The 54,744-nt window shown below is 60.9% G+C and carries 63 protein-coding genes (1 of these 63 only partly in view); 32 read left to right on the top strand and 31 right to left on the bottom strand.

Annotation, left to right across the window (positions count from 1 at the left end; translation table 11 throughout):
* The 6 genes from Q1A91_RS13700 to Q1A91_RS13675 all read left to right on the top strand — a co-directional run.
* Window positions 1-747, top strand: partial view of an ABC transporter ATP-binding protein gene (locus tag Q1A91_RS13700; protein WP_299878295.1) — the 3' end only. Its footprint begins 879 nt before the window's first position; the window shows 747 of its 1,626 coding nt (coding positions 880-1,626); its start codon lies off the left edge, out of view; it ends in the stop codon at window positions 745-747.
* Between the two features lie 73 nt (window positions 748-820).
* Window positions 821-994, top strand: a complete 174-nt coding sequence (locus tag Q1A91_RS13695; protein ID WP_299878292.1) for a hypothetical protein — start codon at window positions 821-823, stop codon at window positions 992-994.
* 25 nt (window positions 995-1,019) lie between these two features.
* Entirely contained in the window at window positions 1,020-2,129 is a 1,110-nt protein-coding gene (locus Q1A91_RS13690) for an ABC transporter permease (protein ID WP_299878289.1), read from the top strand.
* Window positions 2,129-3,097 carry an ABC transporter permease gene (locus Q1A91_RS13685; RefSeq protein ID WP_299878286.1) on the top strand — a complete coding sequence of 323 codons (969 nt, stop codon included), beginning with the start codon at window positions 2,129-2,131 and terminating at the stop codon, window positions 3,095-3,097. Before Q1A91_RS13690 ends, Q1A91_RS13685 begins: the two co-directional genes overlap by 1 nt.
* A gap of 101 nt (window positions 3,098-3,198) precedes the next feature.
* Entirely contained in the window at window positions 3,199-4,113 is a 915-nt protein-coding gene (locus Q1A91_RS13680) for a sulfite exporter TauE/SafE family protein (RefSeq protein WP_299878283.1), read from the top strand.
* Window positions 4,113-4,871, top strand: coding sequence for a TIGR02186 family protein (locus Q1A91_RS13675; protein WP_299878280.1), 759 nt, complete (start codon window positions 4,113-4,115; stop codon window positions 4,869-4,871). The genes Q1A91_RS13680 and Q1A91_RS13675 overlap by 1 nt, the downstream gene beginning before the upstream one ends.
* A gap of 17 nt (window positions 4,872-4,888) precedes the next feature.
* Here Q1A91_RS13675 and Q1A91_RS13670 read toward each other — a convergent pair whose 3' ends face one another.
* The 7 genes from Q1A91_RS13670 to Q1A91_RS13640 all read right to left on the bottom strand — a co-directional run bounded on the left by Q1A91_RS13670 (window position 4,889) and on the right by Q1A91_RS13640 (window position 11,840).
* Window positions 4,889-5,584, bottom strand: coding sequence for an SDR family oxidoreductase (locus Q1A91_RS13670; RefSeq protein WP_299878278.1), 696 nt, complete (start codon window positions 5,582-5,584; stop codon window positions 4,889-4,891).
* Complete coding sequence (locus Q1A91_RS13665; RefSeq protein ID WP_299878275.1) at window positions 5,581-7,122, bottom strand: ATP-dependent RecD-like DNA helicase; 1,542 nt, start codon at window positions 7,120-7,122, stop codon at window positions 5,581-5,583. Before Q1A91_RS13665 ends, Q1A91_RS13670 begins: the two co-directional genes overlap by 4 nt.
* Before the next feature lie 41 nt (window positions 7,123-7,163).
* Window positions 7,164-7,799, bottom strand: a complete 636-nt coding sequence (locus Q1A91_RS13660) for an acyl-homoserine-lactone synthase (protein ID WP_299878272.1) — start codon at window positions 7,797-7,799, stop codon at window positions 7,164-7,166.
* 142 nt (window positions 7,800-7,941) lie between these two features.
* The gene (locus Q1A91_RS13655; RefSeq protein ID WP_299878270.1) at window positions 7,942-8,661 is read right to left on the bottom strand and encodes an autoinducer binding domain-containing protein; all 720 of its coding nucleotides are present in this window, start codon (window positions 8,659-8,661) and stop codon (window positions 7,942-7,944) included.
* Complete coding sequence (locus Q1A91_RS13650) at window positions 8,609-8,815, bottom strand: hypothetical protein (protein ID WP_299878267.1); 207 nt, start codon at window positions 8,813-8,815, stop codon at window positions 8,609-8,611. The genes Q1A91_RS13655 and Q1A91_RS13650 overlap by 53 nt, the downstream gene beginning before the upstream one ends.
* A 216-nt stretch (window positions 8,816-9,031) precedes the next feature.
* The gene (ccrA, locus tag Q1A91_RS13645) at window positions 9,032-10,312 is read right to left on the bottom strand and encodes a crotonyl-CoA carboxylase/reductase (RefSeq protein ID WP_299878264.1); all 1,281 of its coding nucleotides are present in this window, start codon (window positions 10,310-10,312) and stop codon (window positions 9,032-9,034) included.
* Between the two features lie 118 nt (window positions 10,313-10,430).
* Entirely contained in the window at window positions 10,431-11,840 is a 1,410-nt protein-coding gene (locus tag Q1A91_RS13640) for a 1-acyl-sn-glycerol-3-phosphate acyltransferase (RefSeq protein ID WP_299878261.1), read from the bottom strand.
* Between the two features lie 117 nt (window positions 11,841-11,957).
* On the opposite strand from Q1A91_RS13640, the gene Q1A91_RS13635 reads away from it, so the two are divergent.
* The 4 genes from Q1A91_RS13635 (at window position 11,958) to deoD (ending at window position 15,853) form a co-directional block, all read left to right on the top strand.
* The gene (locus tag Q1A91_RS13635) at window positions 11,958-12,497 is read left to right on the top strand and encodes a GNAT family N-acetyltransferase (protein ID WP_299878258.1); all 540 of its coding nucleotides are present in this window, start codon (window positions 11,958-11,960) and stop codon (window positions 12,495-12,497) included.
* A gap of 142 nt (window positions 12,498-12,639) precedes the next feature.
* Complete coding sequence (locus tag Q1A91_RS13630; protein ID WP_299878255.1) at window positions 12,640-14,607, top strand: protein meaA; 1,968 nt, start codon at window positions 12,640-12,642, stop codon at window positions 14,605-14,607.
* A gap of 92 nt (window positions 14,608-14,699) precedes the next feature.
* Complete coding sequence (locus tag Q1A91_RS13625; protein ID WP_299878252.1) at window positions 14,700-15,038, top strand: H-NS histone family protein; 339 nt, start codon at window positions 14,700-14,702, stop codon at window positions 15,036-15,038.
* 104 nt (window positions 15,039-15,142) lie between these two features.
* Window positions 15,143-15,853 carry a purine-nucleoside phosphorylase gene (gene deoD / locus Q1A91_RS13620; RefSeq protein WP_299878249.1) on the top strand — a complete coding sequence of 237 codons (711 nt, stop codon included), beginning with the start codon at window positions 15,143-15,145 and terminating at the stop codon, window positions 15,851-15,853.
* Here deoD and Q1A91_RS13615 read toward each other — a convergent pair.
* The 10 genes from Q1A91_RS13615 to mdh form a co-directional block, all read right to left on the bottom strand.
* Window positions 15,850-16,695, bottom strand: a complete 846-nt coding sequence (locus tag Q1A91_RS13615; protein WP_299878247.1) for a DUF1989 domain-containing protein — start codon at window positions 16,693-16,695, stop codon at window positions 15,850-15,852. The genes deoD and Q1A91_RS13615 overlap by 4 nt on opposite strands.
* 55 nt (window positions 16,696-16,750) lie before the next feature.
* Window positions 16,751-16,969: a hypothetical protein gene (locus Q1A91_RS13610; protein WP_299878244.1), complete on the bottom strand. Its 219-nt coding sequence runs from the start codon at window positions 16,967-16,969 to the stop codon at window positions 16,751-16,753.
* 51 nt (window positions 16,970-17,020) lie between these two features.
* Window positions 17,021-17,800 carry a succinate dehydrogenase iron-sulfur subunit gene (locus Q1A91_RS13605; RefSeq protein ID WP_299878241.1) on the bottom strand — a complete coding sequence of 260 codons (780 nt, stop codon included), beginning with the start codon at window positions 17,798-17,800 and terminating at the stop codon, window positions 17,021-17,023.
* 73 nt (window positions 17,801-17,873) lie between these two features.
* Window positions 17,874-18,686 carry an FkbM family methyltransferase gene (locus tag Q1A91_RS13600; protein ID WP_299878238.1) on the bottom strand — a complete coding sequence of 271 codons (813 nt, stop codon included), beginning with the start codon at window positions 18,684-18,686 and terminating at the stop codon, window positions 17,874-17,876.
* 3 nt (window positions 18,687-18,689) lie between these two features.
* Complete coding sequence (locus Q1A91_RS13595) at window positions 18,690-19,019, bottom strand: hypothetical protein (protein ID WP_299878236.1); 330 nt, start codon at window positions 19,017-19,019, stop codon at window positions 18,690-18,692.
* A 4-nt stretch (window positions 19,020-19,023) separates the two neighbouring features.
* Window positions 19,024-20,829 (bottom strand): succinate dehydrogenase flavoprotein subunit, encoded by a 1,806-nt coding sequence (gene sdhA, locus Q1A91_RS13590; protein WP_299878233.1) that lies wholly within the window; start codon window positions 20,827-20,829, stop codon window positions 19,024-19,026.
* A gap of 30 nt (window positions 20,830-20,859) precedes the next feature.
* Window positions 20,860-21,231 carry a succinate dehydrogenase, hydrophobic membrane anchor protein gene (sdhD, locus tag Q1A91_RS13585; RefSeq protein ID WP_299878230.1) on the bottom strand — a complete coding sequence of 124 codons (372 nt, stop codon included), beginning with the start codon at window positions 21,229-21,231 and terminating at the stop codon, window positions 20,860-20,862.
* A gap of 13 nt (window positions 21,232-21,244) precedes the next feature.
* Window positions 21,245-21,628, bottom strand: coding sequence for a succinate dehydrogenase, cytochrome b556 subunit (sdhC, locus tag Q1A91_RS13580; RefSeq protein WP_299878227.1), 384 nt, complete (start codon window positions 21,626-21,628; stop codon window positions 21,245-21,247).
* A 200-nt stretch (window positions 21,629-21,828) separates the two neighbouring features.
* A complete protein-coding gene (locus Q1A91_RS13575; protein WP_299878224.1) occupies window positions 21,829-22,488 on the bottom strand; it encodes a DUF1194 domain-containing protein in 660 nt (219 codons plus the stop codon).
* A gap of 269 nt (window positions 22,489-22,757) precedes the next feature.
* Entirely contained in the window at window positions 22,758-23,720 is a 963-nt protein-coding gene (mdh, locus tag Q1A91_RS13570) for a malate dehydrogenase (RefSeq protein WP_299878221.1), read from the bottom strand.
* A 153-nt stretch (window positions 23,721-23,873) separates the two neighbouring features.
* Between mdh and Q1A91_RS13565 the strand changes: the two genes are divergently transcribed.
* Complete coding sequence (locus Q1A91_RS13565) at window positions 23,874-24,626, top strand: sulfite exporter TauE/SafE family protein (protein WP_299878218.1); 753 nt, start codon at window positions 23,874-23,876, stop codon at window positions 24,624-24,626.
* 76 nt (window positions 24,627-24,702) lie between these two features.
* Here the strand turns inward: Q1A91_RS13565 and Q1A91_RS13560 are convergent, their stop codons facing one another.
* The gene (locus Q1A91_RS13560) at window positions 24,703-25,035 is read right to left on the bottom strand and encodes a hypothetical protein (RefSeq protein WP_299878215.1); all 333 of its coding nucleotides are present in this window, start codon (window positions 25,033-25,035) and stop codon (window positions 24,703-24,705) included.
* Between the two features lie 364 nt (window positions 25,036-25,399).
* On the opposite strand from Q1A91_RS13560, the gene Q1A91_RS13555 reads away from it, so the two are divergent.
* The 18 genes from Q1A91_RS13555 (at window position 25,400) to lpdA (ending at window position 40,696) form a co-directional block, all read left to right on the top strand.
* Entirely contained in the window at window positions 25,400-26,257 is an 858-nt protein-coding gene (locus Q1A91_RS13555) for a CoA ester lyase (protein ID WP_299878212.1), read from the top strand.
* A gap of 4 nt (window positions 26,258-26,261) precedes the next feature.
* Window positions 26,262-26,819 (top strand): NnrU family protein, encoded by a 558-nt coding sequence (locus Q1A91_RS13550; RefSeq protein ID WP_299878209.1) that lies wholly within the window; start codon window positions 26,262-26,264, stop codon window positions 26,817-26,819.
* 9 nt (window positions 26,820-26,828) lie between these two features.
* The gene (locus Q1A91_RS13545; protein WP_299878206.1) at window positions 26,829-27,032 is read left to right on the top strand and encodes a DUF1737 domain-containing protein; all 204 of its coding nucleotides are present in this window, start codon (window positions 26,829-26,831) and stop codon (window positions 27,030-27,032) included.
* Window positions 27,032-28,063, top strand: a complete 1,032-nt coding sequence (locus tag Q1A91_RS13540; RefSeq protein ID WP_299878203.1) for a MaoC family dehydratase — start codon at window positions 27,032-27,034, stop codon at window positions 28,061-28,063. Before Q1A91_RS13545 ends, Q1A91_RS13540 begins: the two co-directional genes overlap by 1 nt.
* A 117-nt stretch (window positions 28,064-28,180) precedes the next feature.
* Window positions 28,181-28,621: a universal stress protein gene (locus Q1A91_RS13535; protein ID WP_299878200.1), complete on the top strand. Its 441-nt coding sequence runs from the start codon at window positions 28,181-28,183 to the stop codon at window positions 28,619-28,621.
* Between the two features lie 72 nt (window positions 28,622-28,693).
* Complete coding sequence (locus Q1A91_RS13530; RefSeq protein ID WP_299878198.1) at window positions 28,694-29,422, top strand: DUF4344 domain-containing metallopeptidase; 729 nt, start codon at window positions 28,694-28,696, stop codon at window positions 29,420-29,422.
* A gap of 185 nt (window positions 29,423-29,607) precedes the next feature.
* Window positions 29,608-30,801 carry an ADP-forming succinate--CoA ligase subunit beta gene (sucC, locus tag Q1A91_RS13525; protein WP_299878195.1) on the top strand — a complete coding sequence of 398 codons (1,194 nt, stop codon included), beginning with the start codon at window positions 29,608-29,610 and terminating at the stop codon, window positions 30,799-30,801.
* Window positions 30,802-30,812: 11 nt separating this feature from the next.
* The gene (locus Q1A91_RS13520) at window positions 30,813-31,430 is read left to right on the top strand and encodes a hypothetical protein (protein ID WP_299878192.1); all 618 of its coding nucleotides are present in this window, start codon (window positions 30,813-30,815) and stop codon (window positions 31,428-31,430) included.
* A gap of 68 nt (window positions 31,431-31,498) precedes the next feature.
* Complete coding sequence (locus Q1A91_RS13515; protein WP_299878189.1) at window positions 31,499-31,975, top strand: hypothetical protein; 477 nt, start codon at window positions 31,499-31,501, stop codon at window positions 31,973-31,975.
* A gap of 19 nt (window positions 31,976-31,994) precedes the next feature.
* Entirely contained in the window at window positions 31,995-32,207 is a 213-nt protein-coding gene (locus Q1A91_RS13510) for a hypothetical protein (protein WP_299878186.1), read from the top strand.
* Window positions 32,208-32,240: 33 nt separating this feature from the next.
* Complete coding sequence (gene sucD, locus Q1A91_RS13505) at window positions 32,241-33,125, top strand: succinate--CoA ligase subunit alpha (protein ID WP_299878183.1); 885 nt, start codon at window positions 32,241-32,243, stop codon at window positions 33,123-33,125.
* Window positions 33,126-33,253: 128 nt separating this feature from the next.
* Entirely contained in the window at window positions 33,254-33,832 is a 579-nt protein-coding gene (locus Q1A91_RS13500) for a hypothetical protein (RefSeq protein ID WP_299878180.1), read from the top strand.
* Between the two features lie 10 nt (window positions 33,833-33,842).
* Complete coding sequence (locus Q1A91_RS13495; RefSeq protein WP_299878177.1) at window positions 33,843-36,803, top strand: 2-oxoglutarate dehydrogenase E1 component; 2,961 nt, start codon at window positions 33,843-33,845, stop codon at window positions 36,801-36,803.
* The gene (odhB, locus tag Q1A91_RS13490) at window positions 36,803-38,317 is read left to right on the top strand and encodes a 2-oxoglutarate dehydrogenase complex dihydrolipoyllysine-residue succinyltransferase (RefSeq protein WP_299879440.1); all 1,515 of its coding nucleotides are present in this window, start codon (window positions 36,803-36,805) and stop codon (window positions 38,315-38,317) included. Before Q1A91_RS13495 ends, odhB begins: the two co-directional genes overlap by 1 nt.
* Before the next feature lie 20 nt (window positions 38,318-38,337).
* A complete protein-coding gene (locus Q1A91_RS13485) occupies window positions 38,338-38,607 on the top strand; it encodes a BrnT family toxin (RefSeq protein WP_299878175.1) in 270 nt (89 codons plus the stop codon).
* Window positions 38,604-38,810, top strand: coding sequence for a hypothetical protein (locus Q1A91_RS13480; RefSeq protein WP_299878172.1), 207 nt, complete (start codon window positions 38,604-38,606; stop codon window positions 38,808-38,810). The genes Q1A91_RS13485 and Q1A91_RS13480 overlap by 4 nt, the downstream gene beginning before the upstream one ends.
* Window positions 38,807-39,202 carry an MAPEG family protein gene (locus Q1A91_RS13475; RefSeq protein WP_299878169.1) on the top strand — a complete coding sequence of 132 codons (396 nt, stop codon included), beginning with the start codon at window positions 38,807-38,809 and terminating at the stop codon, window positions 39,200-39,202. Before Q1A91_RS13480 ends, Q1A91_RS13475 begins: the two co-directional genes overlap by 4 nt.
* Window positions 39,203-39,307: 105 nt before the next feature.
* On the top strand, window positions 39,308-40,696 hold the full coding sequence (lpdA, locus tag Q1A91_RS13470) for a dihydrolipoyl dehydrogenase (RefSeq protein WP_299878166.1): 1,389 nt from the start codon (window positions 39,308-39,310) through the stop codon (window positions 40,694-40,696).
* Window positions 40,697-40,710: 14 nt separating this feature from the next.
* Here lpdA and Q1A91_RS13465 read toward each other — a convergent pair whose 3' ends face one another.
* Complete coding sequence (locus Q1A91_RS13465; RefSeq protein ID WP_299878163.1) at window positions 40,711-41,289, bottom strand: TetR/AcrR family transcriptional regulator; 579 nt, start codon at window positions 41,287-41,289, stop codon at window positions 40,711-40,713.
* Window positions 41,290-41,390: 101 nt separating this feature from the next.
* Here Q1A91_RS13465 and Q1A91_RS13460 point away from each other — a divergent pair, with 101 nt between their 5' ends.
* Window positions 41,391-41,984 carry an NAD(P)H-dependent oxidoreductase gene (locus Q1A91_RS13460; protein ID WP_299878160.1) on the top strand — a complete coding sequence of 198 codons (594 nt, stop codon included), beginning with the start codon at window positions 41,391-41,393 and terminating at the stop codon, window positions 41,982-41,984.
* Window positions 41,985-41,990: 6 nt separating this feature from the next.
* Here Q1A91_RS13460 and Q1A91_RS13455 read toward each other — a convergent pair whose 3' ends face one another.
* Genes Q1A91_RS13455 through Q1A91_RS13440 form a run of 4 tightly spaced genes read right to left on the bottom strand, consistent with a single transcriptional unit; the run spans window position 41,991 to window position 44,899 of the window.
* On the bottom strand, window positions 41,991-42,596 hold the full coding sequence (locus tag Q1A91_RS13455) for a pyridoxamine 5'-phosphate oxidase family protein (RefSeq protein WP_299878156.1): 606 nt from the start codon (window positions 42,594-42,596) through the stop codon (window positions 41,991-41,993).
* Window positions 42,583-43,311: a 1-acyl-sn-glycerol-3-phosphate acyltransferase gene (locus Q1A91_RS13450; RefSeq protein ID WP_299878153.1), complete on the bottom strand. Its 729-nt coding sequence runs from the start codon at window positions 43,309-43,311 to the stop codon at window positions 42,583-42,585. The genes Q1A91_RS13455 and Q1A91_RS13450 overlap by 14 nt, the downstream gene beginning before the upstream one ends.
* Window positions 43,311-44,225: an FtsX-like permease family protein gene (locus tag Q1A91_RS13445; RefSeq protein WP_299878150.1), complete on the bottom strand. Its 915-nt coding sequence runs from the start codon at window positions 44,223-44,225 to the stop codon at window positions 43,311-43,313. Before Q1A91_RS13445 ends, Q1A91_RS13450 begins: the two co-directional genes overlap by 1 nt.
* Window positions 44,222-44,899: a cell division ATP-binding protein FtsE gene (locus tag Q1A91_RS13440; RefSeq protein WP_299878146.1), complete on the bottom strand. Its 678-nt coding sequence runs from the start codon at window positions 44,897-44,899 to the stop codon at window positions 44,222-44,224. Before Q1A91_RS13440 ends, Q1A91_RS13445 begins: the two co-directional genes overlap by 4 nt.
* 164 nt (window positions 44,900-45,063) lie before the next feature.
* Between Q1A91_RS13440 and Q1A91_RS13435 the strand changes: the two genes are divergently transcribed.
* The gene (locus Q1A91_RS13435; RefSeq protein WP_299878144.1) at window positions 45,064-45,939 is read left to right on the top strand and encodes a zinc-ribbon domain-containing protein; all 876 of its coding nucleotides are present in this window, start codon (window positions 45,064-45,066) and stop codon (window positions 45,937-45,939) included.
* Window positions 45,940-45,966: 27 nt separating this feature from the next.
* Here Q1A91_RS13435 and Q1A91_RS13430 read toward each other — a convergent pair whose 3' ends face one another.
* From Q1A91_RS13430 to argH, 6 genes are all read right to left on the bottom strand, one after another.
* Window positions 45,967-48,594 (bottom strand): TIGR02302 family protein, encoded by a 2,628-nt coding sequence (locus Q1A91_RS13430; protein WP_299878141.1) that lies wholly within the window; start codon window positions 48,592-48,594, stop codon window positions 45,967-45,969.
* A 63-nt stretch (window positions 48,595-48,657) separates the two neighbouring features.
* A complete protein-coding gene (gene lysA / locus Q1A91_RS13425; RefSeq protein ID WP_299878138.1) occupies window positions 48,658-49,923 on the bottom strand; it encodes a diaminopimelate decarboxylase in 1,266 nt (421 codons plus the stop codon).
* A 33-nt stretch (window positions 49,924-49,956) separates the two neighbouring features.
* Window positions 49,957-50,274, bottom strand: coding sequence for a DUF2834 domain-containing protein (locus Q1A91_RS13420; RefSeq protein ID WP_299878133.1), 318 nt, complete (start codon window positions 50,272-50,274; stop codon window positions 49,957-49,959).
* 2 nt (window positions 50,275-50,276) lie between these two features.
* Window positions 50,277-50,444 carry a hypothetical protein gene (locus Q1A91_RS13415; protein WP_299878130.1) on the bottom strand — a complete coding sequence of 56 codons (168 nt, stop codon included), beginning with the start codon at window positions 50,442-50,444 and terminating at the stop codon, window positions 50,277-50,279.
* Window positions 50,441-50,620 (bottom strand): hypothetical protein, encoded by a 180-nt coding sequence (locus tag Q1A91_RS13410; protein WP_299878127.1) that lies wholly within the window; start codon window positions 50,618-50,620, stop codon window positions 50,441-50,443. Before Q1A91_RS13410 ends, Q1A91_RS13415 begins: the two co-directional genes overlap by 4 nt.
* Window positions 50,617-52,008 (bottom strand): argininosuccinate lyase, encoded by a 1,392-nt coding sequence (argH, locus tag Q1A91_RS13405; RefSeq protein WP_299878124.1) that lies wholly within the window; start codon window positions 52,006-52,008, stop codon window positions 50,617-50,619. The genes Q1A91_RS13410 and argH overlap by 4 nt, the downstream gene beginning before the upstream one ends.
* Before the next feature lie 22 nt (window positions 52,009-52,030).
* On the opposite strand from argH, the gene Q1A91_RS13400 reads away from it, so the two are divergent.
* Entirely contained in the window at window positions 52,031-52,600 is a 570-nt protein-coding gene (locus tag Q1A91_RS13400; RefSeq protein ID WP_299878121.1) for a TlpA disulfide reductase family protein, read from the top strand.
* Between the two features lie 35 nt (window positions 52,601-52,635).
* Here the strand turns inward: Q1A91_RS13400 and Q1A91_RS13395 are convergent, their stop codons facing one another.
* Together Q1A91_RS13395 and Q1A91_RS13390 are read right to left on the bottom strand one after the other, a co-directional pair.
* Complete coding sequence (locus Q1A91_RS13395; protein ID WP_299878118.1) at window positions 52,636-53,034, bottom strand: hypothetical protein; 399 nt, start codon at window positions 53,032-53,034, stop codon at window positions 52,636-52,638.
* A 546-nt stretch (window positions 53,035-53,580) separates the two neighbouring features.
* On the bottom strand, window positions 53,581-54,651 hold the full coding sequence (locus Q1A91_RS13390; protein WP_299878115.1) for a Hint domain-containing protein: 1,071 nt from the start codon (window positions 54,649-54,651) through the stop codon (window positions 53,581-53,583).
* Window positions 54,652-54,744 lie beyond the last annotated feature (93 nt).

The following is a 54,744-nucleotide window of genomic DNA, read 5'->3' as shown; positions in this document are numbered from 1 at the left end:
GCGGGCGAGGTTCTGGGCATCGCGGGTGTTGCTGGCAACGGGCAGTCGGAACTGCTCGAGGTGCTGGGCGGCTATGCGATTGGCACGGGCGACATCACCCTGAACGGCACCCCGCTGGATTTGTCGGGCCGCGAGGCCGACGGCAAGACAAGGCGCGCGCGCGGGATCAGCCATGTGCCAGAGGATCGCCAGCGCGAAGGTCTGATCATGGAGTATCAGGCCTGGGAAAACACCGCCTTCGGCTATCACGACGCGCCGGAATACCGCGCAGGGCTGTTGATGAACAACGCAGCCATCCGCGCCGACACCATTGAAAAGATGGCGCGTTTTGATGTGCGCCCGCCTGATCCGACACTGGCCGCCAAGAATTTCTCGGGCGGGAACCAGCAAAAGATCGTGTTGGCCCGCGAGATTGAGCGCAACCCGGACCTGCTGCTGATCGGCCAGCCCACACGCGGCGTGGACATTGGTGCGATTGAGTTCATCCATCAGCAAATCGTCGCGCTGCGCGATCAGGGCAAGGCGATCCTGCTGGTGAGTGTGGAGTTGGATGAGATCATGGCATTGTCGGATCGCATCGCGGTCATGTTCGACGGTCAGATCATGGGAGAGCGGTTGCCCGCTGAGACGGATGAGAAGGAATTGGGGCTATTGATGGCCGGGATCACCGACACGGACAGGCCGCATTCGATTGAAGAAGTCGAAGCGAATTTGGCGCATGCAGGCGCCCCGGAGAAGAGTGTTTAGGATGTCTGTTTACCCATCGTTAATTGAAAAAGTGCCAACATGAGTGTATATTTCAACAGCAACGCATTGGAGCATGCTCGAAATGACCATGGAAGAGCGCGAACAGCTCAACCGCAGGATGGACGCGGAAATCGGCAAGCTGATTGCCGAGACCGCGAAGATAAACAGCGAAAACCGCTGGTATCCCTTCGTGGTGGGCTCTGGTGTGACTTTGGCTATCGTCGCGATCGCGAAACTCTTCCTCTGACCTCCCACGCATGGGGGCATTCCCCATGGACGTGATGCCAAAATGGGCCGAGGTTATCCTCGTCCCGCTTATCTCCCTGCTGCTCGCGGCTTTCATATCCGCGCTCGTCATCCTTGCCATCGGCGAAGACCCCATTGCTGCGGCTGCCTTGATGATCGAAGGCGCGCTCGGCTCGGTCCGGGGTTGGGGATATACGCTGTATTATGCGACGAACTTCATCTTCACCGGGCTGGCGGTGTCGGTCGCCTTTCACGCGCGCCTGTTCAACATCGGGGGCGAGGGACAGGCGATGCTGGGCGGGCTTGGAGTGGCCTATGCCCTGCTCTACATTGCTTGGCCGCATTGGAGCATTGGCCTGATTGCCGCCACCGCGATGGCCGCACTCTTCGGGGCGGCATGGGCCGCGATCCCGGCCTACCTGCAAGCAAAACGCGGCAGTCATATCGTGATCACCACGATCATGTTCAACTTCATCGCCTCTGCCTTGCTGATCTACCTGATCAACGAATTCCTCAAGCCTGTGGGTCAATCCGACCCCTCCAGCGCGCGGTTTGCAGAACATCTGGATCTGCCGACGCTGAATTCCGTCCTGACGGGCATGGGCATCAAGGCCTCCAAGGATGACAGTGTGAACGTCACGTTCCTCATCGCGCTCGCCTGTGCGGTGGGCGTTTGGGTGCTGATGTGGAAAACCCGGTTGGGATATGAAATCCGTGCCTTTGGCCATTCCGAACAGGGTGCCAAATATGCCGGCATCAATCCGGTGAAGATCACCGTGATCACGATGATCATCTCGGGCGGGCTTGCTGGTCTGATGGCGATCAACACCGTCATGGGCGAAAGCGAGAAGCTGATCCTGAACTCCACTGAGGGGGCGGGGTTCATCGGGATCGCTGTGGCGCTGATGGGGCGGAGCCATCCGTTGGGCGTGGTGATTGCCGCGATCCTTTTCGGGTTCCTCTACCAGGGCGGGGCCGAGATTGCGCTCTGGACCTCGATCCCGCGCGAATTGATCGTGGTCATTCAGGCGCTGGTGATCCTGTTCACCGGGGCATTGGACAATATGGTGCGTATGCCACTGGAGCGGATATTCCTCGCCGTGCGCCGCAACAAGGCAGCGGGGCCAGCGGAATAATGGATTTTGACACGCTGATCCAACTGCTCGATTCAACCGTGCGTCTGGCCACGCCGTTGTTGCTGGCCTGCCTTGCAGGGTTGTTCAGCGAACGGGCCGGGATTTTCGATATTGGGCTGGAGGGCAAGATGCTGGCCGCGGCGTTCTTCTCCGCTGCACTTGCCGCGATGACGGGATCGGTCTGGCTGGGTCTTTTGGCGGGCATCGGGGCGTCACTGGTATTGAGCGCGCTGCACGGGGTGGCGTCGATCACCTTTAGGGGCAACCAGCTGATATCGGGCGTGGCCATCAACTTTCTGGCGGCGGGCATGACAGTGCTGATTGCGCAGGACTGGTTCCGGCAAGGCGGGCGCACGCCCTCGCTGATGGGTGGTGCACGGTTTGAGCCGGTCACCCTGCCGGGAGCAGAGGCCATGGCCGATGTGCCGTTTCTGGGTCCGATCTATGCGGAGCTGATCTCCGGCCATTCGATACTGGTTTACATGGCGTTTGCAGCGGTGCCGCTGACCTGGTGGATCCTGTTCCGCACGCGCTTTGGCCTGCGGCTGCGCGCGGTGGGGGAAAACCCGGCGGCGGTGGATACGGCAGGTGTGTCTGTCGTGGGCCTGCGCTTTGCCGCTGTGGGCATCTGCGGCGTGCTGTGTGGTCTGGCGGGTGCGTATCTGAGCACGGCGTTGCAGGCGGGTTTTGTCAAAGATATGTCTGCGGGTCGCGGGTTTATCGCGCTGGCGGCGTTAATCTTTGCCAAATGGCGGCCGTGGTATGCCCTTTGGGCGACGCTGTTGTTTGGGCTGTTCGGCGCGCTGGAAACGCGGCCTGACGTGATCGAGGCGGTCATCGGCATCAAGGTGCAAAGTGCGCTGTTGGGCGCCCTGCCCTATGTGATGACGGTGATTATTCTGGCGGGCTTTGTCGGCAAGGCCATTCCGCCCCGCGCGGGCGGAGAGCCTTATGTAAAGGAAAGATAGGCCCGCGGACATGAGTCCAGTTTCTGTGTTGTCGCAGTCCGACTTGCTGCGCAGCAGCGACGGCAGTTGATTTGACGCCCAGAGTTACGCTAAGGGATGCCATGCAAATCTACCTCCCCATCGCCGAAGTGTCGGTCAATGCGTTCCTCCTGTTGGGACTGGGCGGGCTTGTAGGTGTGCTTTCCGGCATGTTCGGCGTCGGCGGGGGCTTTTTGATGACGCCCCTGTTGTTCTTTATCGGCATCCCCCCTGCGGTGGCCGTGGCGACCGAAGCGAACCAGATCGTGGCCTCCTCCTTCTCCGGCGTTTTGGCGCATTTCAAGAGAAAGACGGTGGACCTCAGGATGGGCACGGTGCTGCTGATCGGGGGGCTGATCGGCGCGGCACTGGGGGTTGTGGTCTTTAACTACCTCAAGGCGCAGGGCCAGGTCGATCTGCTGGTCAAGCTTTGCTATGTCGTCTTCCTTGGCGTCATTGGCGGGCTGATGTTCTTTGAAAGCCTGCGCGCCATCCGCAACACCAAGAAGGGCGCGCCGCCCAAGCGCAAGAAACACAACTGGATCCACGGCTTGCCGTTCAAGATGCGGTTCCGGGTGTCGGGGCTCTATATCTCGGTCATTCCGCCGCTGGTTGTGGGGGTTGCTGTGGGTATTCTGGCCGCGATCATGGGTGTCGGCGGCGGGTTCATCATGGTACCTGCGATGATCTATCTGCTGGGTATGCCCACCAAGGTGGTGGTCGGCACATCGCTGTTCCAGATCATCTTTGTGACTGCCTTCACCACGATGCTGCACGCCACCACGAACTACACCGTTGACGTCGTGCTGGCTGTCTTGCTGCTGGTTGGCGGCGTGATCGGCGCGCAGATCGGCACCCGCATCGGGGTGAAGATGAAAGCCGAACAGCTGCGCATCCTGCTGGCGCTGATGGTGCTGGCGGTCTGCGGCAAGCTGGCGCTGGATCTGCTGCTGCAACCTTCCGAGCTTTACTCGCTCGGCGCGGCGGGGGGCCACTGATGCGCGCCCTGATCCTCGCGCTGGCGCTTCTGACGGCCCTGCCTGCGATGGCCGAAGAGGTTGTGCTGGGGTTGTCGAGCGATCAGGTCTCCATCAACACCAGCTTTGACGGGTCCGAGATCCTGATCTTCGGAGCGGTCAAACGGGAAGAGGCCATTGTGGATGAGCCGCGCCTGCAGGTGATCATCACCGTGTCAGGCCCGTCCGAGCCGATCACCGTGCGCCGCAAGGAAAAACGCTTCGGCATCTGGGTCAACACCGATGCGCTTGAGATCGACAGTGCGCCCAGCTTTTATGCTGTCTCCACCAGCACCTTGCTGGGCCTGTCGCTGAGCGAAACCGAAGATGTGCGCCACCGTGTCTCCATCCCAAGGGCGATCCGGTCTGTCGATGCCCCCGACACGATCTCTGACAGCGAAAGCTTCACCGAAGCGCTGATCCGAATCAAATCGAAGTCGAACCAGTACCAGCTCAACGAAGGCACCATCAGCGTGGACGAACAAACCCTGTTCCGCACCGCGATTGAGCTGCCTGCTGCATTGACCGAAGGGGACTATCAGACCCGCATTTTCCTGACGCGGGGCGGGGCCGTTGTCTCCCAATACGAAACCAGCATCTTTGTGCGCAAAGTTGGTCTTGAGCGGTGGCTGTTCACCCTGTCCCGCGAGAACGCGTTTCTTTATGGTCTGATGTCGCTGGCGATTGCTATTGCAGCGGGCTGGGGGGCTTCTGCGGTCTTCAGCGCTTTCCGGCGCTGAGACCTGGGGTTAGGACCCTAGCCGCGTCCGATGTAGGGCATGTTGGTGGCCATCACCGTCAGGAACTGCACGTTGGCGCCGTCGGGCATGTCCGCCATGTGCAGCACGGATCTGGCTGCATTTCCAACATCCATGGTGTCCATATCCGGATTGGCCTCTTTAAGTGCTGTGACAATCGCGCTTTCCGCGTTGCCAATGTCGATCTGACCGCAGGCGATGCCAAAGGGACGCCCGTCCAGTGACAGCGACCGTGTCAGCCCGGTAATTGCGTGTTTGGTCGTGGTGTAGCAGACTGAGCCGGGGCGCGGCACATGGGCCGACAGTGAGCCGTTGTTGATGATCCGCCCACCGCCCTGCGCCCGCATCCGGCCGAAGGCGAGCCGCGCGGCAATGAACATGCCATTGAGGTTGACCGACAGGACCTGCGCCCAGTCGTCCAGAGGAACCTCATCAATCGGTGCGGAAGGGCCAAAAAGGCCTGCGTTGTTGAACAGCACATCCAGATGGCCGAAGGTGTCAAACGCCGCTTCCATGGCTTGGGGGTCCGTCACATCTGCGGGCAAGGCGACAGCGTTTTCATGGGTATCAGCGATCTCATGCAGCAGCGCCGCCCGACGGGCGATCAGGCCCACGCGCCAGCCTTCGGACAGGAATAGCTCAGCCGTGGCGCGGCCAATGCCGGAACTGGCCCCGGTGATGATAATGCTCTTCATAGAAAGTCCTCCGGCTCAGGCGCATCAAGGGTCAGGGGGGCCGGGGCCGCGCTGCGCAGATCGTCCACCACCAGCGGCCCGCCCGGTTTCGCCAAACGGTTGCGCACCACCCAAATCAGACGCTCCTGCGCGCGGGTGATGGCGACATAGGCAAGGCGCTTCCACAGGGGCTGTCCGGCCTCCGAGCGGCCCATGCGGGCAGCGGCATAGAGGTCAGGGGCAAAGACCTGCACGTTCTCCCACTGGCTGCCCTGCGCCTTGTGGATCGTCACCGCAGCCCCATGCAGGAACGTGGCGCCCATGCGGGCAGCGAAGGGGATGAACGGTTCTTCTTCATCCGGCTTTTCGATCTTCACAATCGACGCGGCGGAAACCTGCGGGTCTTCGGCCCCCATCACATGCAGACGGCTGAAGCCGGGCTTGCGCCCTTCCCCCAGAAAAATCACCTGCGCGCCCTTGATCAGTCCACGGGCTTCCAGATCCAGCCGCTTCTTGCGGTGCTTCAAAGGCAGCTCGATCCCGTCACAGATCAGCGGCTCCCCGGCCAGCAAAGCGTCCTCTGGCGCGCCGTGCACAGCGCGGAAGGCGTTGATCAACCGGATGCGCGTCGCATTGCGCCAGACCAGCACCGGGGAGCGCGCCATCAGGTCCACCTCCACCCGTTGCCCCCAGACGACGCGGTCGTCCTTCGCGGCGGCTTCCTCGATCATCCGCTCGAACTGTTCAAACCCCAATGCGGGGTCGGCCAGCGCGTGGGCCAGATCAAGGATCGGGTTGTCCGCATCCTGCCTGTGGATCCGGTTCAGGCTCAGCACCCGTTTTTCGGGCAGTTTTTCGAAGACCATCGTGCCGGATTGGTTCACAGGCGCCAGCTGCGCCGGATCACCGAACAACAGCAGGGTCGGGAAGATCTCCTTGAGGTCCTCGAACTGCTTGTCATCCAACATGGAGGCTTCATCGACAAAACCGATGTCCAGCGGTTCTTCGCGGCGTTTCCAGCCGGTGATGAAATCACTGCCGCGCAGGCCCGCAGCGGCCAGGGCGCCGGGAATGGATTTGTTGTTCTGGTAAAATCCGAACGCCCGGTCGAGCGAGATTTCAGTCAGCCCTTCGATCTCCGGCCGTTCGCCGTTGCCCGCCAGCCATTCGGCGATACGTTCGTATTCCGGGTCATAGACCGGCGTATAGAGAATGCGGTGGATCGTGGTCGCCGGCACCCCGCGCAGACGCAGCACGCTGGCGGCTTTGTTGGTCGGCGCAAGGATGGCGAGCGTGCGCTTGTCCTTGCGCTTTTTGCTTTCATAGTCGCCGGAGACGACCTCAACCCCTGCCCCTTCCAGCGCCTTGTAAAGCTCGGCCAGCAGCAGGGTCTTGCCCGAACCGGCCTTGCCCGTCACCGCCATCACCTGATCGGTGTTGTCCCGTGGCGGCATAAGCAGGCTGTCCTCCAGATCAATGCCCGCGCTGCGCAGCATGTCGGCGACGCTATCGTGGGCGGCCGCCTGATCGTCGGAGTAGGAAATCGGGGTGGTGTTCATGGCGCGACATTAGGGGAGCCGCACGGGAGGGGCCAGCGCGATCAGCCGGTTTTGGCAAAGGGAAGAACCGGTGTCTGGCCAAACGCATGGGCGAACCAGCCGTGTGAGCGTGTCGGGCTGATCCCGGCGCGGGTGGCGACGCGGGATTGCGCGGCTGCGTCAAACGCCCAGAGGCCCACGCTGATCTTCTCCCGGCCTGTGCCCTGCGCGCCCATAACCTTTGGTGAGCTGCCGATCATCCGGTAAATCCGCACCATGCGGGCATCAAAAACCCCCACGAAATGCTTCACCCCAAAGCCCTGCATGATCTCACCGCCCCCCAGCATCAGCGCGGCCGCAACATGCGCCTCAGCACCGCGCGCCAGACAAAAGCGGGTGCATTCCCAGATAAGCGGGCTTCTGATCGGACCGTCCAGCAGATGGCCGAAGTGATCATTCACCATCACCGGTCCGGTGGTGGGCAAAAACCGCATGGAACCGCCGTGGCCACCCTCAGGTGTCTCCCAGATGACGTAGAGCGGGTTGAGCGCATCATAGGCGTCGCGTTCCTCTCCGGCGGCATCGACATCCACCTCCCAGCCCAGACGGGTTTTGAACTGGTCCGCCCGATCCCGGAACATGGCGCGGGCAAGGGCGGAATGGCGGTGCAACTGGTCGGCATAAAGGTAACGCAACATCGAAGGTCTCCGGCAAGGACAATGGAGGTCCCAGCCAAACCTTAACACGTTTAAGGATATCAGAACGTCGCGCGCGCGGATCAGCGGAAATGCGCAACATCCAGCCCCCAATCCGCCGAACGCACCGCCATGCTGGCCGCTTTCAAACGACGATCAAACCCTGCGACAACGCGCGCGCGACCGCGTGGGTTGTATTGAGTGCGCCCAGTTTGAAACGTGCGGATTCGATATAGACGCGCAACGTATGCTCGGAAATGGACAGCTGATTGGCCACCTGCGCGCGGCTGTAGCCGATGGCCAGATAGGTCATGGCGTCGACCTCTCGGGGGGAGAGCGCTTGCGCAGTTTTCTGGGCGCGGTTGGGGTCCAGTTCCAGCGCCTTTTCATTCATCAGATGGGCAAACAGGATCATGTCCCTGCGATGGGCGTCGATGTAGCGGGTCCAGACAAGATCACTGCACGTGTCATTGGCCGTGAAAAGGGCGAATTGCCCATTCGGACCGCGCACCGGGACGGAATACCCTTGCGTGCCAATACCATGCGCCGCCGCATCGGCGGCAAAGGCGCGAACGGCCTTGGAGGACCAGTCCAGCTGCTTCCACTCGACGGGATGAAACCTTTGGAAACAACCGCTTATCACGGGATCTATACGCAGATATTCCTGTTCGACATAGCGCTGTTGCCAGGTCAGCGAATAGGTCCCGCACCCGGCCTGATCGCCTTTGCTGTCGACCCAATGATAGGCGATATGTTGGATCTGGTAGAAATCCCGCAACGCCTCGGTCACGAGCTGTAGTCCGATCAATGCGTCAGCTTGCTCCAATGCCTCCAGGATAGATTCCAGTTGATGTTTCTGCGCCATCTTTTTGCCCCTGCAACCTCTCATCCTGAGAGGCGATTTCTGTCAGCGCGACCAGTGCTGCATCATCAAGGTGTTCTGCCAGTTGCGGCAGGTCACTTGATAAGGCGTAGGTTCTCAAATCAGACAGGACGTCCAATATCCACTCACTGCGCATGCCCAGCCTCTCCCTCAAATGGTTAATGATTGGTTAACACAACCTTAGCATGTGTGGACTTGTTCCATAAATTCACCGCTTTTCAGTCCCCTGATCTGGTGGGAGCCGTTTTCGCAAGTGATTGTTTTTATTCGTTGGTGGATTCTTGCAACAAAAAAGGGCCGCGAACCAGAGATTGATTCGCGGCCCTTTTGCGGTCGTGGTGTGGGTTAAAGGTTAGCTGCGGGCAGCAAGTGCATCCTCAAGCGTGCGCAAACCAGTTGTTGGTGCCTGCACAAGAACGGACATGTTGCCGGGCTTATGCTCGTTCCGCATCATCTTCATGTGGGCCTCCGGCAGGTCCGACCAGGTAAAGACTTCGGACATGCACGGATCAAGGCGCCGCTCCAGCATCAGCTTGTTGGCGGCTGCGGCCTGCTTGAGGTGGGCAAAGTGGCTGCCCTGCAAGCGCTTCTGGTGCATCCACATGTAACGCACGTCGAAGGTACAGTTGAACCCGGTGGTGCCCGCGCAGATCACAACCATGCCGCCTTTCTTCACCACGAAGGAGGAAACCGGGAAGGTCGTCTCGCCGGGGTGTTCGAAGACCATGTCGACGTTCACACCTTTGCCGGTGATGTCCCAGATCGCTTTGCCGAACTTGCGAGTTTCCTTGAACCACTCCGCATATTCGGGCGTGTTCACGGTGGGCAATTGCCCCCAGCAGTTGAAATCCTTGCGGTTCAGCACGCCCTTGGCACCCAGATCCATCACAAACTGACGTTTGCTTTCGTCGGAGATCACCCCGATGGCGTTTGCGCCGGCGGTATTGATCAGCTGGATCGCATAGGAGCCGAGGCCACCTGACGCGCCCCACACCAGCACGTTCTGGCCGGGCTTGAGGTCATGTGGCTCGTGACCGAAGAGCATCCGGTAGGCGGTGGCGAGTGTCAGCGTGTAGCACGCCGCCTCTTCCCATGTCAGGTGCTTGGGACGTGGCATCAGCTGCTGTGACTGCACGCGGGTGAATTGGCTGAACGACCCGTCCGGTGTTTCATAGCCCCAGATCCGCTGCGTGGGGGAATACATCGGGTCGCCGCCGTTACATTCCTCATCATCACCGTCGTCCTGGTTGCAGTGGATCACCACTTCGTCGCCGACTTTCCAGCGCGTCACGCGGTCGCCCACGGCCCAGACGATGCCCGCCGCGTCGGAGCCTGCGATGTGATAGGGCTGTTTGTGACCGTCAAAGGGGCTGATCGGCTGACCCAGCGCGGCCCACACACCATTGTAGTTCACGCCTGCCGCCATCACGAGGACAAGCACGTCCTGGCTGTCCAACTCCGGCACGTCCACGACTTCTTGCAGCATGGCGCTGTCAGGTTCGCCATGGCGTTCCCGGCGGATGGCCCAAGCGTACATCTGCTTTGGCACATGACCCATCGGGGGCATTTCGCCGACCTCATACAGGTCCTTTTCGGGTGCGTCGTACTGCGCAATGGTCGTGTCGAGTGCCATTGGGGCCTCCTGTGAACGTGATCTTGTGCTTTGTGCCGCGATGCAGAATCGGATCGCTTGCTTTCCAATATGTGTCAGTACGAAATAATGCAACACCCAGAGGGTCAATTTTGTAACTTTATGACCCAGCAGGTGCAGAAAGTTGCTTTGCGCCCGCAGCATTTGAAGGATTATGTCCCGAGGGTAAAAAATGCGCGATGGAGTTGGCATAGAACTGCACAGCGTCCTGTTCGCCCTCCATGACATGCCATGTGCCGTCGCGGTCCTCGATCAGGCCATGCTGCATCATATGGCGACAGGCGCGCGTGACCTCTTTGCTGATTGCGCCCGTGTCGATGGCGACGTTTTGTGCAGGCATCAGGGGGATCAGTTTTGCCACCGCCGCTTCCAGATCGGTTGCGGCAAGGGGCCCCTCCGCCATCAACGCTGTCGCGGTCAACGGAACGCCCAGCACGGGCATCACCGCCTCAATCCGCCCCATGAGCTCGCCGGACAATTGATCCACGTCCTCCACCTTGCCATATCCGCGCATGCTCACCGGTTCACCGAACGCGACGGCTGCGGTGCCGAACCGCGTGTCCGTCCCCCGCAGGCGTTGCCAGAATTTCCGCAGGATAAACGCCACCACCACGGATATCCGCGCGCCAAAGCGGCGATCCCCCCGTGCGTGCGCCGCGATCAGCACGCGGTCCTCCAGCACCCGGTCATAGTTGATTGCAACCGGCACAAAGACGATATCGCGTTCACCTTCCGGGTCGAACCCGTCCACCAGATAGCTGAGCAGCCCGACTTTGGGCGGTTGCAGCTTGCCCGTCAGGCTCAACCCTCCTTCGGGGTAGAACGCCTGCGTGTCGCCGCCATTGGTCGCCATCTGCACGTAGCGCGACAGGACCTTGCGGTAGAGCGCGCCCCGTGACCGGCGCCGGATAAAATACGCCCCCCAGAGCCGGATCAGCGAAGAGAGCGGCCAGACCCGCGCCCATTCGCCGACCGCATAGCTGAGCGTGGACGTCTTGGACGCCAGATACGTGACCAGCACATAATCCATGTTGCTGCGGTGGTTCATCACAAAGACCGCAGTGGAATCCTTGGGGATGGAGGCGAAAACGTCGTCATTCTGATCGGCTGTGCGAATACGATAGACAGCTTCGGCCAGAATCTTTGCCACCCGCATGGCAAAACTGAAATAGGCAAATGCCGAAAAGCTGGGCACGATTTCACGGGCGTATTCGGCGGCCTTTTGAAAGGCGACGTTCTCCGGCACCTCATTTTCGCGCGCGTAATTCGCAATCTCTGCCGATACCTCGGGATCGTAGATCAGCCGCTGCACCATGTCATAGCGCCGGGCCAGCTTGAACGGCTGGATGGGCCGCTTGAGCCGCTTGTTCAAACGCTCAACCGCGCGTTCGAACCGGCGGCGGAAGAACCAGCGCACAGAAGGCAGCAAAAAGTGGCTGAGGGCCGTCACAGCTGCAAACAGCACGATCAGGATAAAGAGCCACAATGGCAATTGAACGGTCTGCGTCATGACGCGCACCCTTGCAGTGCAGCAGGGCAAGGACAATATCAAAGTGGAGAATTACAAAGGACCGCAGCGCTGGAACATCACATCTCTCAAGGGTTTACGGATGCGGAGCGGCCGATTGTGGCAGAGCTCTACTGGGCTGCCTTCGCCGCGAAACTGCGTATTCCGCTGGGGCCAAGGAAAAAGGCGCTCGCGTTCTTTACAGAGAACATCAATCCAGCGTTTGCGCTTGTGGCCCGCGACGCAGGTGGCACGGTCCTTGGCGTGGCCGGGTTCAAGACCAGCAGAGGCGCGCTGACCGGTGGCGACCTGCGCGCCCTGGCCCGACACTATGGTTGGCTCTCTACCCTGTGGCGCGCGCCCCTGTTGGCATTGGTGGAACGGGATCTGGCCGATGACGTTCTGCTGATGGATGGCATCTGTGTGGCTGAAGCTGCGCGTGGCATGGGATTGGGCACCGCCTTGCTTGATGCGGTGAAAGAGACGGCGCGCGCCAAAGGGCTCAATTCGGTCCGGCTGGATGTGATCGACAGCAATCCGCGCGCGCGGGCGCTTTATGAACGTGAGGGGTTTGTCCCGATGGGCGAGGAGGACCTTGGCCCGCTCCGGCACATCTTTGGCTTTCAAAGCAGCACCAAGATGCTGTGCACCCTGGCGTAAGCCGCCGGTGCCGATATGGCGCTCTGCCACAGGTTCATGTATCGTCAGGATGCCGCGTTGCAGCGAATTGACACTTGCATAAAGTTTCGCCTAAAAACGCCAAAACGAAATATTGTTACGCAACCGATTCATGGAGAGCCCGATGTCCCAGCCAAACAAAGACCGCCCCTGGTTGATCCGGACCTATGCGGGCCACTCCACCGCTGAGGCGTCGAATGCGCTCTATCGTTCGAACCTTGCCAAGGGGCAGACCGGGCTTTCCGTGGCCTTCGATCTGCCCACGCAGACAGGGTACGACAGTGATCACGTGCTGGCGCGGGGCGAAGTGGGCAAGGTTGGCGTGCCGGTCAGCCATCTGGGCGACATGCGGATGCTGTTCAAGGACATCCCGCTGGAGCAGATGAACACGTCCATGACGATCAACGCCACGGCACCCTGGCTGCTGTCCCTGTATATCGCTGTGGCCGAAGAACAGGGCGCGGATGTGTCTGCCCTGCAAGGCACGGTGCAGAATGATCTGATCAAGGAATACCTCAGCCGGGGGACCTATATCTGCCCGCCCGCCCCGTCGCTCAAGATGATCGCGGATGTGGCGGAGTATTGTTATACCTCCGTGCCGAAATGGAATCCGATGAACGTCTGTTCCTATCACCTGCAAGAGGCCGGTGCGACGCCGGAGCAGGAATTGGCCTTTGCGCTGGCGACCGCAACCGCCGTTCTGGATCAATTGCGCCCGCGCGTGGATGAAAAGGATTTCCCGGCGCTGGTGGGCCGCATCTCGTTCTTTGTGAACGCGGGTATTCGATTTGTGACCGAGATGTGCAAAATGCGCGCCTTTGTCGATCTCTGGGACGAGATTTGCGCAGAACGGTATGGCGTAGAAGATCCCAAGTACCGCCGTTTCCGCTATGGCGTGCAGGTCAATTCATTGGGCCTGACCGAACAGCAGCCGGAAAACAACGTCTACCGCATCCTGATTGAAATGCTGGCTGTCACCCTGTCGAAAAAGGCCCGCGCCCGCGCCGTGCAATTGCCCGCGTGGAATGAAGCGCTCGGCCTGCCGCGCCCCTGGGATCAACAGTGGTCGATGCGCATGCAGCAAATTCTGGCCTATGAAACGGACCTGCTGGAATTCGATGATCTGTTTGATGGCAACCCGGCGGTTGATGCCAAGGTCGAGGAATTGAAAGAAGGCGCGCGCGCGGAATTGGCCCTGCTGGATGGCATGGGCGGCGCAATTGACGCGATTGACTATATGAAAGGCCGTCTGGTTGAGAGCAATTCGGACCGGCTGGGCCGTATTGAGGCGGGGGAAACCGTCGTGGTTGGCGTGAATAAATGGCAACAGGGCGAACCATCACCGCTGATGACCGGGGATGGGGGCATCATGGTCGTGGATCCCGCCGTGGAAGCGGAACAGATTGACCGTTTGAATGCCTGGCGGGCGGAGCGGAACGAGGCTGACGTCAAAGCAGCACTTGCCGATTTGCGTGCGGCCGCCGCCGACGGGCGCAATGTCATGCCAGCATCAATCGTGGCTGCGAAAGTGGGCGTCACAACCGGTGAATGGGCAGCGCAGATGCGCGCCGTGCACGGCGAATACCGCGGCCCGACAGGCGTTGGCAAAGGCCAGTCCAACAAGACCGAAGGATTGGACGAATTGCGCGACGCGGTTGATATGGTCAGCGACAAGCTGGGCCGCCGTTTGAAATTCCTTGTCGGCAAACCCGGTCTTGATGGACATTCCAACGGCGCCGAACAAATCGCTGTGCGCGCGCGTGATTGCGGGATGGATATCGCCTATGAGGGAATTCGCCTGACGCCTGCCGAGATTGTTGAAGCAGCCCGTCGCGATGAAGCGCATGTTGTCGGACTTTCCATTCTTTCGGGTTCTCATATACCGCTGGTTGAAGATTTGATTTCTCAAATGCGAAATGAAGGATTGGGGCATATTCCCGTAATCGTCGGTGGTATTATTCCCGATGATGACGCGGAAAGGTTGAAAGCAATGGGCGTTTCGCGCGTCTATACGCCCAAGGATTTTGAGTTGAATACAATCATGCAGGATATTGTAACGCTCGCTGATCCCGCTGCGGTTGCGGCGGAATAGGACGTAAACCAAACTACTTCTACAAACCTGTTTAAAACGGATTCTTTTTCTTGTAAGGGCCATTCAATGGCACCGGAAGAGGAGGTAATCCATTGACCCAAGATCTTAAATCAATGTCTGCAAAAGAGCTGGAAAAGCTGCTGTCAGACGTCAAGAAAGCACTGTTAAATGTGCAGGCGCGCGACCGCCGTCAGGCCCGCAAAGCTGCCGAAAGAGCAGCTGCTGAGTTTGGCTTTTCCCTTGAGGATTTGTCGGATGAAAAGCCCAAGGCAAAGGCAAAACGCGTGGCCAAAAAACCCACGAAGAAATCAAAGCCGCAATTTGCCAACCCGGATGACAAAGCGATTACCTGGACGGGTAAGGGCCGTCAGCCGAATTGGTATCGCGCAGCGGTTGAAAAAGGTGTTTCACCCGATACGATGCGTATTTGAATAAAATACTGGTATTCAATTACACGTTCGAAGAGGCGGGTCTCTATTGACCCGCCAATTCAATCCTTCCCGTCACACGCCCCCAAACCGCAGCGGAGTTTTCCATGACAGTACATATCGGCGCAAAGCCCGGTGAGATTGCTGAAACCGTTTTGATGCCCGGCGATCCTTATCGCGCCAAATGGGCGGCAGAGACGTTTTTGGAAGACGCGCAACTGGTGAACAACGTGCGCGGCATGCTTGGCTTCACCGGCACATGGCGCGGCAATCGGGTGAGCATTCAGGGCTCGGGCATGGGGATGCCGTCCCTGTCCATTTACGCCAATGAACTCATCAGCGAATACGGCGCGCAGACGCTTATTCGCATTGGCTCCTGCGGCGGCATGCAGAAACATGTCGGCATTCGGGATGTGATCATTGCGATGACAGCCACGACCATCACCTCGCCGTCCTCGGGCATCTTTAGAGAAGTGAACTATGCGCCCTGTGCCGACTGGTCGCTGTTGAAAGCCGCCGTTGCTGCGGCGGAGGCCAAAGGCACCACCACCCATGTCGGCGGGATCTATTCCTCTGACGTCTTTTATGCCGAACGCCCTGATCTGGATGAGCAGATGGTCCGCCATGGCATTCTGGGTGTTGAGATGGAAGCAGCGGAGCTTTATACGCTTGCCGCCCGCCATGGGCGCCGCGCACTGGCCGTGCTGACCGTCTCCGACCACTTGCAGACCGGTGAAGCCCTGCCGTCAGAGGACCGTGAGCGGACCTTTGGCGACATGGTTGAAATCGCCCTTCAGGCCGCTTTCCCTGACGCTTAACGTCCGTGTGTGCCGTCATAGCCATTGGCGGCAGGTGGCACCCATCCGTCCAACGCACCGCCCTCGGGTTTGAACACCTCCACCAGCAGGGGGTGACAGGCCGCCGCGTCTGACGAATGCTCGGACGAACAATCGCCGCCCGGACAGGCGCTGAGCGCGCCCAGCAGATCGACCTCGGCAAAGAACTCGATGTAATCTCCGGGGCGGACGGGGCTCGCCTTCATGAAGTATTGCCCTGTGTCGCGGGTGAACCCTGTGCACATGAAGACGTTCAGCACATCATGGACATGGGGCTCCGCTTGCGCCAACGGCACGCCCAGATGGTCCGCCAAAGCGCGGGTCAGGTTGGAGTGACAGCAATGATGGTAGTGCCCGCCTTTGAGCAGATTATGCGTGTAGGGATCACAGCGGGTGCCGATCACGTCATGGACCGACCCGCCATAGCGGTCGATCCCGTACCAGCCCAGCGTGTCGTGGGTGATCGTCGCCATGGGCCGCAGATGCGGAAAAGCGGACCACATCTGCTGGCCCGTGGTCAGATGGGTGCCATGCAGGGCGCGGGTTTTGCCGGTGTAGAACCGCTCGCTCAGATCATCCGCGTGCCACAGGTTCAAATCGCCCACCTGCGGCCCTTCGACGGAAACGATCCGAAAGAAATGACCCGCAGGCACATGGAATGTCGCCGCATCCCGCGGGGCCACCAGAACCTCTTCGGTCTTGGTCAGCCGGTCCCGCGCGCGGGTGTAGAGCCCCATGTCAGGCTGCGGCAGGGTCTCCACGGGGTAACAGATCACCGGCGGCACATCGCGGCGGGTTTCGGCATCTTCGGGACGTGTGGTCATTGGCGGCTCCTTTGCCTGAGCAAAGTGGCGGAGCGTTGGCGCGCTGTAAAGCGGGTCAGAGCTTGCTTGCCCCACCCTGCCCCGACATGCAGCGGTCCGGTATGCCGGTGCTGCGGAACGCTTCCGCGCCGCAGGTGATACAGTTGTACTTGATCAGCGCGCCTTTGCTGCCCGCGCGGTCTTCGCGCCAACGGCATGCCCGCGTGCCCGTATTGCGGCGGGCATAGATGGCGACAACCACCACAGCGATGATGAAAGCGATCAGTAGCGGCATCATGACCTCCGCCACCGCCCCGAGGCACCGGGCACGGTGGCACCTTCGGCATCAAACGGTGCGTTCGACCATCAGCTTCTTGATCTGGGCAATCGCTTGTGCGGGGTTCAGACCTTTCGGGCAGGTCTTGGCACAGTTCATGATCGTGTGGCAGCGATAGAGCTTGAAGGGGTCTTCCAGATCATCCAGCCGCTCGCCTGTGGCTTCATCGCGGCTGTCAATGATCCAGCGGTAGGCATGCAGCAATGCCGCTGGCCCGAGGTAGCGATCCCCGTTCCACCAGTAGCTGGGGCAGGAGGTGGAGCAGCAGGCGCACATGATACACTCATAGAGCCCATCCAGCTTCTCACGATCATCGGTGGATTGCTTCCATTCCTTCGCAGGTGCGGGCGTATCCGTTTCCAGCCAGGGCTGGATGCTGGCGTGCTGGGCGTAGAAATGCGTCAGATCCGGGATCAGGTCCTTGATCACCGGCATATGCGGCAGCGGATAGATTTTCACCGCGCCCTTCACTTCAGCCACGCCATAGGTACAGGCCAGCGTGTTGATCCCGTCGATGTTCATCGCACAAGACCCGCAAATCCCTTCGCGGCAGGACCGGCGGAAGGTCAGCGTCGGGTCGATCTCATTCTTGATCTTGATCAGACCGTCGAGGATCATCGGCCCGCAGCTGTCCATATCGACGAAATAGGTGTCGATGGAGGGGTTTTTGCCATCATCAGGGTTCCAGCGGTAGATCTGGAATTCCTTGAGATTGGTCGCGCCCTCCGGCTTCGGCCATGTCTTGCCCCGCGTCATGCGAGAGTTCTTGGGGAGCGTCAGCTGTACCATTTCGCGTCTCCTGTGTTGGTGGCGATGCGCCACCTGTCCCATTTACGACCCCCGGCTAAGGGGCCTTGTTTCGTTACGCTCCACCCGTCCGGGTAAAGAGCGTGTTTCCATCGGCTTCCAACGTCACGTCAAAGCCCAGATCCAGTATCTTCGCCACAAGATCGACCTCCCAGTCGGCCTTGTGTACGGTCTCAATCAGCATCGCATCGGGCAGCCAACCGCCTGCGTCCAACAGCGGGCCAAGGGCTGCGACTTCTGCCCCCTCTACGTCGATCTTCAGCACGGACAGATCATGGCCCTGTGCTTCAGCAACAAAGTCCATCAGGGGCCGGATCGGCACCAACGTGCCGCCATCCCGCATCCGCGGCCGGATCGGCATCAGCGAAGCCTGCCCGAAATTGCGCGAGCGGAAGTTCAGTATCGCTTCACCCGAAGCCGCACCCAGCGCACATCCCTCGACCCGGATCACATCACCCAGCCCGTTCAGCGTGATGTTGTGGCCCAGACGGCCAATCATCGCCGGGTTCGGCTCAAACGCCACAACGCGGCTGCCTTCTCCGGCAGCCAGCCCCAGCGGCACGGCAAAGGCGCCGCAATTGGCCCCGATGTCCAGCACAAAGGCGTTGCGCCCTTCGATCAATTCGACCAGCGCCATGAGCGAAGCCATTTCAGGTGGTTGACCATCCAGCCAGATGCGCCTGTCGGTGTAATTGTCGCGCGGATCGACATAGAGCCGCACCCCCGCAAACTCCACCACGCCCGGTGGCAGGATCGGGACCAGTTTCTGGCGCGTCGGTTTGTCCGCATCCTGAAACACCGCGCGCAGGGCGGCGGCATTCGCCTCCGGGTCAATCGGTGTGGTATGCGACATGGCCAGCGCGGTCATTGGTCAGATCAACCCGCTGCTCAAGGCGTTGGATTGCAGGCATTGCACCGTTTCAGGGCGCGACAACACGTTACGCACCGTGGTGACGGTGTTTTCATCCACGCCAACGATGGAGGCGCGGGCGAACTCCTGGATTTCCACGGCCTTTGCGTTGTCGATCACGCAATCGGTGAAGGGTGTGATCAGTTCCTTGGGCACCTGCGGGAACCGGGTGGCCAGCGTCTGCGCCACCACACCCTTGGCCCCTTGCCGCGCCGTATTGTCGACGGCCTGCTGCACTTCCACACAGCCCGTGAGCATCAGCGCGCCACAGATCAAACCCACAAAGCGCATCAGATCAATACACCCGTGCCTTGGGGGCAATCTTTTTCAGGTCGATGCCGCCTTCGTTGTGGCTGGTCAGTGGCTTGAGGTGCACGCCACGGAAGCCCAATGAGGCTTCGTTGCCTTTGAACCAGATCAGGCTGTGCTTGCGCCAGTTCTCATCGTCGCGGTCCGGGTAATCCTCATGCGCATGTGCGCCGCGGCTTTCCTTGCGGGCCGCCGCTGCGGTGATTGTCGCGACCGCATTGGGCATCAGGTTGGTCAGTTCCAGCGTCTCCATCAGATCGGAGTTCCACACCAGTGAGGTGTCGGTGACGCTCAGATCATCGAGCTTGCCTGCCACATCGACCATCTTCTCCCGGCCTTCTTCCAGCGTCTTGTCGGTGCGGAAGACGGCGGCATCGGCCTGCATGGTCTGCTGCATCTCAAGGCGCAGTTCGGCAGTGGGCACGTGGCCCTTGGCATAGCGCAAACCGTCAAAGCGGCTGAACGCAGCTTCGATGGAACGCTTGCTTGGCGTCGGCACAGGGGCTTCGGCGTCCACCACATCCTTCGCGCGGATCGCCGCGGCCCTGCCGAAGACGACAAGGTCGATGAGGGAGTTTGATCCCAGACGGTTCGCCCCATGCACAGAAGCGCAACCCGCCTCCCCCACAGCCATCAGACCGGGCGAGACATTGTCGGGGTTGTCCTTGGTCGGGGCAAGCACCTCACCCCAATAGTTCGTCGGAATGCCGCCCATGTTGTAGTGCACGGTCGGCAGAACCGGGATCGGTTCCTTGGTCAGATCCACCCCCGCGAAGATGCGCGCGGATTCAGAAATCCCCGGCAGGCGCAGGTCCAGCGTTTCTGGCGGCAGGTGGTTGAGGTGCAGGTGGATGTGATCCCCCTTGTCCCCCACACCGCGCCCTTCGCGGATTTCCATCGTCATGCAGCGGCTGACAACATCGCGTGACGCAAGGTCCTTGTAGGTCGGCGCATAGCGCTCCATGAACCGCTCGCCTTCGGAGTTGGTGAGGTATCCGCCCTCACCCCGCGCGCCTTCGGTGATCAGGCAGCCCGCACCATAGATACCCGTCGGGTGGAACTGCACGAATTCCATGTCCTGCAACGGCAGGCCCGCGCGGGCGGTCATGCCGCCACCGTCGCCGGTGCAGGTATGCGCAGAAGTGGCCGAGAAATACGCACGGCCATAGCCACCCGTCGCCAGCACCACCATCTTGGCGCTGAAGAGGTGCATGGTGCCGTCATCCAGTTTCCAGCAGAGCACGCCCTGACAAACGCCGTCCTCAGACATGATCAGATCAATCGCGAAGTATTCGATAAAGAACTCCGCCTTCTGCTTGAGGCTTTGGCCATAAAGCGTGTGCAGGATCGCGTGACCGGTCCGGTCCGCCGCGGCACAGGTCCGCTGCACGGGGGGGCCTTCGCCAAATTCGGTGGTGTGGCCGCCGAAAGGACGCTGGTAAATCTTGCCTTCTTCGGTGCGAGAGAACGGCACGCCATAATGTTCCAGCTCATAGACCGCCTTGGGGGCTTCGCGGGCGAGGTATTCCATCGCATCCGTGTCACCCAGCCAATCCGAGCCTTTCACCGTGTCGTACATGTGCCACTGCCAGTTGTCGGGGCCCATGTTGCTCAAACTGGCGGCGATGCCGCCCTGTGCCGCAACCGTGTGCGAGCGGGTCGGAAACACCTTCGAGATACAGGCGGTGCGCAACCCCTGCTCTGCCATGCCCAGCGTGGCGCGCAGACCTGCGCCGCCTGCACCAACAACAACCACGTCATATTCGTGGGTTTCATACTCATATGCGGCCATATTTACTCTCCCCGTGGGAATGAATGGTAGTTAGAGCGCCAGGCGCGCGATGGCAAAAACGCCAATTGCCGCAGCACCATAGCTCAGACAGGTCATCAGGATGATCGCGACCTTGTTGGCAGTGCCGTGCACATAGTCCTCGATCAGTGTCTGCACACCGTCATTGAAGTGTTTGAACCCCACCACCAGCGTCAATGCCGCGACAATCGCAGGCCAGGGACGGCTGTAGTAGGCGAGGATTTCCTCATAGGTCCCGCCCAGCGCAGGGCCAAAGGTAAAAACGAAAAGCGGGATCAGGATCAGCAGCGCAACGGAGCTGACCTTCATCGACCAGAAATGTGCGGTGCCCGTCTTTGCGGAGCCAAGCCCGAGGGCGCGTTTGCGGTCTGTCAGATATGCCATGTGTCAGCCCCCCTTATACAATCAGCGCGGTGAGGATGGTCAACACAACCGACCCGCCAATGCAGGCCCAGCCGAGTTTCTCTGCCGTGGGGATGTCCATCGCGATGGCGTTGTCCCAGATCAGGTGCCGGATGCCTGCCAGCGTATGATACCAAAGACCAAGGACAGAGAAGAACATGATCAGATCGCCAAACCAGCTGGTGACGAAACCATTGACCGCGTTGAAATACCCCTCCGACGTGGCGGCGGCGAGGAACCACCAGACGATCAGCAGGGCGGCGATCAACATCGCGTTGCCGGTGATCCGCGTCAGGATGGATGTCATTGAGGTCAGCTGCGGGCGGTAGATCGTCAAATGCGGTGACAAGGGGCGGTTACCCCGATTCACATCGGCCATACTTAGGGTCCTTTGGCTACGCGTTGCTACACGGGCGTTTCGTCTGTTGGCTGGGTACAAGTGATACCACTTTTTCCAGCCATGTCACGGGCCGCACCTGTGCGCAGGCGCGGTTTGTTGGCGCATCTGTGCAGAAAATATCATCAATTGGCAAGAACCGGCCTGCTTGTGATCACAGGGCTTTCTGGCGTGATCACAAATCAGCGAAATGTCAGCGCGCTGAGCTGCTTTGTGGTTTCGCGCTGCAATTTCCGTCTGATTTTATCGGGATAGTCTTCAAAGCCATTTGCCGTAACCACAAAGGCGCCTTCCCCATGGATGAGATTTTCAAAGAAATAGCCGGTCAGGTCGGTGTCATCCGTTTCAATCGCCAATGCGTTCACAATGATACCCTGGGCAGACAAGGCGGCGCGTTGCGTTTGTGGCTCAGCCCCTTCGTTCGACAGGCCATCGCCGGACACATCAATCACTTTGCGCCCGCAGGGGACGGCGTTTAACAGGTCAATTGACAGCGCAAGCGCTTCCCCGATGGCCGTGGAATAGTTGCGCCAGATGCGCGGGTCCGCCGCGATCGCATCCGACAGATCCGCCACATCCTGCGCCGAGGTGATGGCGGTCCAGGGCACCGTCTGGATTTGGCGGGACAGGCCGGACCACTGCACTAATGTCACCCGCGCCTGCTGCGACATCAGGGCTTCGGTGACGATCCCGTCGCGCAGCGCTGCTGCCAGCCCATCCATCTGCACCCGGTATTCATGCCGGTCAACAGAGCCGGACACATCAACCGCCAGCACCAGCGCCAGATCGCATGCAAACACACGGCTGGGCAAAAGGCAGATCAAAAGGGCAAACAGGCGCATGGGGGCAGCCTAGCGCATCTTTGTCACAGCCTGCATCAGTTTAAGGCTGTGGACAGGGTAGAAGTCACCGTCTTGTGTAAGTTTGGGTGATGGCAAGGCAGGCGCATCATCCTGGGCGGCCCGCGTGGGGCCTGGGCTGCGCTGGGATATTTAAGGCCAAAAAGAGGGGCCACGGCGGTGGGCAAACGAGGCCGACGTGGATGTGGAGGCCATGGAAAAAGGCGCGCCCGGCAAGGGACGCGCCTGCGTTCATCGGTCTGAAAAGGGGATCAGCTGAGGCTGCCGTCGATGCCCTTGCAGGCTTCCACCAGACCTTTGACCGCCTTGACAGAGTTGTCGAACATGGACTGCTCATCCTTGTTCATGGAAATTTCCACAACCCTTTCGATCCCGCCGGCACCGATCACCGTCGGCACACCGACATAGAATCCGTTCAAACCATAGGCACCGTCCACATAGGCCGCACAGGGCAACACGCGTTTCTGGTCCTTGAGGTAGCTTTCCGCCATCTCAATCGCTGAGGTTGCGGGGGCATAGAAGGCCGAACCGGTTTTCAACAGGCCCACAATCTCCGCCCCGCCATCACGGGTACGCTGCACGATGGCGTCCAGTTTTTCCTGGCTGGTCCAGCCCATTTTCACCAGATCGGGCAGCGGGATACCTGCAACGGTGGAATACCGCACCAGCGGCACCATCGTGTCACCATGGCCACCCAGCACGAATGCGGTGACGTCTTTCATGGACACGTTGAACTCGGACGCCAGGAAATGACGGAAGCGCGCCGAATCAAGCACACCCGCCATGCCGCAGACTTTCTCATGCGGCAGGCCGGAGAATTCGCGCAGCGCCCAGACCATCGCATCCAGCGGATTGGTGATGCAGATCACAAACGCATCTGGCGCGTGTTTGGCGATGCCTTCGCCCACGGATTTCATGACTTTGAGGTTGATGCCCAGCAGGTCGTCCCGGCTCATCCCCGGTTTGCGGGCCACACCCGCCGTCACGATGCAGACGTCTGCGCCCGCGATATCTGCATAATCCTGCGTGCCCGACATGGTCGCGTCGAACTTGGCCGAGGGGCCGGATTCCGCGATGTCCAGCGCTTTGCCTTCCGGTATGCCTTCGGCAATGTCGAACAGAACAACGTCGCCCAGTTCTTTCAGCGCGGCGAGATGCGCAAGCGTGCCGCCAATCTGCCCTGCACCGATCAATGCGATCTTGGGTCTGGCCATGATTTGTCTCCATCAGAGTTACGTTGGCGCCCGGATAGCGAATTGCGGGTCAGCCTGCAAGTTGTGTGGACCGCGCAGGCCCAGAAGTGATCTGGCGGCTGGACAAGCACCGTCTGTGCCGCTCAACTGCGCGCGACTTCTGGAGGCAGCCTTGTGACGCTGGATCTGTTCTTTTTCTGCGTTGCCGGGCCAGCGGTGGTCTTTGCGGGCATTTCCAAAGGGGGATTTGGATCTGGTGCGGCTTTTGCCGCCGCCTCCATCCTGGCGGTGGTGGTGGAACCGGGGCTGGCGCTGGGGGTGATGTTGCCACTGCTGATGCTGATCGACGCCTCCTCGCTCAAACCCTACTGGGGCAAATGGTCTTTGCCTGATGTCAAACTGTTGGCCCTGGGCGGCATTCCGGGCGTGGCGCTGGGTGCCGCGCTCTACACGGTGGCCTCTCCGGATGTCTTTCGGGTGCTGATCGGGGGCGTGTCTGTGGCGTTTGTCCTGTGGCAGCTTGCACAGGCTTCAGGGGTGTTGCGCATGGCCGCGCGGCGGATGCCGGATTGGGCGGGGCCGCTTGTGGGCGTCACTGTGGGCTTCACCACCTTTGTCAGCCATGCCGGCGGGCCGCCTGCCGCGCTGTTCCTGCTGACCCGTGGCCTCAGCAAGACGCAGTATCAGGCCAGCACGGTCTTGCTGTTCTGGCTGCTGAACATCGTGAAATTCGTGCCTTACGCCTTTTTGGGCATGTTCACCGCGCAGACGTTCATGGCGAATCTGGTGCTGGCGCCCTTTGCGCTGATTGGCACGTGGCTGGGCGTGCGCGCCCATGCGCTGGTGCCGGAGCGGCTGTTCTTCGGGCTGACCTACGTGTTGCTGATGGTCACGGGGACCAAGCTGATCTGGGACGGGCTGACCTGATTGCTTTGGCCACAAACAAGAAGACGGGCCGAAGCCCGCCCTCTCTGGAGTGTTCTATGTCGGGCCGACGGGCGTTTCAGGCGTCGTTGCCATCTGCCGGAAGCACCTCTGCCACTTTCTCAAACGACTGGCCGGAGGCCACGAGGCAGGTCAGCCCGCCGGGTGCTGTCACGGTGATGGACCATGTGCCCGTCTCGTCGGAGGCAAATACCTCCACCACCGCGTTGTTGGCCCCAAGCCCAATGGATTGCCGCGTCTCGCCATAGCCTTCCGCCAGCCGTTCAACCACGGCCGCGCGCGGGGCGCAGTTGCGGCTGCCCTGGGCGTGGCCTTGGGCAGCGATGGTCATCAGAACGGCGGTGGCAGCACCAAGGGCCGTCAGGTGGAGTGTATCAATCTTGCGTTTCATGCGTTTGCCTTCGCTCAAAGGCGGCGCTCAGATCCTCTGGCCAATCCGGGATTCTCCCGGTGGGGCCTGGGCGGCCTTGGTTACTCATAGGCTGCACGCCCGAACCGCATTATCGGCGGCCTGCCGATCCGGTCCTCCCCAAGGGATGCAACGTCAGCAAATGTGCAGCGCAGGGTTGAAATAAAGGTTAATCAACCGCGCGCAGGCCTGTTGCATTTGAAATTTGCTGCAACGCGGCACGATTTGCCTTGAACTTTTCAGCCAGAAATGCACCTGTGCGCGCAACTTTATGTCGCCGGTATACCATTGTTCACAGGGCGTACCGGCCCGCCATCTGCTTTGAGAGCCTAAGGAGGCTGAGTTTATGTCAAAGATCTCCCGACCGCTGCGGTCCGCCTTGTACATTCCGGGATCCAAACCACGGGCGCTGGACAAGGCGCGCACATTGGCCTGTGACGCAATCCTGTTTGACCTTGAGGATGCCGTGACCCCTGATGAAAAAGTCACCGCCCGCGCAACGCTGGCAGAGGCGCTGGAGACAGGGGGATACGGTGCGCGGCTTCGGGTGATCCGGATCAACGGGCTTGATACCGCCTGGGGTGCAGAGGACGCGGCAGCCGCTGTGGCAATGCAACCGGACGCGGTGCTGCTGCCCAAGGTCAGCACGCCGCAAGATCTTGATGCGCTTGCAGAAATCACCGGTGATCTGCCGCTTTGGGCGATGATGGAGACCCCCGCAGGCATGCTGAACGCCCCGGCAATCGCCGCGCATCCGCTGCTGCAAACCCTGGTGATGGGCACCAACGATCTGGCCAAGGACCTGCAAACCCGCTTCCGCCCGGACCGTCTGCCGCTGATGTCGGGTTTGGGGCTGTGCGTGCTGGCAGCAAAGGCGCATGGCTGCGCGATCATTGATGGTGTCTACAACGCCTTCAAGGACGACGAAGGGCTGCGCGCCGAATGTGAACAGGGGCGCGACATGGGCTTTGATGGCAAAACCCTGATCCACCCTGCGCAGCTTGAGGTTGCCAATACGGCTTTCTCCCCTTCCGGCGAAGAAGCCGAGACCGCCCGCCGCCAGATCGCGGCCTTTGAGGAAGCCGAAGCCGCAGGTCAGGGCGTGGCGGTTGTGGATGGCAAAATCGTGGAAAACCTGCATGTTGAAACCGCACGCGAAACACTGGCAAAAGTAGAGGCAATCGCAGCCCTCTCATCGGAGTAGCCCCATGTTCATGCTCATCCTCGGTCTGATCCTCTGGATCGGTGCACATTATTTCAAGCGTCTGGCACCAGACGCGCGGGCGCGACTGGGTGATCCGGGCAAAGGCCTTGTGGCCCTGCTGATTGTCGCATCGCTGGTCCTGATGATCCTGGGCTACCGGGCGGCGGATTTCATCTCTGTCTGGTATCCGCCCAGCTTCATGGTGCACATCAACAACCTGCTGATGTTGCTGGCACTTTGGGTCTATGGCTCCTCCGCGGCCAAGGGCGCAAAGGCCTGGCCTGCCTATAAAACCCGCCACCCGCAATTGCTGGGCTTCAAGATCTGGGCCTTCGCGCATCTGCTGGTGAATGGCGATCTGGCGTCGATCATTCTGTTCGGCGGGTTGCTGGGCTGGGCTGTGGTCAGCGTGATCCTGATCAACCGGGCAGAGCCTGACTGGACCCCGCCTGCGCCTGCGGGCCGCGCCACCTACATCCGCCTTGCGGTGATCAGCCTCGTGCTTTTTGCCGTGATCACGGGCATCCACATCTGGCTCGGCGTCTCTCCGTTCCCGTCATAAGGACACCCCATGATACTCTACCGTTTCCTGTCAGAAGAGGACACCTCCGCCTTCTGCCACAAAGTGACTGACGCGCTGAACAAGGGCTGGCAGTTGCACGGCACGCCCACGCAGACGTGGGATCATGCGGCAGGTGTGATGCGCTGCGGACAGGCCGTCACCAAAGAGGTTGAGGGCACCTACACACCCGAGACAAAGCTGGGGGCACATTGATGGCCAAGACCAACGCCGGACGTTTCTTTGAAGACTACACCGTGGGTGAAACCATCCGCCACGCCGTCCCGCGCACCGTGAAGATGGGCGAACGCGCGCTTTATCACATGCTCTATCCGGCGCGCCATGCGCTCTATTCCTCGGACCAGTTTGCGCAAAGCTGCGGCCTGCCGTTCAGCCCGCTGGACGATATGATCGCCTTTCATGTGGTGTTCGGCAAAACCGTGCCGGATGTGTCGCTGAACGCGGTGGCCAATCTGGGGTACGCGCAGGGCCGATGGCTGGCGCCGGTCTGGCCCGGTGACACCCTGCGCAGCCAGTCTGAAGTCATTGGTTTGAAACAGAACTCCAACGGCCGCACGGGTGTCGTATACGTCCGCACCACGGGGCTGAACCAACATGACGAAGCCGTGCTGGAATACGTCCGCTGGGTGATGGTGCGCAAACGCGACACCGATGCACCCGCGCCGGAAATCGTTGTGCCCGACCTGCCCAAGGCCCTGAGCGCAGATGAATTGGTGATCCCCAAAGGCCTCGATTTCACCGATTACGACTTCACCCTGGCCGGAGAGCCGCACAGCTGGGGCGACTACGCGGTCGGAGAGAAGATCGACCACGTCGATGGTGTCACCATCGAAGAAGCCGAACACATGATGGCCACGCGGCTGTGGCAGAACACCGCGAAAGTGCATTTTGACACCTCCGCCCGCCCGGACGGCTCGCGGCTGATCTATGGCGGGCATGTGATCTCCATGGCGCGGGCGCTGTCGTTCAACGGGCTGGCCAATGCGCAGATGGTGGTGGGCCTGAACGGTGGGGCGCATGCGAACCCGTGTCTGGCGGGCGATACAGTGCGCGCATGGTCCGAGGTGCTGGACAAGGCCGAGACCGCCGCGCCCGGCGTCGGCGCCCTGCGGCTGCGCCTTGTTGCCACCAAGGGCGGAGCGGCGTTCGCCCTGCGTGGCGAGGATGGCAAATACCTGCCCGAAGTGCTGCTGGATCTGGACTACTGGGCGCTTGTGCCGCTCTGATCCCAGGCAACCTCCAAGTATATCAGGCTGAACTCCGCTCTGCGTTGATCCCCGTCAACGCATACCTGTTGGCCGAATGCTACGTTCTCCCCATTCAATCGAGGAGGATGAAACGACATGTTTAACACAATCCTGTTGGCCTATGACGGCTCTGACCACGCCCAGAATGCGCTCAAGACAGCGGCAGGTCTGGCCAAGACCCACGGGGCGGCCTTGCATCTGGTGCACACCCCCCAGATCGACACGCCCCATATCGTCATCGGTGCTTTCGTAAGCCAGATCGAGCATCCTCCCACAGCCGATCAGATCGAAGAGGCAGGCAAACACATCACCGACAAGGCCGTGAGCGAAGCCAAAGCCGAAGGCGTCGAAGTGACAGAGGTCCACATCAGCAATGACAGCCCCGCCCCCTTCATTCTGGCCACGGCGGAGAAGACCGGCGCGGATCTGATTGTTCTGGGTCGACGCGGGCTTGGCGCGGTTGGGGCACTGGCCTTGGGATCGGTCAGCCAGGCGGTTGCGCACAGTGCGAAATGCGCTTGCCTGACAGTGGTTTAAGCACGCCTGCATGGACCAAAGACCCGTTCAGCGATATGCTCTGCCCGACTTTCCATCGGGAGGAGCAGTGTTGTGCCATTCTCAAAGACCCTTCCGGCGCTGTTGCTTGCAGCCGCGCTGCTCCCCGCACCTGCGCGGGCGCAGGACGACGCCGAAACTGCCTATGTCGTCTCCAACCTGCTGTCGGTGTTTTATCACGAGCTTGGCCATGCCCTGATCGACGTGGCTGCTCTGCCCGTCTTCGGTCAGGAAGAAGATGCCGCCGACACCGCCTCCATCCTGCTGATCGACGCCATTTTTGAAGAGGAAACCGCCAGTGAGATCGCCCTCGACGCCGCCCTCGGCTTTGCGGCCGAAGCGGAACTGGTGGGGGATGACGTCCCGTTCTGGTCGGAGCATGGAGCGGACATGCAGCGGTATTTCAATCTGGTTTGCCTGTTTTATGGCGCGGATCCTGAGCAGCGCGTTGATTTTGCACAGGATCTTGGCCTTCCCGATGAACGGGCTGAAACCTGCCCGGACGAATTTGATCTGGCCTTGGCCAGTTGGGGTCCGGTGCTGGATGCACTGGTCGATACGGGCGGCGGGGACACCATCGCACTGGACATTGAAGGCGCGGGTCTGACCCAGGATGTGATCGGGGAGGAGGTACGCGCCCTCAATGCCGAAATGCGGCTGCCTGCGGCGATCACCGTCGCGGTCGAAAGCTGTGGGGAGGCGAACGGTTTTTACGATCCCGACGATCGGCGCATTACAATTTGCACTGAATTTGAGGTGCATTTGCGCGAAATTGCGCCCTGATTCCTCAGCAAACACAGCGATTCGGGCTTTCCTGTGCACATTTGTGATCACACTTTTTTGACGTGTGATCACAAATGTCGCTTTTATCTGGCGAAACGAAAATCCTTGGGCCAAGGATGTTCAGAACGATGTAGCGTCGGGCGTATATCACGACCGAACAGAACCAGATACGGGACCGTTTCCACATGAACATCCACGAATACCAAGCCAAAGCCCTTTTGCGCAGCTACGGGGCTCCCGTCTCGGACGGCCGCGTTGTCCTCAAGGCGGAAGATGCCAAGAACGCCGCAGGCGAGATGGACGGCCCCCTGTGGGTGGTGAAGGCGCAAATCCACGCAGGCGGACGGGGTAAAGGCAAGTTCAAGGAAGCAGACGCTGGCGATGCAGGCGGTGTGCGCCTCGCCAAATCCGTCGAAGAGGCGTCGCAGGAAGCCAAGAAGATGCTCGGCCGCACACTGGTCACCCACCAGACCGGGCCCGCAGGCAAACAGGTCAACCGCATCTATATCGAAGACGGCTCCGGCATTGAGACAGAACTCTATCTGGCGCTGCTGGTGGATCGTCAGACGTCCCGCGTGAGCTTTGTCTGCTCCACCGAAGGCGGCATGGACATTGAAGAGGTCGCCGCCTCCACTCCTGAAAAAATCCTCAGCTTCTCCGTCGATCCGGCAACGGGCTATCAGGCGTTCCACGGCCGCCGCATCGCCTTTGCGCTGGGTCTGGAAGGCAAGCAGGTCAAACAATGCGTGGGCCTGATGGGGCTGCTGTACAAAGCCTTCATGGAAAAAGACATGGAGATGCTTGAGATCAACCCACTGATCGTCACGGACGGCGGTGATCTGAAAGTGCTCGACGCCAAAGTGGCTTTCGATGGCAACGCGATCTACCGCCACGCCGATATCGCGGAACTGCGCGACACCACCGAAGAAGACCCCAAGGAGCTGGAAGCCTCCAAGTACGACCTCAACTACATCGCACTGGATGGTGAGATCGGCTGCATGGTCAACGGTGCGGGTCTGGCGATGGCAACGATGGACATCATCAAACTCTACGGGGCGGAGCCTGCCAACTTCCTCGACGTGGGCGGCGGCGCGACCAAGGAAAAGGTGACGGAAGCGTTCAAGATCATCACCTCCGACCCGCAGGTCAAAGGCATTCTGGTGAACATCTTCGGCGGCATCATGCGCTGTGACGTGATCGCCGAAGGCGTTGTTGCTGCCGTGAAAGAAGTCGGCTTGCAGGTGCCGCTGGTCGTGCGTCTGGAAGGGACGAACGTGCAGCAGGGCAAGGACATCATCAACAATTCGGATGTGGATGTGATTGCCGCGGATGATCTGAAGGATGGTGCGCAGAAGATTGTGGCGGCGGTTAAGGGGTGAGAACCAAGGCCATGACGACATGGTATGGGCTGTTGCGCACGGGGACGCAGGCGACCGCACTGGGACTGGCAGGCCTAATGGCACTGCCCACGCCTGCTGCCGCCACGCAGATCCAACGCGAAACAATCGTGGAACTCTGGACCACTTTCTTTGAGATTTGTGGGCCTGTTGCCTCCGACCCTTTGGGCACGATCGCGAACCCAACAGTGCTGGATGGGTATAGCCACACACTCGTGGTGCAAAACGAAGCCGGAAACCGGGTTTTTGTCTCGCATGTAGCGAATGATGACGGTCTGGGCATTGCCTCTGAATACAGCGTGCTCAATACCGGGCAGATGGCGGCGCTGGATTGCACCGTCAGCTACAACGTGCAAGCGAACCTTGACGTCGCTCAAGTTCGCGAAGTGGCGCGCAGCCTGATTGAGGCGGAAGGCACCATGAAACTGGTCGGCGGCCCAAACCGCATCCAGACCGCCAGTGGTTTCTTCAGTCAGGGCGGGCTGGAAAATGTCTCCGACAGTTTTATCATCGAAGGCGCAGTTCCCGGTACAGACCTTGCGGTGGTCGCTAATTTTGAGACGGTGACATTCCTTTTCGCCATCGTCGGCAGCATGGAGTTGCCTTCGTGATTGCGCAGGTCTTCTTTGCCCTGATCCGTAGGATGGGTGCTTGCACCCATCTCCCCCGCGCAAGATGGGTGCAAGCACCCATCCTACTTGCCCTGCTCTGCGGCCCTGCCGCCGCCAACACGCACCCTGCCATCGACGCGTTCAACACATGGTGCTTCAAAGCAGGCCAGACCGAGACGCAGGCCCGCTCAAACATGAACGCCGATACCGCCCCCTTCACGCTGACCTTCTGGGACGACAGTCTTGAGCCGCGCCCCGCAGATGCACCGCGCGGGGTCGAGCGGCGCTGCGAAGTGGCCTTCGACGGCGATCACACTGAAACTGCCATCACCGCCCTGCGGGCACAGATGGCCACGCCTCCCGTCTTCGGCACCGGCATCCCGCTGCCTGATACGCACAAAGCCACCGCGACCACCGCCCTGATCGAAGGCCGCGCACTGCTGCGGGGCCGCGTCGCGGTGGTGCATGTGGGCACCCGCAATAACAACACCGAAACCTTTATGGCTGTGGACCGGCTCTATGCCGGGCTGGGCCTGCCAAACTGACAACAAGGGACACTTTACCATGACCTTCCTGCGCGCCTCTTCCGCTCTTGCCTTCACGCTCACCCTCGCAGCCTGCGGTGGCGGTGAGGTGCCCGTGCGCGATGGCCCGCAAGCCGTCCATCCCAGTCCCTCCACCTTGGCACAGGGCACCGCAACACCCGCCTGCCACAGCCACAGCGGTGAAGGCTGCCATGGCCACGCCCATGACGGCTCCGCCCCGATCATCGACTAACTGAACACCTGAATATCAAAGGAGACGCCACCCATGGCCGTACTCGTAGACGAAAACACCAAAGTCATCTGTCAGGGCCTCACCGGCTCCCAAGGGACGTTCCACACCGAACAGGCGATTGCCTATGGCACCAAGATGGTCGGCGGCGTGACGCCCGGCAAGGGCGGTCAGACGCATCTGGACCTGCCGGTCTTCAACTCCGTGCATGAGGCGCGCCATGTGACGGGGGCCAATGCCTCCGTGATCTACGTGCCGCCCCCCTTCGCGGCGGATTCGATCCTTGAAGCGATTGATGCCGAAATGGAACTGATCGTCTGCATCACCGAGGGCATCCCGGTGCTGGACATGATGAAGGTGCAGCGCAGCCTTGAGGGGTCCAAATCCCGCCTCGTCGGCCCCAACTGCCCCGGCGTGATCACGCCCGACGCCTGCAAAATCGGCATCATGCCCGGCCATATCCACAAGCGCGGCTCCTGCGGCGTGGTCTCCCGCTCCGGCACGCTGACCTATGAGGCGGTGAAGCAGACGACCGATCTGGGCTACGGCCAATCCTCCGCCGTGGGCATCGGCGGCGATCCCATCAAAGGGACTGAACACATCGACGTGCTGGAAATGTTCCTCGCCGATGATGAGACGCAGTCGATCATCATGATCGGTGAGATTGGTGGTTCGGCTGAAGAAGAAGCCGCCCAGTTCCTTGCTGACGAGCGCAAGAAAGGCCGCTGGAAGCCCACCGCTGGCTTCATCGCCGGCCGCACGGCCCCTCCGGGCCGCCGCATGGGCCACGCTGGCGCGATTGTTGCCGGCGGCAAAGGTGGTGCCGAGGACAAGATCGAAGCCATGCGCGCCGCTGGCATTGTGGTGGCCGAGAGCCCCGCGACGCTGGGTGAAGCGGTGAAGGAAGCGATTGAAGGCTAATGCCAAAGGTCGGCTCATACGCTCAAAGGGTATCCTCTGACCGCGGGTGGGGGAGTATCCCCCGCCTGTGGGGGCGGTCGGGGGATGCCCGGCGTTGCCACCGGCCAAGACGCCACTTCTTAGTCCTGTTGCTTGCTGTTTGGGTCGCTGCAAGCGGATCAGCCGCCATCGCAAACGACGAGATCACTGCTGCGGCCATGGCCGCAATAGACAGCTGCCTCACCGGCGAAGGAACGCTGAATTCGTTGCCTTTGTATGAAGGTTGGGTGCCAATCCCACGCAAAGGACCACTCACAAGCCGCTTCTCTGCTTTAGAGACCGAAGGAACTGACATTGGCAATCAGCATGCTGTCAAACGCGACGCTCGGGAATTTGAAAACAGAACACTTTTCCTGACGCGAAAATTGATGATTTACGAGGAAAATGGCGACGCAGTTTCCTTTGCCGGGTCCGACGCCCCCGGCGAAGTCCGGCTTTGCTTTCTGACCTTCACCTATGCCTCCCCTTTTGAACAAATCGTAGAAAAATATGCGGACCAGTTTCCCAAACGGAGAGACGAGAATGAAACGAACATCTATTTCTACGATAATCATGGATCGGTGTCGTGGCCCACATCTGTTTCTGTCACGATGATGCCCGACAGGTCTTCGAGGCCCATTTCGGGCGCGATGCTCCAGGTTTCCACCTCAGTGCCTCTGAAAAAATGAGATTTAGCAAATGACCGAACAACCCGCCAACGACCACTTCCACGCCTCTTCCTTCATGGAAGGCGACAACGCCGAGTACCTCGAACAGATGTACGCGCGGTATGCCTCTGACCCCTCCTCGGTCGACGAAGCATGGCACGTCTTCTTCAAAGCCTTGGGCGATGAACGCAAAGAGGTTGAAGCCGAAGCCGCAGGCCCCTCATGGGCGCGCCGCGATTGGCCCCCTGCCCCGGCAGGCGATGTGATGGGCGCGCTCACGGGCATCTGGCCGGAACCGGCAGAAGGCGAAGCGGCGGGCCAGAAAATCCAAGCCAAGGCGGCGGAAAAAGGCGTCTCGCTCAGCGACGATCAGGTCAAACAGGCGGTGCTGGATTCCATCCGCGCGCTGATGCTGATCCGCGCTTACCGCATCCGGGGCCATCTGGCAGCAGACCTCGACCCGCTGAACATGCGCGAGCAGACCGCCCATCCAGAACTTGATCCCAAGGCCTATGGCTTCACCGATGCGGACATGGACCGGCCAATCTTCATCGACAACGTGCTGGGACTTGAGATCGCGACGATGAAACAGATCGTCGATATCGTGAAAGCCACCTATTGCGGCACTTTCGCGCTGCAATACATGCACATCTCCGATCCTGAACAGGCCGGCTGGCTGAAGGAACGCATCGAAGGCTACGGTAAGGAAATCGCCTTCACCAAGAACGGGCGCAAGGCGATCCTGTCCAAGCTGGTTGAGGCGGAGGGGTTCGAGAAGTTCCTGCACGTCAAATACATGGGCACCAAGCGGTTCGGCCTTGATGGCGGCGAAAGCCTGGTCCCCGCGATGGAGCAGATCATCAAGCGCGGCGGCGCGCTGGGGGTCAAGGACATCGTGATCGGCATGCCCCACCGTGGCCGCCTGAGCGTGCTGGCCAATGTGATGGCCAAACCCTATCGCGCGATCTTCAACGAATTTCAGGGCGGCAGCTTCAAACCCGAAGATGTCGACGGCTCTGGCGATGTGAAATACCACCTTGGTGCCTCCTCGGATCGGGAGTTTGACGGCAATTCAGTGCACCTCAGCCTCACGGCAAACCCCTCGCACCTTGAGGCGGTGAACCCTGTGGTGCTGGGCAAGGCGCGCGCCAAGCAGGACCAGAACGGCGATGACGACCGCACGACGGTCATGCCGATCCTGCTGCACGGCGATGCGGCCTTTGCCGGTCAGGGTGTGGTGGCTGAGTGTTTCGCCCTGTCCGGACTGCGCGGGCACAAGACAGGCGGGACGATGCACATCGTGGTGAACAACCAGATCGGGTTCACAACCGCACCACACTTCTCCCGCTCCTCCCCCTATCCCACCGACAACGCGCTGGTGGTCGAGGCGCCGATTTTCCACGTGAACGGGGACGATCCGGAGGCAGTCGTGCACGCCGCCCGCGTCGCCACGGAATTCCGCCAGAAGTTCCACAAGGACGTGGTGATCGACCTCATTTGCTACCGTCGGTTTGGCCACAACGAAGGCGATGAGCCGATGTTCACCAACCCGATGATGTACAAGAAGATCAAGGGCCACAAGACCACCCTCAGCCTCTATTCCGAACGTCTAGTGAAAGACGGTCTGGTGCCGGAAGGCGAGATTGAGGACATGAAAGCCGACTTCCAGAAATTCATGAATGATGAGTTTGAAGCCGGCAAAGACTACCGCCCCAACAAGGCGGATTGGCTCGATGGCAAATGGTCCCACCTCGACAAACGCGGAGAGAAGTACCAGCGCGGCAAGACAGCGATTGCCAAGGCAACCTTTGACGAAGTGGGCCGTGCGCTGGTCAAGGCGCCCGATGACTTCCCACTGCACAAAACCGTGGCCCGCCTGCTGGAAACCAAAGCCAAGATGTTTGAAACCGGCGAGGGCTTTGACTGGGCCACGGCGGAGGCACTGGCCTTTGGGTCCCTGCTCACCGAAGGCTACAAGGTGCGTCTGGCCGGTCAGGACAGCACCCGCGGCACGTTCAGCCAACGCCACTCCGGCCTGATCAATCAGGAAACGGAAGAACGCTATTACCCGCTCAACAACATCAAAGAGGGTCAGGCGCAGTACGAAGTCATCGACTCGATGCTGTCAGAATATGCGGTGCTGGGGTTCGAGTATGGCTACTCGCTGGCCGAACCCAACGCGCTGACCCTGTGGGAGGCGCAATTTGGCGATTTCGCCAATGGCGCGCAGATCATGTTCGATCAGTTCATCTCAAGTGGTGAATCGAAATGGCTGCGCATGTCCGGTCTCGTCTGCCTGATGCCCCATGGATACGAAGGGCAAGGCCCCGAACACTCCTCCGCGCGACTGGAGCGTTTCCTGACCATGTGCGGCGGCGACAACTGGATCGTGGCCAATTGCACCACGCCCGCCAACTACTTCCACCTGCTGCGCCGTCAGCTGCACCGCAGCTACCGCAAGCCGCTGATGCTGATGACCCCCAAGTCGCTGCTGCGCCACAAGCTGGCCGTCAGCAAGGCAGAGGAATTCACCACCGGCTCCAGCTTCCACCGGATCGTCTGGGACGACGCGCAATACGGCAATTCCGAAACCAAACTGGTGGCAGATAGCAAGATCAAGCGCGTGGTGATGTGCTCGGGCAAGGTCTACTACGACCTGCTGGAAGAACGCGATGCGCGCGGCATTGATGACGTCTATCTGCTCCGGTTTGAGCAGTTCTACCCCTTCCCCGCGCAATCCGCCGTGAAGGAGCTGGAGCGGTTCAAGAACGCCGAAATGGTCTGGTGCCAGGAAGAGCCGAAGAACCAGGGCGCCTGGACCTTTATGGAGCCCAACATCGAATGGGTGCTGGGCCGCATCAAAGCCAAGCACAAACGCCCGATCTATGCCGGCCGCGTCACCGCCGCCTCACCCGCGACCGGTCTGGCAAGCCAACACAAAGCACAACAAGCAGCCCTCGTTGACGATGCGCTGACCCTCGAAGGAAAATAATCATGACTGAAGTACGTGTGCCAACCCTTGGCGAATCCGTGACCGAAGCCACCGTCGCCACATGGTTCAAGAAACCCGGCGATGCTGTTGCCGTCGATGAAATGCTGTGTGAACTGGAAACGGACAAAGTGACCGTCGAAGTACCCAGCCCCGTCGCAGGCACCCTGAGCGAGATTGTCGCCGCCGAAGGCGACACCGTTGGCGTGGATGCCCTTCTGGCCAACATCACCGAAGGCGCAGGTGCCGCTGCTGCCCCCGCCGCTGCCGCCGCCCCTGCTCAAGCCGCCGCGCCTGCCGCTGGCGGTGCCAACGTCGATGTGATGGTCCCCACTCTTGGGGAATCCGTGACCGAAGCGACCGTGGCCACCTGGTTCAAGAAAGTCGGCGATGCTGTCGCGCAGGATGAGATGCTATGTGAGCTGGAAACCGACAAGGTCAGCGTCGAAGTCCCCAGCCCTGCCGCAGGCACATTGAGCGAAATCCTCGCCGCCGAAGGCAGCACCGTGGAGGCCAGCGCCAAACTCGCCGTTATCGCCTCAGGCTCTGGTGCCGCTGCCGCAGCCCCCGCTGCTGCACCCGCGCCCGCCGCTGCTGCCCCCGCCTCTGGTGGCAAAGACGTCGAAGACGCGCCTGCCGCCAAGAAAGCCATGGCCGAAGCGGGTCTTTCCGGCGATCAGGTCACCGGTTCCGGCCGTGATGGCCGCGTGATGAAAGAAGACGTCGCACGCGCCATTGCCGCAGGCGCCACTGCTGCGCCCGCCACACCCGCAGCTGCTGCCGCGCCCCCCCGCGCCCCCTCTGCCGCCGACGATGCTTCCCGCGAAGAGCGCGTCCGCATGACGCGCCTGAAGCAAACCATGGCCCGCCGCCTCAAGGAAGCGCAGAACACCGCCGCGATCCTCACTACTTTCAACGAGGTCGACATGACCGAGGTGATGGCGATCCGGAATGCCTACAAGGCTGATTTTGAAAAGAAACACGGCGTGCGCATGGGCTTCATGTCCTTCTTCACCAAGGCCTGCTGCCATGCTTTGAAGGAAATCCCCGAGGTCAACGCAGAGATCGACGGCACGGATGTGATCTACAAGAACTACGTGCACATGGGCGTCGCCGCAGGCACGCCCACGGGCCTCGTCGTGCCCGTGATCCGCGACGTGGACAGCATGTCCTTTTCGGAGATCGAAAAAGGCATCAACGTGATGGGCCGCAAAGCCCGTGACGGCAAACTGACCATGGCCGACATGACCGGTGGCACCTTCACCATCTCCAACGGCGGCGTCTACGGCTCCCTGATGACCGCCCCGATCCTGAACCCACCGCAGTCGGGCATCCTCGGCATGGCGAAAATCCAGGACCGCCCGATGGCGATTGGCGGCGAGGTTGTCATCCGCCCGATGATGTACATCTCGCTCAGCTATGACCACCGGATCATCGACGGCAAAGGGGCGGTGACCTTCCTTGTGCGGGTGAAAGAGATGCTGGAAGATCCGCGGCGGTTGTTGATGGATTTGTAGACAGGACCGTCAAAGCCTCGATGCAAGACACCCCACCACCCCCATATGACTGGGATTCGGAAAAGGCACGCCAGAACCTTGAGAAGCATGGTGTTGCCTTTTCCATAGTCACACAATTTGACTGGGCTGGCGCAATCGAGGCCGAAGACACGCGATACGACTACGGTGAGACACGAATGCAGGCTCTTGGAAAAATCGGCGACCGGTATCATGTTCTGGTATATGCTATCCGTGCGGATACGATCCGTATCATCTCCCTGCGCAAAGCGAACAAGAGAGAAACACCATGAAAGCCCGCCAAAAGCCACCTGCCGCTTTCGACGAAAACCCGCCCCTCGACGCGGATTTCTTCGCGCGTGCCAAACCCGCCGCACCGGGCGAAGTCGCGCGGCTCAAAGCCGCGCTCGAACGGATCATCGCAGCCCATGACGATGGCCGGCCGCTCGACAATGCCATCGCCAACGCCAAGACAACGCTGCACGCCGCCGAATGACCCCCGAACTCACCGCCCTCACCCTCGCCGCCCTCCTGCAAGTCGTGCAATTCGCGGCCTATGCGATCCCTGCCAACCGCGACCTTGGCATGGGCTACACCATGTCCGCCCGCGACCGGGAACCCTCGCGCGAGATGTCCGAAACCACCGCCCGCCTGGGCCGCGCCTTTGCCAACCATTTCGAAAGCCTGGCCCTCTTCACCATCGCCGTGCTGGTCATCCAACTGTCAGGCCAAAACACGCCTTTCACCGCCGCTTGCGCCTGGACCTACCTTGCCGCGCGCGTCGCATACGTCCCCGCATATGCCCTTGGCCTGAAACCCTGGCGCTCCCTCATCTGGTTCGCCGGTTTCGGCTCCATCACCCTGATGCTGATCGCCGCCCTCACCTGAACCCTTCCAAATGGTCCCAAAAACCCGGGGGACGGCGCTTGCGCCGGGGGGCTGGCCCCCCTACCCTCATCTGCAACACGAAATACCGCCCAAGGAGTCTCCCCCATGTCCAGCTATGATGTCATCGTGATCGGCTCCGGCCCCGGCGGCTATGTCTGCGCCATTCGCTGCGCACAACTGGGCCTCAAGGTGGCCTGTGTTGAAGGCCGCGACACGCTGGGCGGCACATGCCTGAACGTGGGCTGCATCCCCTCCAAGGCGCTGCTGCACGCGTCCCACATGCTGCACGAGGCCGAACACAACTTTGCCGAAATGGGCCTCAAGGGCAAATCGCCTTCCGTCGACTGGCCGCAGATGCAGAAATACAAAACCTCTACCATCGACACCAACACCAAGGGCATCGAATTTCTGTTCAAAAAGAACAAGATCGACTGGCTCAAGGGCTGGGGCTCCATCCCGGAAGCCGGCAAGGTCAAAGTGGGCGATGAGCTGCATGAAGCGAAGAGCATCATCATCGCTTCCGGGTCAGAGCCTTCCAGCCTGCCGGGTGTGGAGGTGGATGAAAAAACCGTCGTGACCTCAACCGGCGCGCTGGAGTTGGGCAAGGTGCCGCGCTCCATGGCCGTCATCGGTGCGGGCGTGATTGGGCTGGAACTCGGCAGCGTCTACGCGCGGCTGGGGGCCGAAGTGACCGTGATCGAATACCTCGACGCCATCACGCCCGGCATGGACCCCGAGGTGCAAAAGGTCTTCCAGCGGACGCTCAAGAAACAGGGTCTGAAGTTCGTCATGGGTGCCGCCGTTCAGGGCACGGAGGCGATGAAAACCAAAGCCAAGGTGACCTACAAACTGCGCAAGGACGACAGCGAACATGTGCTTGATGCGGATGTTGTCCTCGTGGCCACAGGGCGCAAACCCTATACCGATGGGCTTGGTCTGGACACCTTGGGCATTGAGATGACCAAGCGCGGCCAGATCGCCGTCAACGCCCATTGGGAGACAAACGTCAAAGGCATCTACGCCATCGGCGACGTGATCGAAGGCCCGATGCTGGCCCACAAGGCCGAAGACGAAGGCATGGCCGCGGCGGAGGTGATCGCGGGCAAACATGGCCACGTGAACTATGGCGTGATCCCCGGCGTGATTTACACCCATCCCGAGGTCGCCAACGTGGGCGAAACCGAAGCGACGCTCAAGGAAGCGGGACGCGCCTACAAGGTTGGCAAATTCTCCTTCATGGGCAATGCACGGGCCAAAGCCAATTTCGCGGGCGACGGCTTTGTGAAAATCCTTGCCGACAAGGAAACGGACCGCATTCTGGGAGCCCATATCATCGGCCCTGCGGCAGGTGATCTGATCCATGAGGTCTGCGTCGCGATGGAATTCGGCGCCTCCGCGCAGGATCTGGCGATGACCTGCCACGCGCATCCGACCTATTCCGAAGCCGTACGGGAAGCCGCATTGGCCTGCGGGGATGGTCCTATTCACATGTAGGGTGGCTCCGCCCCCTATGACACCGGGGCGAGCCAGGCTTTCAGGTAGCGGGCAAACCGCTTATCAAAGCGCTGCGTCTGATGCAATGCGCAGAATTGCAGCGCCATGGCCTGCACCGCAAAGGCCTGCACACCCTCAGCCAGCAGATCAGCGCTGACGTCCTTGCGGTAATCGCCCAAGGGCATCCAGCCAGTGACCAGCTCAATGTACCGTCCGAACGTCATCGCAATGGGCCCGATCTCTGCCACCGCAGCAGCACCTGAGTATCGCAAGATCAGGTCGAAGACATAGCGCTCACAGGTCACGAAACTGTGCAACGGGTGCAGCCGTGAGATGATCTGCTCCACGTCCGTAGGCCCCGCCCCTGCGGCGGCCTGATCCAGAAGCGCATCCATCTCAGCCCCGATGAGGATCTCCATCAGGGCATCCTTGTCCCGGAAATGCGCAAAGAAGGTGCCCTTTGCCACACCTGCGCCCGCCACCACGTCTTCGACCCGCAGCGCCTCATACCCGGCTTCCTGAATGCATGCCTTTGCCTGTGCAATCAGCTTGGCGCGGGTTTCCAGCGTGCGCTTTTGTTTTGGCTTGATCATGGGGCGTTTTCTCCAATTAATTGACCGTGGTCAAATTTTATATTGACCACGGTCACTTTACCTATCAATAAATGACCATAGTCAATTTAAGGAGAATCAACATGACTGCCAAGAAGATCTTTGTCCTCAACGGTCACCCCGGTGCCACCAGCCTGTCGCGGGCCTTTGCCGAACGGTATGAAACTGCTGCCACACGTGCAGGCCATGATGTCCGCGTTACCCATCTGTCTGACCTCGACTTCGATGACGACTTCGGCCAGGGCACCTACACGGATTTCAAACCGCTCGAACCTGCCCTTCAGAAGCTGATGGCGGATATCGCGTGGAGCGATCATCTGGTGCTGACAACACCGATGTGGTGGGGCGGGTTGCCTGCCCGGCTGAAAGGGTTGATCGACCGCGCTTTTGTGCCGGGTCTGGCCTTTGATCCCAGAACCCCCAAGCTGGGCGGCATGCCCTCACCGATGCTCACGGGGCGTTCCGCGCGGGTGATCCTGACGTCAGATACACCGGGCTGGATCATGCGGCTGTTGTATCGGCGGGCGCTGATCTGGCAGATGCGCGGCCAGATCCTCGGCTTTGTCGGTTTCAAACCGACGCGGTTTACCTATTTTGCCGGTGCAAGCCATCCCAAAGCCGGGCTTGTGGACCGCTGGATCAAAAAGGTCGAAAGGATCGGCGCTGCGGCCGCGTGAGCGCTGCTACCACATCGTCTTGGCGGCCCGAGGTCCCCAGTCCTGATCATAGGCCGCGCCGCCTTCCTCACCGCTGGTCATTTCGGCAAGGATCTCACCCACCGTGGGCAAAGCACCGCTTTCATCCACGCCCGCCCATGTGCCTGCGCGCATCAAGGCGCGGGCGCATTGGGTGTAGATCTCCGCAATCTCGATCACGATCACCGTTGCGGGCTGGCGGCCCTTCTTTTCAAACCGGGCGCGCAGATCCGCGTCATCGGTCAGGAATGCGGTGCCATTCACCCGCACCACCGTGTTAGATCCCGGCACCATGAACATCAGCGACACCCGCCCGTCCGCCACAATGTTCCGCAGGCTGTCCAGCCGGTTGTTGCCCCGCCAATCCGGCATCGCCAGCCTCGATGGGTCCAGTTCCAGCACCACAGGGCCATCGTCACCACGCGGGCTGCCATCGGTGCCCGCAGGTCCAACGGTACTGAGCACGCAAAGCTTGGACGCCATGATCCAGTCCCGATAGAGCGGTGTCAGCTGCCGCGCGACCTTGCGCAGCGCAGGCGCACCGGGCACGCCATAGAGCGCTTCCAGTGCCGGGATGTCGCTAATCCGACGCATGGCCGGCCTTCGCTTCCGCCAAAAGGGCGTCAGAAGCGGCTTCAACCCGCTCTTCCAACAGGGCCATGAAGGGCTCACGGGTCATGCCCGCCGGGATCGGCTCCAGAAACTCAACCACCGCAACCCCCGGCCTGCGATACAATCCCCGGCGGGGCCAGAAGTAGCCTGCATTGGTCGCCACCGGCACGCAGGTCTGATCCAGCTGTTCATAAAGGACAGCGGTGCCCACCTTATAGGGGGCCTTTACGCCCGGTGCGACGCGGGTGCCTTGGGAATAGATGATCAACTGTCCCGGCTCCATCTGACCGGCCTTGACGTCTTCGACCATCTTGGCAATCGCCTTGCCGCGTTTGCCCCGGTCCACTGAGATCATCTGCATGCGTTTGGCATATTGGCCAATCACCGGCGTCCACAGGATTTCCCGTTTCATGATGAACTTGGCCAAAGGCAGCGCGTGAAAAATCAACATGATGTCCAGAAAAGACTGGTGCTTCGCCGCGATCAGCACCGCGCCCTCCGGCGGCGTGCCGCGCACTTCGCAGCGCAGCCCGATGATCCAGCCTGCGGTCCACACGCACCAGGCGGAATAGGCGTGACACGCGCCATAGGCGCCGCGTTTGGAGAACATCGCCCAGGGCGCGTAGATCAGGCCGATCACCGGCATGGCCACCGTCGCCTGAACAATGAAGAGGATCGAACGTATCCACTGGAGCATCAGGTCAACCCTCGCAAAGTGCGCCGGGCAGCGGCGCGGGTGGCCGCAAAAGCCACGCCAGCGGCCAGCAGCGGGATCACAATCGGCAGCAGCCAATGGGCACCCTGAAAGCCAAGCCCGGTCAGGAAACCGCCCACATCCGAAGCGCTTGGCAGCAGGGCAACCGCCAGCACGCCCAACAGCGTGCCCACCGCCGCACCCGCCAGCGTGCGCAGGGTAAAGCGGCGGATAAAGGCCTGAGCGATGTAGTCATCCTGCGCGCCCACCAGACGCAGCACCGCAATCACCTGCGCATTGGCCGCAAGGGCCGCACTGGCCGCAAGCGTGACCATTGCGGCCACCGCCGCGCCAATCAGCACAATCGACAGCCACCCCAGCAGGCGCAGCCGGTCTGCCGCCTGCACCAAAGGCGCGCGCCAGCGGCCATGATCATCCAACACCGCACCGGGCACCTCCGCCGACAGGCGCAGCCGCAGGCCGACAGGGTCAATGCCATCGCCTTCCTCAATCACTTCGATCAGACGCGGCACCGGCAGCGTGTCCAGCGCCAGATCCGGTCCGAACCAGGGCGCCAGCAGGGCCTGTTGTTCTTCATCGGTCAGTGCGCGCGCCGTGGCCACGCCTGCGGTGGTCTCCAAAATGCGCAACGCGGCCTCCGTCTGGGCCTGCCGCTGGTCCAGCGGGGCGACAATCCGGATCGTGGCCGACTGCGCCAACTCGTCCCCCCAACGCTCCGCCAGCCTGCCGGCCGCCAGTGACAGCGCCAGCGCAAAGACCGCCAGAAAGGCCATCGCACCCGCCACAAAGACCGTCAGCTGCGCGGTAAAGCCCGATGGCGGCACAACGCGGTCCGCCTGCCGGTCTCCCGCAACCAGGGCGCGCAGATGTTGCAGGATGCCGCCACCCAGCTTCACAGGTCCGCCCCCGCCAATTGAATGCGCCGATTGGCGATGCGCAGCACGCGGGCCTGCACATGGGCCTTGGTGGCGCGAATGAGGCTCAGGTCATGGGTGGCGATCAGCACGGTCTTGCCCATCTTGTTGAGCTCAATCAGCAGCCGCAGCAAGCGTTGGGACATCTCCCAGTCAATGTTCCCCGTCGGCTCATCCGCCAGCACCACATCAGGTGACATGATCACCGCGCGGGCCACCGCGGCGCGCTGCCGTTCGCCGCCGGACAATTCAGGCGGCATCGCGTCAGCACGGTTGGTCAATCCGACCCAGGACAACAGCTCCCCCAGATCATTGCCCGCCGCATCATCCTGTCGGCCTGACACCATCAGGGGCAATGACACGTTGTCCGAGACGCTCAGATGATCCAGAAACTGCACGTCCTGATGCACAACCCCGACCCGCCGCCGGACCGCTGCGATGTCATCCCGGTCCAACCCGCGCACATCCGCATCAAACAGCCGCACATAGCCCGCCGTGGGCAGCAACGCGCCATAACATAGCTTGAGAAGTGTCGTCTTTCCCGCGCCCGACGGGCCGGTCAAAAAGTGAAACGAGCCCGGTGCCAGTTTCAGCGAAATATCCGACAGTAATTCGCCCCCGCCGTAGCTGTAGGCCACATTTTCCAGCTCGATCACGGAACCACCCTGTTTTCTTGGGACTGTTGTGCCTCAGCACCGCTGAGGATTCAATCCGTCACTTGGCCACTCTGAGCGGCATTATCGCTTTTCTAGTCGAATTCTTAACCATATGCTGCTGTTCAAAACCAATATGTGGCCATGATCGAACAACGGAACACAACATGCGGCTGACCTGCCCCAATTGCGACGCCCAGTACGAAGTCCCCGATGAGGTGGTTCCGACGTCCGGCCGGGACGTCCAGTGCTCCAATTGCGGACAGACGTGGTTCCAGCATCATCCCGATTACATGCCCGACGAAGATCCCGAAACGCTGGAGGAATTGGGCACAACAGAGGACATCCCCGACGAGGATGAGGAGGTCGCCCCGCCACCGCCCCCCACCCCGCCGGGGGGGCCGGAACCCGCGCGGCGGCAGTTGGACCCCGCCGTTGCGGACATCCTGCGGCAAGAGGCCGAGGCGGAGCATGAAGCCCGCAGAAAGCGCCAGCAAGCGGATCAGGATCCATTGGAAAGCCAGCCTGACCTTGGGTTGCAGCAGGCGGAAGACCCTCCCGGCGAAGACCTGTCGGATGCAGATCTGCAAACCGCCGAACCTTCAGATGATGCCGACACCCGCACCGTTCAGGCCCGCAGCCGGATGGCCCGCATGCGTGGTGAACCGGTGACCGAAGCGGCCATGGGTGCCGTGGGCGCAACCTCCCGCCGTGAATTGCTCCCCGATATCGAAGAAATCAATTCGACCCTGCGCAGTGACGATCACGGGCATGGCGGCGCAACAGCCGACGAAAGCTATGAAGAAACCACTCCACCGAAACGCAGAGGGTTTCGCATGGGCTTTTTGCTGATTGTCCTGCTGTTCGTGCTGATGGCGCTCATCTATGTCTTTGCACCGCAGCTGGCGGAAGCCGTGCCGCAACTTGATCCCTTCCTGACAAGCTTTGTCACCTGGGTCGACGGGTTGCGCGGGTGGCTCGATGTGCAGGTGCAATCCATGGCCAGCTGGCTTGACGACAAGGCGGCGCAGTCCTCCAACTGAAACGCTGCTGCTGCGCCTGATCCCGGCTCAGAACCGCTCCAACAACCGGTTGAGGTAGTCGCGTTCCAACTCCGGCCGCTCGGTTTCGCCTGAGCGGCGACGGATCTCATCCAGCAACCGCCGTGCGCGTTCGGACCCACCCGGTCCTTGCGCCAGCGGTGCGTCGGTGCTGTTTGCGCCATTGCCGCCCTGTTCCCGGCCCAGAGGGTCGCGGTTGTCTGCGCGGCGATCGGATTCTGCTGTGCCCTGTCCGGGCTGGCGGTTCTGTTCCTGCTGGGCCATCGCATCGCCCAAGGCCCGCATGCCCTCGCGCAGGGCTTCCATCGCCTGGCTCTGGTTGTCGATGGCATCTGCCAGATTGTCGTTGCGCAACGCCTCTTCTGCGTCATCCATGGCGCGGCCAGCCCGGTCCAGCGCGTCCCGCGCGGCGTCGCCTTCCGGCGTGCCCTGCCCCGGCAGGTTCTGCTGCTGGCGGCGCAACTCATTGCGCAGCGCTTCCTGACGTTGGGCCAGTCCCTCTTCGCCCTGTTCCCCGCCTTCGGGCGTGGTCTGCTGGCCGTTTTGACCCTGCCGCTGCTGGCCCGGCTGCTGACCGCTGCCCTGACCCTGCCCTTGCTGGCCTTCATGGCTTTGGCCCCGGCCCTGACCGCCGTTGCGGCCCTCGTTGCCTTCGGATTCACCCGCTTGCGCGCCGGGATTGAACTGCTCCTGAAGATCACGGAAGGCCTGATCGCTGAGACCTTGCTGCTGACGCAAGGTGTCCGCCAGCCCCTCCATCGCCTGCTCTCCGGGCGATTGCCCGCCCTGACCCTGCTGACCTTCGGTGATGCGCATGTTCTCCATCATCTCCTGGAGTTCCTTGAGCGCCTGTTCGGCTTCGGCCATGCGGCCCTGCTCCATCAGCTCCTGAATGTGATCCATCATGCGTTGCAGGTCATCCTGCGTCATCTGCATGCTTTCGCCCTGCTGCTGTTGCTGGCCCTGCTGGTCGCCGTTCTGCTCCCGCTCCTGCGCCTGCTGGCGCTGAAGTTGCTGCATGTATTCCTCGGTTGCGCGGCGCAGCTCGTCCATCAGCTCCGCGATTTCCTCATCGCTGGCGCCGTTCTTCATCGCCTCCTGCAACCGCTCCTGCGCGCGGCGCATCCGTTCCAGCGCATCGGCCAGCACACCTTCTTCCAGCTCGATCGCCAGATCCCACAGATCATCGGCCAGTTCTTCCTGAATGTCATCGCTGAGGCCGTAATTGGCGTGCAGTTCCAGCCGTTTGATCACCCCCTTGAGACGCAACGCCGTCGTCTGGGAGCGGAACGCATCTTCGGGTTTGTAACTGACCGCACGCAATACCTGTGCGATGCGCGGCGTATTGGCCTTGGACCACAGCAAATCGCGGCGCATCTCGATCACCGCCGCCGCCGCAGGCGCAAAAAAGCGCCGTCCCGGCAGGACCAGTGCACTGGGGTCGGTCTGGCCTGCCTGTTCGGCGGCATCCAGCACGCTCAGGCTGATCTGCACCGGCAGGTTCGCCCAAGGGTGTTTCGAGAAATCCTCGATCATGTTTTCTTCAAACGATGCGCGGTCCCCTGAGATCGGCATCGGCAGGGGCACAACGATATCTTCCCGCGGATCAGGGTCGATGGTCAGCCCGTAGCGCCGCGTGACCGCATCAAGGTCAAGCGCAATGCGCGCCTCCCCCGCTTCCACGCCATAGTCGTCACTGGCAGAGAACGGCAGGCGCATCTCGCCCAAGGCGGCCACGTCCGGCGCGCCCAAAAGCTCCACTTCCGGCGCGATGTCCGGGCGCAGGGTCACATCCCAGCTGCGCCCACCAGGTCCCGAAATCGCAAAACTGCCGTCTTGCAACACCGTGAAATCCTGTGCGGGGTCAGATGCCGCAGGCAAGTCGCCCGTGCGCCCCGAGACGGTTTCGGCCAGCGTCAGCGCCCCGACGTCGCCGTAGAACCGCAAGGTGATCAGCGTCCCTTCGGGCAATTCCAGCGCACCTTCGGCCAGATCGTTCAGATAAAGTGTGGGCAACCCGGTATAGCGCGGGGGCTCCGCCCAGCCTTCCCAGACCGGCCCCGCCGCTTGTGCAGTGCCGCCGGGCACCATGTCCGTGACCGATCCCACCCGCCAGATAGAGCCGAACAGCAATGCCATGGCAAAAGCCAGCACCGCCACATAGCGTAGTGCAAAAGGATCACGTTTGGACACCCGCAAATCGCCCGGCACCGCGCGCGCCATTGCTGCGCGTTCCGCCATCCGCGCCTTGTGGGCCCGCCAGACCGCGACAGAGGCGTCGTCACTGTCACCAATCGCCTGATCGTCCAGCATTGCCTGAATGGGCCGTCCCGGCAGGCTGGCATCCAGCCGCGCCATCGCCTCCCCCCTGGTGGGCAGTCGGAATTGACGCAGGGCATAGACCAATGCGGCCACCCCTCCCAACGCGGCCAGCACGACACCGGCCCAGACCAGTTCGATCATCACAACGTCCTGCATGCCCAGCATCAGGGCAGCCAGAACCAGCAAACAGATGCTCATCAGCGGCCAAAGCGTCTGGACCAGACGCTCCACCAGCATCCCCGCCCAGGTCAGACGCAACGGCCAGCGCAATCGGCTGAGCGCATGGCGCAGGTCATTTGGCGTGAATGAGGTCATGCGTTTGCCCTTTTCAAGCGGCTTATCCAGACGACCCCGCACGCCCGGATCAGGGCTGCGCGGTCAAAACCATGGGGGAATGGTATCGCGGTTTATCATTTCGTCAAAGGTCGGACGTGCGCGAATAACCGCAAATTGATCTTCATGCACCAGAACTTCGGGGATCAGCGGGCGTGAGTTATACTCGCTCGCCATCACCGCACCATAGGCGCCCGCGGACCGGAAGGCCGCCAGATCACCGGATTTCATCGGCGGCATCAGGCGTTGCTTGGCAAAGGTATCCCCGGATTCGCAGACCGGCCCGACGATGTCGATCGGCTGCGGCTCTACCCCCGGTGCAGGTTCTATGACCGGGATGATATCGTGGTGCGCCTCATACATAGCGGGCCGGATAAGGTCATTCATTGCCCCGTCAATAATCAGAAAATCCCGGCCCTCGCCGGATTTGACGTAGATCACTTCGCTGACCATCAGGCCTGCATTCCCCGCGATCAGACGCCCCGGCTCAATCTCGATCTCGCACCCCAGATGGCCCAACTCCTCACGCACCACCAGCCCGTAGTCAGACGGCAGCGGCGGGTCGGCATTGCTCCGCTCATAGGGGATGCCAAGGCCGCCCCCAAGGTCCAGCCGCATGATGCCATGCCCATCCGCGCGCAGCTGTTCGGTGAGTTCCGCCACTTTGCGGTAGGCCAGCCGGTAGGGCTCAAGATCGGTCAACTGGCTGCCGATGTGCACGTCGATGCCGATGACTTCCAGCCCCGGCATGGTGGCCGCCATCGCATAGACCTCCCGCGCGCGGGAAATCGGGATGCCGAACTTGTTCTCTGACTTGCCCGTTGCGATCTTGGCGTGTGTCTTGGCATCCACATCCGGGTTCACCCGCACGGTGATCGGCGCGCGCAGACCCAGCGCCTGTGCTTCGGCGTCCAGCACCGCCATTTCCGGCTCGCTTTCCACATTGAACTGCCGGATGCCGCCTTCCAGCGCCAGCCGGATCTCTTCGCGGGTCTTGCCTACGCCGGAAAAGACAATCCGGTCGCCCGGCACACCAGCCGCCCGCGCGCGGCGGTATTCCCCGCCCGAAACCACATCCATTCCCGCGCCCGCCTGCGCCAGCGTCCGCAGCACCGCCTGATTGGAATTGGCCTTCATCGCATAGCAGACCAGATGGTCCATGCCCGCCAGCGCTTCATCAAACAGCCGGAAATGCCGGAGCAGCGTCGCTGTGGAATAAACGTAGAACGGCGTGCCCACGGCTGCCGCAATCTCGGAAATAGCGACATCCTCGGCATACAGCGCGCCGTCGCGATAAAGGAAATGGTCCATACTCTTTTTGGCCTTAAATATCCCAGCGCCAGACTACCGACCTGGCGCTGACCTCAGAAAGAGGTACAGCGGCAAGCCACAAGACACCCCGATGCAAAACGTCGCAGGAATGGCGATCAAACCGATCCAGTTCCGGCGCCTGGCCACCTCTGCGATGATCCAGACAGTCAGCGTAACGGCGGCAATGGTCAGATCCCAGACCAAACCACTGCCTGCCGCATTCACATGCCACGCGTCAACCATCGCCATGATGTCATAGCCGTTCTCATTGAACCAACGGATGAAGTAATACATCGGATGGATCGCGCCCCAGATCGCAAGGGCGAGGAAGATCAGGCGCAGCGGGGACATGCCTAGAGGTTGCTCACAACACCAACCCGGATATCGCCGTGAATGCTCACGCCGGGGTCAGACCCAACTTTGCCATGGCGCAGATGAACCCGCTCATCCTGATCCGGCGGCGGTCCGCCACAGGCGCCAAGCGCGATGAGCAAACCTGCGAAGAGTACCAGTTTTTTCACAATCCAACTCCTAGACCAAAGGTGACAGGCCCACGGCGCACCGCCACGTTCGTTTGCCCATCAATGCCGTGGTTGGACAGCGTGATCGTGCTGTTCATGGTGGGCTGTGTAGGCTCCCCATCCGCACCGCAGGCGACAAGGGCGGTCAGCGCCATCAGCGCGACAAGCGTTTTCATCCCAAAATCTCCTTCCAGCGTGCGATCTGGCGGCGCACCTGTTCCGGTGCGGTACCTCCATATGACATACGTGAGTTTACCGAGTTTTCCACACCCAGCACACCAAATACATCCGCCGTAATCCCGCTATGCACCTGCTGCATATCTGCGAGCGTCAGATCCGGCAGGTCACAGCCCGCCTTCTCCGCCATGCCCACAAGGCTGCCCGTGATGTGATGCGCATCGCGGAACGGCAGACCCAGCACCCGCACCAGCCAATCGGCAAGGTCCGTGGCCGTCGAAAAACCGCTCCCCGCCGCAGCGGCAAGGCTTTCGCGGTTGGCATTCATGTCCCGCACCATGCCCTCCATCGCCGCCAACGCCAGCATCAGGTTGTCAGCGGCGTCAAAGACCTGTTCCTTGTCTTCCTGCATGTCCTTGGAATAGGTCAGCGGCAGCCCCTTCATCACCATCATCAACGCTGTCTGCGCGCCAAAGATGCGCCCGACCTTCGCCCGGATCAGTTCCGCCGCATCCGGGTTCTTCTTCTGCGGCATGATGCTGGAACCTGTAGAGAACCGATCCGACAGCACCACAAACCGGAACTGCGCCGACGACCAGATCACCAACTCCTCCGCAAAACGGCTCAGGTGCATGGCGCAAATGCTGGCGCAGGACAGGAACTCCAACGCAAAATCCCGGTCGCTCACCGCATCCAGAGAATTCGCCGTCGGCCGGTCAAATCCCAGCGCCTTCGCGGTCATCTCCCGATCAATCGGGAAAGATGTGCCCGCCAGCGCCGCCGCCCCCAGGGGGCTTTCGTTCATCCGCACCCGCGCATCCCGCACGCGGCTCAGGTCCCGCCCGAACATCTCCACATAGGCCATCATGTGATGCCCCCATGTGACGGGCTGCGCCGTCTGCAAATGGGTGAACCCCGGCATGACCCAATCGGCCCCGGCCTCCGCCTGCCTGATGAGCGCCTTGATCAACGCCAGCAAGCCGCTGTCAAACGCATCCAGCTGATCGCGCACCCAGAGTTTGAAATCCGTCGCCACCTGATCATTGCGGCTCCGCGCGGTGTGCAAACGCCCCGCAGGCTCCCCGATCAAATCCTTCAGCCGCGCCTCCACGTTCATGTGGATGTCTTCGAGCGCGGTCGAGAAGGCAAAATCGCCCCCTTCAATCTCTGACAAGATCGTGAGCAAGCCTTCCCTCATCGCATCCGCATCGCTACCCTCAACGATGCCCGTGGCCGCAAGCATGGCGGCATGGGCGCGTGAACCTGCAATGTCTTGTGCAGCCATACGCTTGTCGAACCCGATGGAGGCATTAATTGCCTCCATGATCGCATCGGGTCCGGCGGCGAACCGGCCGCCCCACATCTTGTTTGCGTCTTTGTCGCTCATCGTGCTGCCTTCGGAGGAAAGAATGAAAAAACTGCTGCTGGCCTTCGTGTATACGGCCCTTCTCGTGGGTGCAAACCCTGCCTTTGCCGGGGGCGCGGACATCCTCAGCCTACGGACAGGCGACATGAAAAAACTGGTGGTGCATGACACACCCGTGGCCACGTCCAACGCAGCTTTTGATCTGGCCGATGGCGCAGGCAAAGGCACGCTGGAAGACTACCGCGGCCAATGGGTGCTGCTGAACTTCTGGGCCACATGGTGCGCGCCCTGCCGCAAGGAAATGCCTGAGCTGAACGCCCTGCAAAAAGAGCTGGGCGGCGATGACTTTCAGGTCGTGACCATCGCATCAGGCCGCAATTCCCCCGAAGGCATCAAGAAGTTCTTCGCCGAAGCAGGCGTCGACAGCCTGCCCCGCCATCAGGACCCCAAACAGACCCTGGCCAGCCAGATGGGGGTCTTTGGCCTGCCGATTACGGTGATTATTGATCCCGAAGGTCAGGAGATCGCGCGGATGCGGGGGGACGCCAATTGGCACAGCGAGAGTGCTGTGGCGATTATTAAGGCGTTGATTGGGAGTGCGGGGGAGAGTTGAGGGGGCTACTCAACTCCGTGATACCACTTCGCTTGCTAATTGACACGGCCACAGCGGCCCTCACCAAACACCCGAGAGTAATACTCCCGTGAGACCCCTGAGAGGCTGGCGCTCAAAGTATCGAGCCGGATGCTGAGCTTATAATCGACAATACCGCCTGTGATGGCCGTCTCCGATCCCTTATACGACAGTCCTGTCAACTTCCAACGCACAGAGATTTTCTGGGGGCTCGCCGTGGTAATCGTTGCGTAGATCGGCTCTGGGAACAATTGCCTTGTGAATACATCCTGTACCTGCACAGTGTTTCGCGATCTATCGACAATCACATCAATCACTTCTGGCACCGGTCCTCGATTTGAACGCTGCGTCAGCGTGCACTCAAACCGCTCTTGAGCGGCCAGTACGGCGGTGGTCCAGCCCGAATAGGAAAGCATGGCAACGGCACTGAAAAGGTACAATTTCTTTCGCATCAAACACTCGCTCAAATAGGGTTAACTTCAGGTTTTACGACGTAAAGCATTGCAAAGCGGCAAAAATACGGCGATCTACCATTGGGAGATTCAGGGACCCCCAAAACAACCTTACAATAGTATGCTCAAGATCTCTACCCCAGGAGTGCATTCTGCGGTATCGGCAATGTCTTAAAGTGCCGGTCCTTAAACTGAGCCTAGATCAGAGCACGCCCAGCAATTGTGAACCTGATCACAAATAGTGACTACCGGTAGCAACCCGGCAATCCAATTTCGGCCGACAGTCGTCTGAGCACGTCATTTTGACTAGAGACTTCCCAAAGCCAGAAACCCTGTGAACTTGACCAACAACAGTACTGGCTATCCGTTCCCGCGCAGCCGCGACAACCGAGCTGAAGCAAACTCTGACAAGACGTGCTATGAAATCGCACCCGTTTTGACCGCTACTGTTGTAGCGGCCACATTAATGCACGGCGGGGTGTGAGGCTCGCCTGGGAGACCCCCCCCCCCTCAAGCCGCATGCTGCAAAATCGCCGCCTCTGACGTCGACAGGTTCCGCCGCGCATAGCTCCCGTAGGTATGCGGATCATAGGCCACCTCCGGATGCGCCGCCAAAAGCTGCGCGCGGTCCGCATCGTCCAGCGCACTCAAAGACGCCGACGCCGGGTGGAAGCTCTCCGTCTCCATCCCATTGGCCCACAGCACCTGATGGTGATCCAGCAGCAAGTGCACATAGGTCACCTCCCGCATCTTCAGATCCACCGTGATCGAAGTCCCGTTGATCATATCCTTCGCCGCCACCAAAACCTCCGGCGTGTTGAACAGGTCCTGCGCGGCAGCCCCCTTGAACAACATCCGGTGGTCGGGAGAGACAACCAGATCGTGATCCGGCATGTCCTCACACATCGCGCCCGCCTGAATGCGCACGGGGCGCAAATGCGGCATCGCAAACAGCCGCGCGCCGGTCATCCGTCTGCTGCCGACCCAACGGATCGGCTGCACGCCGTTGTCCTTGGTCTGCACCAGATCGCCTTCGCGCAGATCCTCGATCAGCGACAACCCATGCGGCGTGCGCACCCGTGTGCCGGGGGTGAAACAAATCACGCTCGCCTGACCCGATGCCATGTCATCCTTCGGCGCCACGCCCAGCGTGTGATGCACCACCCAAAGGTCGGTGTTGCGCGGCGGAATGGCATCAAGGAACATCAGCAAAGGCTGGCTGCCACCGCCGACTTCGATCAGCGTCACGGTATAGCTTTTGCTGCCATCGGTGACGACAAAACTGTTGTCCATCAAAGGGATATCACCAGACGCCTTGCGCAGGAACGGCCGCGGCCTGTCCCCTTCCAGGGCGGCGCCGACCAAGCGGTGCACCATACGTGCTGCGCGTTTGCGAAGTTCTTCTGCACCGTCCGCCTGATCCAGCCGCAACACATCGCTCGGACCATCTACCCGGATGGCATCCCCCCGCCACGCCCATGCCGCCCCTATGGAAAGGTTCTGCACCGGTGCGGCATCAAGACCGTCGATTTCTGTTTGCGACCAGCTGATGACAAACGTGCCCTTAAAGCCCGTCTTCATAACTGTACCACTGCCTCAATCTTTTTTTATTACCCCGAAAGTAGCAAAACACCCCTATTGGGGGAAGCGCTTTATCGCTGGATTCCAATGTCT

Origin of the sequence: uncultured Sulfitobacter sp. (assembly GCF_947500075.1) — a bacterium.
Taxonomy (GTDB): Bacteria; Pseudomonadota; Alphaproteobacteria; order Rhodobacterales; family Rhodobacteraceae; genus Sulfitobacter.
The sequence above is the reverse complement of the archived record's forward strand: the minus strand, read 5'-3'. Positions and strand labels throughout refer to the sequence as shown.

Bases quoted from the DNA above. Each gene is read 5' to 3' on its own strand.
- Q1A91_RS13455 (WP_299878156.1), bottom strand. From the start codon at position 42,596: ATGCGTCGGATTAGCGACATCCCGGCACTGGAAGCGCTCTATGGCGTG.
- Q1A91_RS13650 (WP_299878267.1), bottom strand. From the start codon at position 8,815: ATGCGCAGTGAGTGGATATTGGACGTCCTGTCTGATTTGAGAACCTAC.
- Q1A91_RS13465 (WP_299878163.1), bottom strand. From the start codon at position 41,289: ATGATCAAGCCAAAACAAAAGCGCACGCTGGAAACCCGCGCCAAGCTG.
- Q1A91_RS13495 (WP_299878177.1), top strand. From the start codon at position 33,843: ATGACCGAACAACCCGCCAACGACCACTTCCACGCCTCTTCCTTCATG.
- Q1A91_RS13460 (WP_299878160.1), top strand. From the start codon at position 41,391: ATGACTGCCAAGAAGATCTTTGTCCTCAACGGTCACCCCGGTGCCACC.
- lysA (WP_299878138.1), bottom strand. From the start codon at position 49,923: ATGGACCATTTCCTTTATCGCGACGGCGCGCTGTATGCCGAGGATGTC.
- Q1A91_RS13575 (WP_299878224.1), bottom strand. From the start codon at position 22,488: ATGCGCCTGTTTGCCCTTTTGATCTGCCTTTTGCCCAGCCGTGTGTTT.
- lpdA (WP_299878166.1), top strand. From the start codon at position 39,308: ATGTCCAGCTATGATGTCATCGTGATCGGCTCCGGCCCCGGCGGCTAT.
- Q1A91_RS13510 (WP_299878186.1), top strand. From the start codon at position 31,995: ATGACCTTCCTGCGCGCCTCTTCCGCTCTTGCCTTCACGCTCACCCTC.
- ccrA (WP_299878264.1), bottom strand. From the start codon at position 10,312: ATGGCACTCGACACGACCATTGCGCAGTACGACGCACCCGAAAAGGAC.
- Q1A91_RS13690 (WP_299878289.1), top strand. From the start codon at position 1,020: ATGGACGTGATGCCAAAATGGGCCGAGGTTATCCTCGTCCCGCTTATC.
- Q1A91_RS13640 (WP_299878261.1), bottom strand. From the start codon at position 11,840: ATGACGCAGACCGTTCAATTGCCATTGTGGCTCTTTATCCTGATCGTG.
- Q1A91_RS13485 (WP_299878175.1), top strand. From the start codon at position 38,338: ATGCAAGACACCCCACCACCCCCATATGACTGGGATTCGGAAAAGGCA.
- Q1A91_RS13545 (WP_299878206.1), top strand. From the start codon at position 26,829: ATGATACTCTACCGTTTCCTGTCAGAAGAGGACACCTCCGCCTTCTGC.
- Q1A91_RS13520 (WP_299878192.1), top strand. From the start codon at position 30,813: ATGACGACATGGTATGGGCTGTTGCGCACGGGGACGCAGGCGACCGCA.
- sdhC (WP_299878227.1), bottom strand. From the start codon at position 21,628: ATGGCCGATGTGAATCGGGGTAACCGCCCCTTGTCACCGCATTTGACG.
- sdhA (WP_299878233.1), bottom strand. From the start codon at position 20,829: ATGGCCGCATATGAGTATGAAACCCACGAATATGACGTGGTTGTTGTT.
- Q1A91_RS13655 (WP_299878270.1), bottom strand. From the start codon at position 8,661: ATGGCGCAGAAACATCAACTGGAATCTATCCTGGAGGCATTGGAGCAA.
- sdhD (WP_299878230.1), bottom strand. From the start codon at position 21,231: ATGGCATATCTGACAGACCGCAAACGCGCCCTCGGGCTTGGCTCCGCA.
- sucC (WP_299878195.1), top strand. From the start codon at position 29,608: ATGAACATCCACGAATACCAAGCCAAAGCCCTTTTGCGCAGCTACGGG.
- Q1A91_RS13420 (WP_299878133.1), bottom strand. From the start codon at position 50,274: ATGTCCCCGCTGCGCCTGATCTTCCTCGCCCTTGCGATCTGGGGCGCG.
- Q1A91_RS13695 (WP_299878292.1), top strand. From the start codon at position 821: ATGCTCGAAATGACCATGGAAGAGCGCGAACAGCTCAACCGCAGGATG.
- Q1A91_RS13610 (WP_299878244.1), bottom strand. From the start codon at position 16,969: ATGCCGCTACTGATCGCTTTCATCATCGCTGTGGTGGTTGTCGCCATC.
- Q1A91_RS13660 (WP_299878272.1), bottom strand. From the start codon at position 7,799: ATGTTGCGTTACCTTTATGCCGACCAGTTGCACCGCCATTCCGCCCTT.
- mdh (WP_299878221.1), bottom strand. From the start codon at position 23,720: ATGGCCAGACCCAAGATCGCATTGATCGGTGCAGGGCAGATTGGCGGC.
- Q1A91_RS13555 (WP_299878212.1), top strand. From the start codon at position 25,400: ATGTCAAAGATCTCCCGACCGCTGCGGTCCGCCTTGTACATTCCGGGA.
- Q1A91_RS13395 (WP_299878118.1), bottom strand. From the start codon at position 53,034: ATGCTTTCCTATTCGGGCTGGACCACCGCCGTACTGGCCGCTCAAGAG.
- Q1A91_RS13630 (WP_299878255.1), top strand. From the start codon at position 12,640: ATGTCCCAGCCAAACAAAGACCGCCCCTGGTTGATCCGGACCTATGCG.
- Q1A91_RS13475 (WP_299878169.1), top strand. From the start codon at position 38,807: ATGACCCCCGAACTCACCGCCCTCACCCTCGCCGCCCTCCTGCAAGTC.
- Q1A91_RS13550 (WP_299878209.1), top strand. From the start codon at position 26,262: ATGTTCATGCTCATCCTCGGTCTGATCCTCTGGATCGGTGCACATTAT.
- Q1A91_RS13600 (WP_299878238.1), bottom strand. From the start codon at position 18,686: ATGACCGCGCTGGCCATGTCGCATACCACACCGATTGACCCGGAGGCG.
- Q1A91_RS13560 (WP_299878215.1), bottom strand. From the start codon at position 25,035: ATGAAACGCAAGATTGATACACTCCACCTGACGGCCCTTGGTGCTGCC.
- Q1A91_RS13435 (WP_299878144.1), top strand. From the start codon at position 45,064: ATGCGGCTGACCTGCCCCAATTGCGACGCCCAGTACGAAGTCCCCGAT.
- Q1A91_RS13595 (WP_299878236.1), bottom strand. From the start codon at position 19,019: ATGCGCTTTGTGGGTTTGATCTGTGGCGCGCTGATGCTCACGGGCTGT.
- Q1A91_RS13430 (WP_299878141.1), bottom strand. From the start codon at position 48,594: ATGACCTCATTCACGCCAAATGACCTGCGCCATGCGCTCAGCCGATTG.
- Q1A91_RS13535 (WP_299878200.1), top strand. From the start codon at position 28,181: ATGTTTAACACAATCCTGTTGGCCTATGACGGCTCTGACCACGCCCAG.
- Q1A91_RS13685 (WP_299878286.1), top strand. From the start codon at position 2,129: ATGGATTTTGACACGCTGATCCAACTGCTCGATTCAACCGTGCGTCTG.
- Q1A91_RS13670 (WP_299878278.1), bottom strand. From the start codon at position 5,584: ATGAAGAGCATTATCATCACCGGGGCCAGTTCCGGCATTGGCCGCGCC.
- sucD (WP_299878183.1), top strand. From the start codon at position 32,241: ATGGCCGTACTCGTAGACGAAAACACCAAAGTCATCTGTCAGGGCCTC.
- Q1A91_RS13390 (WP_299878115.1), bottom strand. From the start codon at position 54,651: ATGAAGACGGGCTTTAAGGGCACGTTTGTCATCAGCTGGTCGCAAACA.
- Q1A91_RS13680 (WP_299878283.1), top strand. From the start codon at position 3,199: ATGCAAATCTACCTCCCCATCGCCGAAGTGTCGGTCAATGCGTTCCTC.
- Q1A91_RS13665 (WP_299878275.1), bottom strand. From the start codon at position 7,122: ATGAACACCACCCCGATTTCCTACTCCGACGATCAGGCGGCCGCCCAC.
- Q1A91_RS13450 (WP_299878153.1), bottom strand. From the start codon at position 43,311: ATGCTCCAGTGGATACGTTCGATCCTCTTCATTGTTCAGGCGACGGTG.
- Q1A91_RS13540 (WP_299878203.1), top strand. From the start codon at position 27,032: ATGGCCAAGACCAACGCCGGACGTTTCTTTGAAGACTACACCGTGGGT.
- Q1A91_RS13410 (WP_299878127.1), bottom strand. From the start codon at position 50,620: ATGAAAACGCTTGTCGCGCTGATGGCGCTGACCGCCCTTGTCGCCTGC.
- deoD (WP_299878249.1), top strand. From the start codon at position 15,143: ATGACAGTACATATCGGCGCAAAGCCCGGTGAGATTGCTGAAACCGTT.
- Q1A91_RS13605 (WP_299878241.1), bottom strand. From the start codon at position 17,800: ATGGTACAGCTGACGCTCCCCAAGAACTCTCGCATGACGCGGGGCAAG.
- Q1A91_RS13615 (WP_299878247.1), bottom strand. From the start codon at position 16,695: ATGACCACACGTCCCGAAGATGCCGAAACCCGCCGCGATGTGCCGCCG.
- argH (WP_299878124.1), bottom strand. From the start codon at position 52,008: ATGAGCGACAAAGACGCAAACAAGATGTGGGGCGGCCGGTTCGCCGCC.
- Q1A91_RS13480 (WP_299878172.1), top strand. From the start codon at position 38,604: ATGAAAGCCCGCCAAAAGCCACCTGCCGCTTTCGACGAAAACCCGCCC.
- Q1A91_RS13400 (WP_299878121.1), top strand. From the start codon at position 52,031: ATGAAAAAACTGCTGCTGGCCTTCGTGTATACGGCCCTTCTCGTGGGT.
- Q1A91_RS13675 (WP_299878280.1), top strand. From the start codon at position 4,113: ATGCGCGCCCTGATCCTCGCGCTGGCGCTTCTGACGGCCCTGCCTGCG.